Genomic DNA, 46,364 nt, shown 5'->3' with positions numbered 1-46,364 from the left:
GGGCACGCCCAACCCACAGGCCGGGCGGGCGGGGGGCGCGTTCTCGGGGTCCCGCGGGGGGGGGGGGGGGGGGGGGGCGCGGGGGGCCCCCCCCCCCCACCGCCCGTCGTCGTCGCCCGGCCGCTGTCGGGGGCGGCCGCTACGCTCGACCGCGTGGACGGGACCGACGGTGTGGACGGTGTGGACGGGATCGACCGGATCGACGGGGTGGAGGTCGTCGGCTTCGCGGACGCCCGTGCCTTCGAGGACTGGCTGGCCGACAACCACCCGCGCCACGAGGGCGTCTGGATCAGGATGGCCAAGCGGAACTCCGGCCTCGCGTCGGTCACCGACGACGAACTCGTCGACATCGGGCTCTGCTACGGCTGGATCTCCGGACAGCGCCGCTCCCTGGACGCGCGGTACTACCTGCAGAAGTACGTACCCCGTCGGCCCAGGAGCCTCTGGTCGCAGGTGAACGTCGACCGGGTGGCGGTGCTGACGGCCGAGGGCCGGATGCGCGAGCCCGGCCTCGCCGAGGTGCGTCGTGCCAGGGCGGACGGCCGGTGGGCGGCGGCGTACGCGTCGCAGCGGACGGCGACGGTCCCGCCCGAGTTCGCGGCGGCGCTCGACGCCGACCCGCGGGCGCGGCGGGCCTTCGAGGCACTCGACCGGACGGGGCGCTACCAGCTCCTGCTGCCGCTGCTCCAGGCGCTCACCCCGCAGACCCGGCGGGCCCGGCTCGACCGGGCCCTGCGGCGGTTGACGGGTGACGACCGCCCGGCGTGACCCGCCCGGCGTGACCCGCCCCACGGTGCGGCCCGAGCCGGTCGCGGCCGGTCAGCGGAGGTCGGCCACCACGCGGAAGCGCTCCAGGACGACCGGGGTGGTGTCGTCCACCGTGAATCCGGGATCGCCCAGGGCGGCCCGCATCTCCTCGCCGTGCCAGAAGCCCTCGTGGACGGAGCGCCACTCGGCCACCGTGGTGAAGCCCTCGCCCTCGCCCACGGCGTGCCGAAGGTCGACCTCCGCCAGCCGGACGACCCGGACCTCCGTCGTCTCGGTCACCGCCACCGGCCGGCCGGTCGAGTCGATCACCGCGGAGTGGACACCCACCCGGGGCAACGGCTCGTTCTCCTGCTCGTAGTCGGCGACCAGACCGGTGGTGCTGGTCTTGGCGCCGCTGAGGACGGCCGCGACCAGCTGGTCGCGGAGCGGTCCGGGGAAGGCGAACTCCGCCACCCGCAGTGCGGCGACCCGGGGGTCGTCGGGGCCGGTGTACGGCTGCTCGGTCACGGGAGGGCTCCTTGTCGCCGGGTGGGCGGGCCGTCGGGGCGGGCGGGCGGGACCGCTGGGCCGGGGCGGGCGGCGAGGGTCGCCCCGCGCCGGCCCCGGCCAGCGTAGCCGCGGACCGGGCGGGTGGCTCGCGGTTCTCCGCCTGCCCCCGGATGCTCCGCCGACGCCCGCCCGCGCCCGGTACCGACCCCGTCGGGGGCCGTCACGCCCAGGTCCGATTTCCGCCAGTCATGCCCCGCCGGGTGCCGCAGACTGGACAGCGTGATCGACGACGACATCCGGTACCGGGCCGTGGACAGCCGGGACGCCCGCTTCGACGGCGTCTTCTTCACGGCCGTCACCTCGACCGGCATCTACTGCCGACCGAGCTGCCCCGCCGTGACCCCCAAACGCGTCAACTGCACCTTCTACCCCAGCGCCGCCGCCGCGCAGGGCGCCGGCTTCCGGGCCTGCCGCCGCTGCCGCCCCGACGCGGTGCCCGGCTCACCCGAGTGGAACCACCGTGCCGACCTGGTCGGCCGGGCGATGCGGCTGATCGGCGACGGCATCGTGGACCGCGAGGGCGTCGCCGGCCTGGCCCAGCGCCTCGGCTACAGCTCCCGCCAGCTCCAGCGCCAGCTCACCGCCGAGCTCGGCGCCGGTCCGATCGCGCTGGCCCGCGCCCGCCGTGCCCAGACCGCCCGGCTGTTGTTGCAGACCACCGAGCTGCCGGTCACCGAGATCGCCTTCGCCGCCGGGTTCGCGTCCGTCCGCCAGTTCAACGACACCGTCCGCGAGGTCTACGACCGCACGCCCAGCGGGCTGCGCGCCGAGGTCACGGCGGGCCGGCGCACCGCGACCCCGGCCGGTGGGCTCACCCTGCGGCTGGCCCACCGGGGCGCGCTGGACAGCGACCACCTGATCGACTTCCTGGCCCTGCGCGCCGTCCCCGGCGTGGAGGAGGTCGTCCCCGGCCCGCGCCCCGGCGTCCGCACCTACCGCCGGACCCTCGCGCTCCCGTACGGCCACGGCATCGCCGAGGTGGACGGGCTCGCGCCCGAGGACCGGACCCGCGGCTGGCTGGACTGCCGGCTCTTCCTGGCCGACCTGCGGGACCTGCCGACCGCCGTCCAGCGGCTGCGGATCCTGTTCGACCTGGACGCCGACCCGGACGCGGTGGACGGCCGGCTCGGCGCCGATCCGCTGCTCGGCGCACTCGTCCGCGCCCGGCCCGGTCTGCGCTCGCCCGGCCACGTCGACCCGCACGAGCTGGCCGTCCGTGCCGTGCTCGGTCAGCAGGTCACCGTCGGCGCCGCCCGCACCCTTGCCGGCCGGCTCGCCGAGAAGTACGGCGCCGCGCTGCCGGAGCCGAGCGGCGGGCTGCGGCTGCTCTTCCCGACCGCCGGCGCGCTGGCGGTGGCCGACCCCGAGGACTTCGCGATGCCGGCCGCCCGCCGCCGGGCGCTCACCGGCCTGTGCGCCGCGCTGGCCGAGGGCGTGGTCCGGCTCGACGGCGGCGTCGACCGGGAGGAGGCCGCGGCGCGACTGCTCGCCCTCCCCGGTATAGGCCCCTGGACCGTGGGCTACCTGCGGATGCGGGCCCTCGCCGACCCGGACGTCTTCCTGCCGAGCGACGTCGGGGTCCGCCACGGCCTCACCCGGCTCGGCGCCCCCGGCGACCCGAAGTCCGCCGACCGCGCCGCCCAGGCCTGGGCCCCCTGGCGCTCCTACGCCGTGCACCGGCTCTGGGCCGGCGCCGCGCGTGACACCAGTACTGGAACGGAGAACACCCGAGCATGAGCACCACCGTCTTCACCTTCATGGCGAGCCCGTTCGGCCGGCTGCTGCTCAGCGGTGTGCTGCCGGCGGACGGCGGACCGGCCGCCCTGGCCACCGTCACCGCCCCGGGCCAGAAGTACGCCCTCGCCGAACCCGCCGACGACTGGGTCCACGACCCGGACGCGCTCGCGGAGCCGGTCGCCCAGCTCACGGCCTACTTCGCCGGCGAGCGCACCACCTTCGACCTTCCGCTGGCCCCGGTCGGCACCGAGTTCCGCCGGAGCGTCTGGGCCGCGCTGGACGCCATCCCCTACGGCGAGACGGTCACCTACGGCCGGCTCGCCGAGCTGGCCGGTGCCTCGCCGAAGGCCGTCCGGGCGGTGGGCGGCGCGGTGGGCGCCAACCCGCTGCTCATCGTCCGGCCCTGCCACCGCGTGCTCGGTGCCGGCGGCTCGCTGACCGGGTTCGCCGCCGGGTTGGACCGCAAGCGTCGGCTGCTGGAACTGGAGAGCGGCACGCTGTTCTGAGCCGCCCGCCGGGCCGCGGGCCCGTCGGGCCGCCCACCGGGACCCACCGGCGGGCGGCCCGTCACCGGGTCGGCCGTCCGGCGTCGGCGCGCAGGTCCAGCCGCCAGTCGTTGCTGCGCATGGGCCGGCCGGGCGGGAACTCGAAGTCGGTCTCGCCGAGGAGGGTGAATCCGGCCCCGCGGCAGACGGCGTTGGAGGCGGGATGGTCCACGTCCGGGAACGCGTGCAGGTACCGGTGGCGGGCCCGGACGCGCGCCTCGGCGACGGCGGCCCGGGCGGCGGCGACGGCGATGCCCCGGCCCTGGTGGGGCGGCAGGACGTTCCAGCCCATCTCGTGGACGGTCCGGCCCCGCCAGGTCCGGGTGCCGTAGCCGACGGTGCCGACCGGCTCGCCGCCGGGGAGCAGGACGACGCGGTACATGCGGCCGAGGCCCGAGGGGACGAAGTCGAGGTAGCGGTGGTGCCGGGCGAGGAGCTCCCGCTCGTCCTCCGGGCCGCCGACGTGCCTCTTCATCTCCGGGGTGTTGACCCGGCGCAGCAGCGCGAGATCGGCGTCCGTCCAGGGCTCGATCCGCAACCGGACGGCGTCCGCGGGTGAGGCTTCCATGCGGGGACGCTATCCGCTCCGGCCGCTGACGGCTCCCGGTTTTCCGACCGGCGTCACTCGGGCCGGTTCGGCTGCTCCGGCGAGGCCAGGGCGCGGGCGAGCCGGTCGAGGGCGGGGAGCGCCTGCATGACGGCCTCGCGGTCGGCGGCGGTGAGCGTGCCGAGGGCACTGGCGATCCGGCGCTCGTGGGCGTGCTGCCAGTCGTCCAGCTGGCGCAGACCGGCCGGGGTGAGCGCGATCCGGGCGGTCCGGCGGTCGCCGGGGTCGGCCTGGCGGTCGACGAAGCCGGCGTCCAGCAGTTTGCCGACCAGTCCGCTGACGGTGTTCGGGGCCAGCCGTTGGCGGGCGGCCAGTTCGCCGACCCGCAGCGGCGCGGCCGCGAGCGTCTGGAGGAGTTCGACCTGCGCCATCGGCAGGGACTCCCACGGGTAGTCGGTGCGGATGCTGCTGCGCAGGGCGCGCCGCAGCCGGGTCACCACGTCGGTCAGCCGTCGGGCCCGTTCGATCGCCGGGGTGGTGGGGGGCTCGACCGGAGCGGGTGACTCCGCCGGGGCGCCGGGGCCGGCCCCGGTCGCGGTGCCGGTCGGGGCTTCGGGGTCGGTCAGGGCTTCGGCCGGTGCGGCGGCGGGGTCGGGAACGGGGGGTGACGACGGCATGGCGGACAGCGTAGCGCCTGGTGGCGGCGGCTCCGCCGGGCCGATCGCCCACCGGGCACGCACCGGGCACGCACCGGTCGCGCACCGACCGTCGAGTCCGGGGCCGGTGCATGGGGGCCGGTGGATCGGCGTCGGTGGATCGGCGTCGGCGCCGGGCGAGGATCGCTCACCGATCAGCTCGTAGAGAGAACATATCTGCATCCGATATATTTCGCCGTATGAACGCCACCGTCCTCGCCACCAGGCTGCTCACCGAGCGGGCCCGGCCGCGCGGCATCGCCGGGTGGCGGCACGCCCACTGGCTGGCGGTCGGCACCGTCTGCCTCGGCGCCTTCCTCGGCCAGCTCACGGCGGGCATCACCGCCCTCGTCCTGCCGGCCCTCGGGCAGCACTTCCGCACCGACTACGCCGCCGTCGAATGGGTCGCGCTCGCCTACCTGCTGGTGCTGGTGGCCCTGCTCGCCCCGGTCGGCCGGCTCTCCGACCTGGTCGGCCGCAAGACCGTGTACCTCGGCGGTTTCGCCGTCTTCGCACTGGCCTCGCTCGGCGCCGGATGCGCCGGCGGCCTCGGGGTCCTGGTGGCCTGCCGGGCTGTCCAGGCGGTCGGGGGAGCGATGATGCAGGCCAACAGCGTCGCCCTGGTGGCGCGCGGAGTCCCCGGCCACGCGATGCGGCGGGCCCTGGGGATCCAGGCGGCCGCCCAGGGGCTCGGCCTGGCGCTCGGCCCGAGCCTCGGCGGGCTGCTGGTCGAACACGCCTCCTGGCGCTGGGTGTTCTGGATCAATGTGCCGATCGGTCTGTTCGGCATCCTGGCCGGCTGGTTCCTGCTGCCGCGCACCCGCGCCGAGCCGTGGGCCCCGCGCTCCGGTGGCGGCGACGGCCGGTTCGACCTGCCCGGGCTGCTGCTGCTCACCGGCGCGACCACCGCGCTGCTGCTAGCCCTCTCCACCGCCTCGGGCCTGCCGCTGCCCGGCTGGGCCGCGGCCGGCCTGCTGCTTCTCGCGGTGCTGCTGGCGCTGGGCCTGGTCCGCCAGGAGCGGCGGACCGCCCGGCCGATCCTGGCGCCCGGCCTGGTCAACACCCCGGGCGTGCGGCCCGGCCTGGCCGTCGCGCTGATCGGCTATCTGCTGCTGTTCTGCCCGTTGGTGCTCGGGCCGGTGCTGCTCACCGAGGCCGGTGTTCCGGTGCTCCGGGCCGGTCTGGTGATCACCCTGCTTCCGGCGGGCTTCGCGGTCGCCGCGACCGTCGGCGGCGCTCTGCTGCCCCGGGGCTGGTCGGACGTCACCCGGTGCCGGTTCGGCGCGGCCGTCGCGGGGGCCGGGCTGCTGCTCTTCGCGCTGCTACCGGTGGGTGTCGCGTGGGCGGCCGCCCCGCTGCTGGTCGCCGGGTACGGGCTGGGCCTGTTGCTGCCCGCCAACAACGCGCTGGTGATGCGGGCGATACCGGCGGAGTGCTCGGCGGTCGGCGGTGGCATGGTCAACATGGCCCGCAGTCTCGGTACGGCGCTCGGCACCGCCGTGCCCGTGCTGGGTGTCCACCTGGCGGGCGCGGCGTCCGGCGGCCGGACGGTACTGCTGGCGCTCGCCGCCGTCGCCGTCCTCGCGGTGGCCCTGGTCCGCCCGGCCGGGCGGGCCGGGCGACCGGGCCCGCCCGTCCTCTGACGCGCCCCGCCCGGCCGGGACCGGCCGGTGGGGACGGATCGGCCGGGTGCCGCGGGTCGGTCAGGAGGCGGGAACGCCAGGGGCGGCGCCGCGCTCGGCGAGCATGTCGGTGATCAGCTGGATCTCCGAGGTCTGCCCGACCACCATCGACTGCGCGAGCCGCTTCTCGCTCTCGTTCTTCGCCATGTCGACGTAGCCCTGGGCCATCTCCACCCCGCCCTTGTGGTGCTCCAGCATCAGCTGCAGGTAGTACACCTCGGCGTCGCGCCCGCTGAGCGAGCGCAGCTTGGCGAGCTGGGTGTTGGTGGCCATGCCCGGCATCAGGGAGCCGTCGTGCGCCTCGTAGACGTGGTTCATCCGCATCCACGTCATCGGCTTGGCCCCCGAGTGCTGCGGGAGCCCCCACTGGTCGAGCCAGCCCATCATCATCCCGCGCTGGTTGGCCTGGGTGTTGATGATGTCGAAGGCGAGGGTGCGGACCGCCGCGTCGTCCGTCCGGTCCCGGACGGTGAACGAGAGGTCGACGGCCTGCTGGTGGTGGGTCGCCATGTCACGGGCGAAGCCGGCCTCGGGGGAGTCGTCCGCCGGGGCCGTGAGCGAGGACGAGCCGGAGGCCGAGGTCCCGCTCGCCACGAGCGCGGGTACCCCGAGCGCGAGGGCGAGCGTGGCGGCCAGCGCCGCCGGCCACCAGAGCCGCCGTCGGCCGGGGGTGGGACCCGCGTCCCGGTTGTCGGCGGAGGCGTCGTCGTGGCCGTCGTCCCGGCCGTCGTCGTGCGCCCCCGGTGCCGCCGCGTCGGCGGTCACATCGCCCCCATGCTGCAGGACGCGCCGGGCTCCTGGGTCTGCTTGCCCTGCACGTACTTGGTGAAGAACTCGCCCACCCGGGGGTCGTTGGCGCTGTCCACGACCAGCTGGGTGCTCCAGGCGCTCAGGGTGATGGTGCCCTTCTCGTCCGGGTACGGGCTCATCAGCGAGTACGGGGTGGCCTTCACCTTGTCGGAGAGGGCCTTGACGTCGTCCGGCGTCGCCTTGCCGTTGTACGTCACCCAGACCGCGCCGTGCTCCAGCGAGTGGACGGCGCGCTCGTTCTCGACCGGCTGGTCGTAGACGTGGCCCATGCAGTCCAGCCAGACCGCGTTGTGGTCACCGCCGACCGGCGGGGTCTGCGGGTAGGTGACCTTCTCCTTGACGTGGTTGCGGCTCAGCTCACCGAAGGTCTGGACACCGTCGATCGGCGCGGCGGCGGCGGCCTCCTTGGCCTTCTTGTCCTGGTTGGCGTCGACCACGATCCAGGTGCCGGTGGCGATCGCGGCGATCACCAGGGTGCCGGCGACCACCGAGGCGATGATCTTGTTCCGGCGGTCGCGGCGCTGTTCGGCGGCGCGCAGCTCGGCTATCCGGGCGCGACGGTCGAGACCGGCCTGCTTGCCGCTCGGCTTGTTGGACTGCTTCGAGGCGGAACCCATGAGGTGTCCTTGTCCCCGCCGCGCGCTTGGGGCGCGGCGGTCTGATGAGAGGGCGGAGTGGCGGATCCGTCGGCCGCACCCCCCTTCGCCGTCCGTTCGGACGGGCGGCAGGGGAGGGCCGGCGGTGGGTTCCGCTCAGGACCGGTGAACTTGGAGCTCGTGCAGGTCGGGTGCCGGGTGCGGACCGTCCAGGAGCCCGCTGGGCACCACCCGGGGCTGGGCCTCGGGGAGTTCCGGGCGGGGCGCCAGGGCGGGCATCGGCTGCGGCGGCGGGTTGGGCAGCTGGGCGTCCTGGCCGCAGTACGGGTGGCCGGAGCAGCCGTTGTTGCGGTGCGGCGGCTCGCCGTCGGCGGTGCACCACGTCCAGTGCCGCCGCTCCTCGGCGTGCAGCCGGTCGGCGGGGGTCGCGGCCGGGCCGGTACGCGGGGCCCCGGGGTGCGGGGCCGCGTGCTCCGCTCCGGGCGCCCACCGTGCGCCGGTCGTCGGGGAGTCCGCGACGACCGGGCCGACGACGGTGCTCTCCGGAAGGACCGCGGCCTTGGTGGACCGCTCCGTCGAAACCGCCTGGGCCGAGCCCGCGCACGGGAGCGCCGTCAGCAGTCCGACCAGCAGGAGGAACCACAGGGCACCCACCGGGCGGCCTGCGACTGCGGCCCTCCCCGGTCGGGGCGATCTGGGGGCCGACGCGGTCATGCGCACATTTAATCAGCCGAACGAGTGAAGCGATGCCCCTCCTCGGCCCCCATTTTCGGCGCCCGAACGTACCGAACACCCCGGAAACGCCCTGCTCGGGGCAGTTCCGGCAAGCAGGGACGGAACGGAAACGAAACATGGGGCGAACCCGGTGACAGGGATCATCCGATCAGTGTGCGGTTGTCGCCGAAACCCGGACAGCGTCGTTGCACTCGGAGACAATGACGTCGAGTCCGGCCCCGCCGGGGGCGGCGCGACCACGCACCGACCAGGAGCCGCCAGATGAGCAAAGAGGGTGCACCCGCACAGCGGCACCGGCCGGACGACGGTTGGTGGGACACGGTCTACGAAGGGCCGGCGGGCACTCTCCCCGACACCCCGGGCGCGGTTCCGGGGGAGGGCAGCGTCGACGACTGGTTCGAGACGGCGGCGGGGCTGATCGGGCCGCAGCGCACGGGTGGGGCGGCGCCTGGACCTGCGTCCGAGCCGGAGCCGGAGCCGGAGCCCGGGCCGGCGGAGCGGGACAGTATCGACGACTGGTTCGACACCGCGGTCGGGGTGATCGGCCAGCAGCGCGGACCGGAGGAGACGCACAAGTTCCGGGCCCCGGCCTGGGCGGCCACCCCCGAGCCGGCGGCCGTCGCGGAGCCGGAGCCGGTGGCGGCCCCCGAGGCCGTCGCGGCCCCCGAGCCGGAGCCCGAGCCGGAGGCGGAGCCGGCGCCCGTCCTTCGGAAGAGCCCGGAGCCCGCTGCGGCGAGTGTCCCGGCGCCGCCGGCCGCTCCGGAGTCGGCCGCCGTACCGGAGGCGGTGGCGGAGCTGGAGCCGGAGCTGGAGCCGGAATACGACTCCGAGCCCGAGCCCGAGCCGGTGTTCGACCCCGAGCCTGCCGCGGCGGCTCCGGACCCCGTTCCCGCGCCGGACCCCGTTCCCGTTCCGGACCCCGCGCCGGTCGTGGCCCGGCCCGCCACCCGCCCGCTGCCGGCCGGCACCGGGCCCGCCGTCCCGCACGTCGGCGAGCGCCCGCCCACGTACGGGCCCGAGCCGACCGCCGTCCCGGAGGCGGATCCGGACGCGCTCGGCGCGGTCGTGCCGGACACCGCCCTGGAGGGGGCCCAGTACGCCGCCGCCACCCTGCGCGCGGTCTCGGTCCGGGGCGACTCCGCCCGCTACCGCGGCGAGCCCCGCCGGGACGCGCTGCTGGTCACCCGGTTCGGCGAGGGCGCGGAGGGTCTGCTGCTCGCCGTCCTCGGCGGCTTCGACCGCACCGGCGCGGGTGCCTCCGAAGGCTCGGACGGCGTCGACGTCGCCGCCGAGGCGGTCGCGACCGCCTCGGCCGAGGCCTGCCGCCAGCTCGCCACCGCGGTCGGCCGCAGCCGGGCCGGTCTCGCCGCCGACCTGCGCGACGGCGCCCGCGACCGGTTGCGCTACGGCCTCCAGCGGCTCGCCACGGCCGCCGCGGCGCCGCTGCGCGCCCTCACCCCTCGGGGCGTGGGCGACGACCCGGCCCCGAGGGCTTCACTGCACTGCCTGCTGCTCTCGCTCGACCCGGCGGCCTCCTACCGGGCGGCCTTCGGGGTCGGCCCGGGCGGGCTCTACCTGTTGCGCTCCGGCCACTGGATCGACGCCTACGCGGCCCGGCTGCTGCACCACCCGGACGGTCAGCCGCCGGTGCTGCCGGAGAGCCCGGCGCCGGATCCGCGACCGTTCCGGTTCCGGATGGTCCCGGCGACCCCGGGCGACATCCTGCTGCTCTGCACCCCGGGCCTGGCCCGGCCGATCTCCGACGAGCCGGCCGTCGCGCACTTCCTGGCGGCCCACTGGGCGCACCCCCACCCGCCGGGCACCGTCGACTTCCTGCGCCAGGTGCAGGTGCGCGCCAAGGGGTATGCCGACGACCGCACGGCGGCCGCGATCTGGACGGAGTGAGGGGGCCGGGCCCCCGCCGGTGTCAGGCGGCTGCCAGCAGGGTCCGGAAGGCCGACTCCGCCAGGTGCAGCGCCCGGGTGCGGCGCGCGCCGGGCAGGCCGAGCGCGAGCGGCACGGCGAGACCGTCCAGCAGGGCGCGGATCTGGGCGGCCCGCTCGGTGGCGGCGGACCCGTCCGCCCCGCCGACCCCGGCCGGTCCGGCGGTGAAGGAACCGCGGGCGGTCCCCTCGTCGAGCAGGGCGACCAGGTCGGCGTCCCAGGGGGCCTCGATCTCCAACTGCCCCCGGCGGAGTTCCTCGCTGGCGGGGGAGCGACCCCACACCTCGACCCAGAGGATCCAGCGCGGATCGCCGGGCCCCTCGGGCAGGTACAGCCGGGTGTACTCGCCCAGCCGCTCCCAGACGTCGCGTCCGCCGTCGGTCAGGGCGGTGCGGCGGCGGGCGCCGAGCTGCTCCTCGCTCCAGCGCAGCGTCTCCAGCAGCAGCTGGTCCTTGCTGCCGAAGTAGTAGAGCAGGTGTCCGGCGCTCATCTGGAGCTGTTTGCCGAGGCCGGCCATGGTGAGCTTGGCGAGTCCGTGCTCGGCGATGGCGGCCCGCGCGGTGGCGAAGACCTCCTCGCGGGGGCGCGCCGGCCGGCGCGGGCGGGCGTCCGCCATGTGCTGCTCTCCTCTGTGCCGACGCGGCCGCGCCGCGCCGGCCCCACGATACTGGCCGTGCCCGAAGGGCCACGGAGCGGGAGGCTGACCGGTTCGGCACCACGCTCCCGCGGGTACGTACCGACTACCGGGCGGTGCGCACCGCGACGGCGCGTCGCACGGGTACCGACGACCCCGAACCCGAGGGGGTGGCCCCATGGCCACGCTGATCGCCCTGTTCGCGGCCCTGGCCGTCTGTGTGGCCGGGCTGGCGGTCCATCTGCACCGCCGGCACAACGGCCCCACCGAGAACCTCGACGGTGTACTCGCCGAGCAGCGGCGGCTCGCCGAGTCGCGGGCCCTGCGTTCCTCCTGCAGCTCGATCGCCATGCACAGCACCCATGGCCTGACCACCGACGACCTCGGCCGTCATCACCGGTGACCCGGAAGGCCGTCCCGGGCGCGCGCCGTGCTCCGCGCGCCCGGGACGGGCGCTACCGGAAGGCCGGCAGGTTGCGCGCGACCCAGGCGTCGAAGGGTCGCGCGGGCCGGCGCAGGACGGTCGCCACATCGGGGCTGATCGCCTGCTCCGCCGGGACGGGGACGCCGAGGATGTCCAGGGTGCCGTCGATGACCTCCTCGGGCATGAACCGGGCCAGGTGGCCGTGGGCCCGCTCGCGGGAGAGTTCGACGAAGGTCACCGGCTCGCCCAGGGCCTCGGAGACGACCGCGGCCTGCCGGCGCGGGCTGACGGCCTCGGGGCCGGTCAGTTCGTAGGTGCGGCCCGCGTGGCCGTCCTCGCGCAGTGCGGCGGCGGCGACCTCGGCGATGTCCGCCGGGTCGACGACGGGCAGCGCCACGTCGCCGAACGGGGCGAAGACCGTGCGCTCGGTGCGGACCGACTCGGCCCAGGCGAAGGCGTTGGAGGCGAAGCCGCCCGGGCGCAGGACGGTGAAGGCCAGGCCGGACTCGCGCACGGCGGTCTCGAACTCCCTCAGGCGGGTGTGCGAAGGGGCCTGGGGGCGGGTGGCGTTGATCTGGGAGGAGACCAGCACGACCCGCTCGACCCCGGCGGCCCCGGCCGCGTCCAGCAGGGCCTTCGGGCTCTCGCCGCGGCCGTTGAGGTCGCCGCCCAGCAGCAGGAAGAGGGCGTCGGCGCCGTCGAGCACCGGCCGCATGCTCGCGGCGTCGCCGACATCGGCCCGGGCGTGCCGGACGCCCGCCGGCAGCGCGGCGGGCCGCGGCTGCCGCGAGACCGCCACGACCTCCTCGCCCGCCCCGGCCAGCAGCGGCACCAGTGTCCGCCCGATGTTCCCGGTCGCACCCGTCACGACGATCATCCGGTTCCCCCAAGTGAGTTAGTTGGCTGACTTGGTTGAACCCTAGCACGGCCGTCCCGGGCGCTGTCTATAGTTGGTCAGGTGACTGACTCAGTGAAGCCCCGGGGGCGGGCGGGCGACAAGCGCCGACGGCTCACGGCCGCGGCGGCCCAGGTCCTGCACCACCAGGGGGTCGAACGGACCACCCTCGCCGACATCGCGCGGGTGGCCGACGTGCCCGTCGGAAACGTCTACTACTACTTCAAGACCAAGGACGAACTGGTCCGCGCCGCACTGTCCGAGCACGGCGCGCACCTGGACGGACTCACCGGCGGGCTGGACGGCTTGTCCGACCCGCGGGACCGGCTCAAGGCCCTGGTCGAAGCCTGGGTGGACCAGCGCGACAGCGCCGCCCGCTACGGCTGCCCCACTGGCACCCTGGCCGTCGAGGTCGACAAGCGCGCGGACGGGGTCCTGGACGTGGAGGCCGGCGCGGTGATCCGGCGGCTGCTGGACTGGGCCGGACACCAGTTCCGCGCCCTCGGCCTGCCCGATCCGGACGGCCTCGCCGTCACCCTCGTCGCCGGCTACCAGGGCATGTCGCTGCTGGCCAACGCCCTGCGCGAGCCGGAGATCATGACCCGCGAGGGTGCCCGGCTGCTGCGGTGGCTCGACGCGCTGGAGGCACCCGGAGACGCCGAGGGGCCCGGCGAGTGACCACTCGCCGGGCCCCTCGGGCGCGTGCTCGCCCGGCCTGGAACTAGCCCACCTTGGGCTGCTGCTGGGTGATGCAGTGGATGCCGCCGCCGTTGGCGAAGATCTCGCGGGCGTCGACGAGTTCGACGGTCCGGCCCGGGTAGGCGCGGCCGAGGATCTCGGCGGCCTCCTGGTCGCGCGGGTCGTCGAAGGCGCAGAGCACCACGGCGCCGTTGGCCACGTAGTGGTTGATGTACGAGTAGTCGACCGGCTCGCCGTCCTCGTCCGTCAGCACGGTGGGCGCGGGCAGTTCGATGACCTCCAGGGCGCGGCCCCGGGCGTCGGTGGACGCCCGCAGGATCGCCACCAGCTCCTGGCACACCTCGTGGTCGGGGTGGGCCGGGTCCGGCTGGACGTGGGCGACCACGACGCCGGGGCGGACGAAGGAGGCGACGATGTCGATGTGGCCGCGGGTGCCGAACTCGTCGTAGTCGCGGGTGAGTCCGCGCGGCAGCCAGACCGCCTTGGTGGTGCCGAGGTGGGCGTGCAGCTCGGCCTCGACCTCCTCGCGGGTCCAGTCGGCGTTGCGCCCCTCGCCGAGCTGCACGGTGTCGGTGACGAGCACGGTGCCCTCGCCGTCGACGTGGATGCCGCCGCCCTCGTTGATCAGGCGGGAGGCGAAGCGCTGAACGCCCGTCAGTTCGCTGATGTGCTCGGCGATGTGCTGGTCCTTGTCCCAGCGGGCCCAGGACTGCGCGCCCCAGCCGTTGAAGATCCAGTCGGCGGCGGCCAGCGAGCCCTTGTCGTCGATCAGGAAGGACGGGCCGATGTCGCGCATCCAGGCGTCGTCCAGCGGGCGCTCGACGATCTCGACCTCGGGGGCGACGTACTTGCGCGCCTCCTCGGTCTCGCCGGTGTTGACCACCAGCGTCACCGGCTCGTACCGGACGACGGTGTTGGCCACCGCGGCCCAGGCCTCGCGCCCGGAGTGCAGGTTCTCCGGGGTGTCGAAGGTCGGGTTGGCGGTGGGGAAGGCCATCCAGGTACGGTCGTGCGGGTGCCACTCGGCGGGCATCCGGTAACCGAGCGAGGCGGGGGTGGGGGTCATCTTCGCGTCCTAGGAAAGAAAGTGATGGTGGGTCAGAGGAAGTAGAGGCGGCTGAGCGAGACGCTGTCGGCGGGCTCGGAGCGCAGTGGCGAGCCGTCCAGTGAGACCAGGCCGGTCTCGGTGACCCGGACGTCGCCGATCCGGGCGTTGCGGACCATGTCGCGCGGGCCGATGCCGCGGGTGTTCCGGACCCCGACCCGGCGGCGTCGGGTCGGCATGCCGTCGGCCGCCCGGTCCAGGTAGGCGCCGTCGGCCGCGGCCTGGGCGACGAAGGCGACCGAGAGGTCGGCGGCGGTGGCACCGTGGGCGCCGAACTGCGGTCCCAGTACGAGGGGTTCGCACCGGTCGGTGGAGGCGTTGGGGTCGCCGACGACGCCGTAGGCGGGGAACCCGGCCTTCAGGACCAGCTGGGGCTTGGCGCCGAAGTGGTCGGGGCGCCACAGGACGATGTCGGCGAGCTTGCCGATCTCGATCGAGCCGACCTCGTGGGCGAGGCCGTGGGCGATGGCCGGGTTGATGGTGAGCTTGGCGATGTAGCGCAGCACGCGCTCGTTGTCGTCGCCGCCCTCGGCGGTGCCGTAGGAGCCGGTGCCGTCGAGGGGGCCGAGCTCGGCCTTCATCTTGCCGGCCATGGCGAAGGTGCGGCGCACCGTCTCGCCGGCCCGGCCCATGCCCTGGGCGTCGGAGGAGGTGATGCCGATGACGCCGAGGTCGTGCAGGACGTCCTCGGCGCCCATGGTGCCGGCGCGGATCCGGTCGCGGGCCATCGCGGCGTCGCCGGGGAGGTCGACCTTGAGGTCGTGGGCGGAGACGATCATGCCGAAGTGCTCGCCGAGGGCGTCGCGGCCGAACGGCAGGGTGGGGTTGGTGGAGGAGCCGATGACGTTCTCGACGCCGGCCATCTTGAGCACGTTGGGGACGTGGCCGCCGCCGCAGCCCTCGATGTGGAAGGCGTGGATGGTGCGGCCGTCGAGCACCTTGAGGGTGTCCTCGACGGAGAGGCACTCGTTGAGGCCGTCGGTGTGCAGGGCGACCTGGACGTCGTACTCCTCGGCGACCCGCAGCGCGGTGTCCAGGGCGCGGGTGTGGGCGCCCATGTCCTCGTGGACCTTGAAGCCCGAGGCGCCGCCCTCGGCGAGGGCCTCGACCAGGGGGGCCGGGTCGGAGGAGGAGCCGCGCCCGAGGAAGCCGATGTTGACCGGCCAGGCGTCGAAGGCGTTGAAGGCGTGCCGCAGCGCCCAGGGGGAGTTCACGCCCACCCCCCAGACCGGGCCGAACTCCTGGCCGATGATCGTGGTGACGCCGGAGGCGAGCGAGGCCTCCATGATCCGCGGCGAGAGCAGGTGGACGTGGGTGTCGATGGCACCGGCGGTGGCGATCATGCCCTCGCCCGAGACGATGGTCGTCCCGGTGCCGACGACGACGTCCACCCCGTCCAGGGTGTCGGGGTTGCCGGCCCGACCGATGGAGGCGATCCGGCCGTCGATCAGGCCGATGGAGGTCTTCCGGACGCCCTGGACGGCGTCGATCACCAGGACGTTGCTGATCACGACGTCGCAGGTGTCGCGGACGGCGGCGGCCTTGAGGTGCAGGCCGTCGCGGGCCGTCTTGCCGAAGCCGGCCAGGAACTCCTCGCCGGGCCTCTGGGAGTCGGACTCGACCCGGACGATCAGACCGGAGTCGCCGAGGCGGATCCGGTCCCCGGCCCGCGGGCCGTGCACCGCGAGGTAGTCGTGCGGGGTGATGGCGCTCACGATTCCACCTCGGCGTCGTCGAAGTCGGTCAGGTAGCCGGTGGCGCGGGCCTTGACCAGGGCGGCCTCCTTGGCGCCGGGAGCGTCCAGCGGGCCGTCCACCAGCCCGGCGAAGCCGATCGCGACCCGCTCGCCGCCGATCGGCACCAGGCCGACCTCGACGGTGGCACCCGGGTCGAAGCGCACCGAGGAGCCGGCCGGCACCGCGAGGTGGGTGCCGTAGGCGGCGGCGCGGTCGAAGGCGAGCCGGGGGTTGGCCTCGAAGAAGTGGAAGTGCGAGGTGACCGAGATCGGCACCCCGGAGGTGTTGTGGACGGGCAGCACCACCGTCTCCTCGACGGGGTCGTAGCCCGCGCCCGTGCCGAGCAGCGCGCCGCCGGGGGCGTCGTCGCCGAGCGAGCCGGCGCCCTTGAACGGATCGTTCACCACGGCCAGCCGGGTGCCGTCGTCGAAGACCGCCTCGACCTGGACCACGGTCACCACGTCCGGGACGCCGGGGAGCACGTCGGCGGCGGTGAGCACGCTGCGTCCGGCCTCGATGGCCTCGGCGAGGCGACGGCCGTCGCGGGCGGCCTCGCAGACGGCGTCGGCGATCAGGGCGTGCGCCTCGGGAATGTTGAGGCGGACGCCCCGGGCGCGCCGGGCGCGGGCCAGCTCGGCTGCTGTGAAGATCAGCAGCCGGTCCCGCTCGGTGGGAGTCAGTCGCACGGTTCCTCGCTCGCGGTCGCCGGGGTGTGCCGGGTGTGCCGGGTGGTGCCCGGGATGAAGTTAGAACGGCGTTCAAACATCCCGGGCCATTGAACCCGGACCCGGCCGCTCTGTCCAGCCTTGCCCGAAAACGCCTCGTACGCATCGCAAACCTGTCCGGCCAGGGCAGTTGGATCACGAGGACCGCGCCGTGCCCCTTTCACCCCAGGTGATCGGACGCACACTGTTCCAAACGCCGAAAGCTGGGCATGAGGATGGTGGTCAGAACGAGGCGGCCACCCGACCGGCGGGGGATCCGGGAGCGGGTGCCCGGATTGAGGGCGGGGGCAAGTGGTGATGGACGGTCAGTCGCGATTCCCGCGGCAGCGGACGGGCTCGGGGGACGCCTTCCGATCCAGGTCCCAGGGTGGCGCACCGGGCGCGTCCGGGGTCACCGGTACGGCGGGCCAGGCGCTGCCGAGCACCCCGGCGCCGGGGTGTGCGCTGAACCGCCGGCTGCATCTGGCGGTCGAGGCGGCCGATCTGGTCGCGGTCGCCGCGGTCCGCCGGCGGCTGCGCTCCGCACTCGGCCACTGGGGGGTGCCCGAGCTGGCCGACACCGCCGAGCTGCTCTCCTCCGAGCTGGTCACCAACGCGCTGCTGCACACCGGCCAGGGCGCGGTCTTCGACGCGGTGCTCACCGCGGATCTCCGGCTGCGGATCGAGGTCCACGACGGCGTCACCCGGCTGCCCGGCCGCCGGCGCGATCCGGACGCCGAGTACGCCACCTCGGGGCGCGGGCTGATGCTGGTCGAGGCGCTGGCGGACTCCTGGGGAGTCCAGCTGCGCGGGGACGGCAAGGTCACCTGGTTCGAGCTGGTCACCGCCTGACCCTCGGGGCCGGCCCGTCCCCCGGCTCCGCCCTCGACCCCTGCCCGCCTCTTCTCCGCGCGCACCCCCCGACCCTCCCCTCGCGCCCCGCCCCTTCCGGTGCCGTCCCCGCCGTCGCCGGTGCCGCCCGACGGCCCCGGTCCACCCGTTCGGAGCAGTCTCCGCGCCCCGGCCGGGCCGGGCGCCGGAACGGGGAGAAGCAGGTCGTTCGCTGCCGAACGACACTCCCCGGCGAAGGCCGAGCCGAATATTCCCGGCCCGGTGCCATTGCCGCTCGGCCGAACATTGGCCAGGATGGTGGGAATGTGTGTCCACGTGCGGCAAACAGCGGGGAGACCTCACCTCGACTGGCCACCGCCCGGCGGCACGGTCCGATCGAGCACCACCCACTCACACCGCCATGAGGCCAGCCCGGACAGTCGGCGCGGTTCGTCACGGCGGCGGCAGGAGCAGCATGCCCACTGAGCCCGAGTCACCGGGGCCGGCGCTTCCTCCCGGTCAGTCCACGGCCGGGTCGGGGCGGGCGAGACCACCCGCCCAGGCGGTGCGCAGGCACGCGTTGCGAACCGCCCCGGGGCTGGCCGCGGGCCGGCTGGCACCGATGCTCTCGGGTGGCCTGCCCGTCGCCTCGGGGGACTCCACGCCGGACTGGCTGGAGCCCGCGATGGCCGCCAACGGCATCGGCTCCTTCGACTGGGACATCCGCCGCGACGTCCTGGAGGGTGACCAGCGGGCCTGCACGATCATGGGCCTGGACTCGGCCGCGCGGGACCGCTTCGACCGCACCTCCGCCTCCTTCCTCTCCCTGCTGCACCCCGAGGACGCGCCCGTGGTGCGCCGCCGGGTCGAGCGCGCGGTCGCCGAGCTCGGCCAGTGCGGCGCCTACTACCGCACCGTCGGGCCGAGCGGGTCGATGCGCGCCGTGCGGTTCCGCGGCCGGGTCCTCGCGGACGCCTTCGGCCGGGCCTCGCGGATGGTCGGCTTCATCTGGGACGCCACCGTCGAACTGCGCAAGCGTGACCGTGCCGACCGGATGGCCCTGCTGCGGGAGGAGCGCTCGCGGTTCATCAAGGAGGCCGCCCGCGCGCTCTCCGAGGCCGTCACCGTCCGTGACGTGGCCCGGGTCTTCACCGAGCTCCCGCTGCCCGGGCTGCCGCCGGACGGCCTGGTCCTGGCCTCCTTCGAGTCCGGCCGGGTACAGATCCTCGGCGCCTCCGGCTACCGGCCGGAGGAGCTGTCCTTCTGGGACCGCTCGGTGCTGCCGTCCGACCACCCGGCGGCCGAGGCGCTGCGCACCCGGGCGCCGGTCTTCATCGCCAGCCGGGAGGAGTTCCTGGAGCGCTACGCCAAGGTGTGGACGCCGACCAGCCGGACCGGCCGCAGTTCCTGGGCGTTCCTGCCGCTGGTCGCCAGCGGCCGGCCGATCGGGGTCTGCCTGGTCAGCTTCGACGACGACCGTCAGCTGGACGCGGACGAGCGCACCCTGCTCTCGACCCTCGGCGGCCTGGTCGCCCAGTCGCTGGCCCGGGCCCGGCTGCACGACGCCGAGCACGAGCTGGCAGCCGGCCTGCAGCGGGTGATGCTGCCGCGCACCGTGCCGTCGGTGCCCGGGGTGACCACCGCCGTCCGGTACCTGGCGGCCGGCTCCGGCCTGCAGATCGGCGGCGACTGGTACGACGTCGTCCCGCTGCCCGGCGGCCACGTCGGGCTGGTGATCGGCGACGTCCAGGGGCACGACGTGCACGCCGCCGGGATCATGGGCCAGCTGCGGATCGCGCTGCGCGCCTACGCGGCCGAGGGCCATCCGCCGGCCGCCGTGATGGCCCGGGCCTCCCGCTTCCTCGCCGACCTGGACACCGACCACTTCGCCACCTGCACCTACGCCGAGGTGAACGTCGACTACGGCGTGGTCTACGCCGTCCGGGCCGGTCACCTCGACCCGATGGTGCGCCGCGCCGACGGCACCGCCACCGTGGTCCAGGTCGCCGGCGGGCTGCCGCTGGGCATCGCGCCGGACGAGGAGTACCGGGTCACCCGGTTCAGCCTGGACCCGGGGGAGACGGTGCTGCTCTGCACCGACGGGCTGGTCGAGGCGCGCGGGACGGACCTCGACGACGGCATCGCCCGGCTGGCCGAGGTGCTCGCCGGTCCGCTCGCCCGCCGCGACGAGGGCCCGGTCGACCCGCTGGAGGAGCTGGCCGACCGGATCTCCTCCCAGGTCGCGGACTCCAGCGAGCGCGAGGACGACATAGCGCTCCTGCTGCTGCGCTGGGACGGTCCGGAGGGCGGCCTGGCCGCCCAGCAGCTGCGCCGCCGGATCGGGCAGGCCGACCTCGCCCGGATCTCCGAGGTGCGGGCCGAGCTGCGCGACGCGCTGCGCCGCTGGGGCGTGGCGGAGCTGGTGGACACCGCCGAGCTGCTCGCCTCCGAGCTGGTCACCAACGCGATCCGGCACACCGACCGGGACGCCATGTTCACCGCCCGGCTCTACCGCGAGTCGGCGGCGGACGGGGGCCGGGCCCGGCTGCGGGTCGAGGTGGAGGACGAGTCCGACCTCTGGCCGACCCGTCGGACGCCGGGGGAGCAGGCCTCCTCCGGGCGCGGGCTGATGCTGGTCGAGGCCCTGGCGGACGCCTGGGGCGTGGAGCCGCGCGGTTCGGGCAAGCGGATGTGGTTCGAGCTCACCGGCACGCCGGCGGCCTGACCGGGACGGCGGGGCCCCGGTGGGTCCGACCGGCTCCGGCCGGACCCACCGGGGCCCCGCCGTGCCGCTCGGGCGGGGTCCCGGGCCCGGTGCCTCAGCCGAACTGCTGCTCCAGGTCCTTCAGCTTGCGCTCCAGCGAATCCAGCCGGGGCAGTGCGACGGTGTCCTCCTCCAGGGTGAGGTCGATGGTGCGCCGTTCCGGACGGGCCGGCAGGCCGGCCTGTGCGACCGGTCCCTCGGCGGCCGACGCGGGCGGCTCGACGGCGGGCCGGTCCGCCGAGGGACCGCCGGCTATGGCGGACTCCTGGCCGGACTCCAGCTGCCGGGCCGTGCCACGGGTGCGCCAGGCACTGTGGGAGCGGTTGATGGCCCGGATCTCGGCCCGCTCGCGGCGCCCGGCCAGCCGGCGGCGTTCCTTCTCCACGACCTTCTCCCGCCTGTCCTCGCGGACCTCGTCCACCGCCTCGTCCAGGCTGCGGACGCCCTCCAGCAGCATCAGCGACCAGGCCGCGTAGGTCTCGCGCGGAGCGCGCATCCAGCGGACGATCCGGATCTGCGGCAGCGGGCGCGGGACGAGGCCCTGCTCGCGCAGCGCGGCCCGACGGGTCTGCTTGAGCGCCCGGTCGAACAGCACGGCGGCCGAGAGCGACATCCCCGCGAAGAACTGCGGGGCACCGGCGTGGCCGAAGCCGCGCGGGGCGTGCACCCAGTTGAACCAGGCGGACGCGCCGGCGAACAGCCAGACCAGCAGGCGCGAGCCGAGCGCGGCGTCACCGTGGCTGGCCTCGCGGACGGCGAGCACGGAGCAGAACATCGCCGCCCCGTCCAGGCCGAACGGCACGAGGTACTCCCAGCCGCCGGAGAGGTTGAGGTTCTGCACCCCGAAACCGACCAGGCCGTGGAAGGAGAGCGCGGCCGCGACGGCGGCGCAGCAGAACAGCAGCGTGTACGAGGCCCCGCCGTACAGGGATTCCTTGCGGCGGCGGCGCTCCTCGGAACGCTCCCAGGAATCCGAGCCGCCCGGTCCGGCGGCGGATCCCCGATTTCGGGCCAGGGCCACCAACAGGGCGGTGACCAGCAGCACCGCAACGCCGGTGACGGCCCAACCGAGCGGTATGTCGGACAATTTCATCGCCTGGACCAGCCTCGCTTTCCTGCGTCGTGATGGCGGGGACCATCATGGCGGATGCTCGGCCCGAGAATGGCTGATTCGCCGTCAATGCGCTGAGGAGAGGGATTTCTGACGTGGCAGAAGTCGCATTGTCGTATAAACAAAGGGGTGCTGTTTCCCGGAATTCCGGGCTTTCCCGGCGCGGTCCGGAGGTCGGCGCCGTCAACCCCGCGTGACGCGGGGGCAGCCGCCGCACATCTCCTCGGGTCGCACGGTGTAGACCAGGCAGCAACTGGCCCGGGCACGGTCGGTGCCCGAAGCACTCCCGGTCGCGAAGCCCGCGCCGGGCGTGAAGCACGGTGCGGACGCGCCGGGCGTGCACGCCGGTGGCGCCGGAGGTGCGGAGGGCTCCGGGGCCCCGGGCGCGGCCAGGGCGGCCGGTGTGGCCGGTGTGGCCGGTGCGGCCGGTGCGGCCGGTGCGGCCGGTGTGGCCGGTGCGAGCAGGTCGGAGAGCTCGGCCCGGGCCCGTTCCTCCTCGCCGAGCAGCCCGCCGACGTACCAGAGCCCCTCCACCACCGCGTCGGTCGCCATCGCCCAGAGCATCCGCGGGCTGCGGCGCACGGCCGGGCGGAAGGCGGTCAGCACCGGTGTCAGGAAGTCGGCCAGCGCCGCGCGCAGTTCGGCGGACAGGGCCGCCTCGTCGGCCACCGTGCGGGCGTCGGGCAACCCGGCGGCCGGGTCGTCGGTCAGGCAGACGAAAGCCCCCGTGCGGGCGGTGAGTTCGCCGGTGGCGCGGCGGATCGAGACGTCCGCGGGGGTGAGCAGGGGCACCCGGCGCTCCAGGAACCAGGGCAGGGTGAAGAGCAGCGCGGCCGACCAGGTGAAGCGGTGCAGGCCGAAGCCGGCCGCGACGTCGGGGCGCAGCGGCCGGCCGTACCGGGTCAGGCCCTGCCGGGCGTCGTGGGCGATCAGTTCGCCCAGTGCGTCGGGGCCGGCCAGGAGGTCGGCGCCGGAGATCCAGCCGTCGCCGGTGCGGGGTGCCGCGCTGCGCACCCGCAACGCGGGGAAGAGCAGGCCGAGTCTGCGGTAGCTGGCGGTGCAGGGTGCCGCCGGGGGTGTGGCCGGGGATGCGGCCGGCGAGGGGGCGACAGCGTGCGCGGGGGTGGTGCGGGGGGCGTGCGGCGCGGGGCCGGGCCGGGTGCTGCTCGCGGTCATGGGGCGGGCCCTATCGGGTCGACCGGAACCCGTGCCGGACCGTCCGGCCCGTGCCCGGCCGGTTCGACGGCGGCCGGACCCCGGCCGGCCGGGGCCTGGCGGAGCCCGGGAACGGCAAGGCGAACCTGGCCGGAGTACTGCTCACCCCGGCCAGGTTAGGCTCACCTTAGCTGATAGTTCCCCGAGGTTCGCGTTCGATGCGTCCGTCCGGGGGAGCGCCCGGCGTGCGCACCGCGCTCAGCTGGCGCGCGAGCCAGACCGGCACGCCCCCGAGCGCCTGGACCAGCCTGGTCGCCTCGGCCCTCAGCCGGACCGCCTCGTCCGGTCCGGAGACCTCGGCCAGCGCCGCCAGCGCCGGCGCCACCCCGACCGTGAAGCCGAGCTGCTCGCGCAGCCGCAGCGAGGCGTCGAAGCCCTCCCGCGCCCGGTCCTGGTCCCCGGCGGCCTGGGCCAGCGCGGCCAGGTGCCGCCAGGTGTAGGAGCGCAGCAGCTCGTCCCCGCGCTCACCGGCCCCCTCGTGCGCCCGGCGGTAGGCGATCCAGGCCGCCGTCCGGTCGCGCAGCAGGTTCTCGGCGACCAGCCCCCGGCGGAAGTCCAGCAGCGGCCGCCCGGGAGCGTCCGGTGGCAGCAGCGCGGAGGTGCGTCCGAGCGCCGCCTGTGCTTCGTCCAGCCGGTCGCGTGCGCCGAGCACGCTGGAGACGTACGCCAGGAACCCGCGGGCGCAGGAGGCGCCCGCGCGCTGTTCGGTGCTGGTCACCAAGGCCTCGGCGAGGCGCAGCGCCTGCTCCGCCTGGGTCCAGTTGGCGGCGGTGAACAGGCATTGCTCGATGAGGAGTTCGGCCCGCCCGAGCGCGGCCTCGGGATCACGCTCGGCGGCCGGGCGTAACAGCTCCGCGGCCTCCTGCCAGCAGGCCCGGGACCGCAGCCGCCATACGGTGTCCCCCGGCTCTCCGGGCGCCGCCCGCCCGTCCCGGCCACTCGGGCCCCATCCGTGCTCCGACAACGCCACCTCCTTGTGCGCGCCATCCAGCAGGACGCCGGCCTCTCCCCCCAAGGCCCGCGTTGTGGCGGCAATTCAACACGGGGGTGAGCTTGTGCACCAGATCACGAGCGCAGGTTGTTGCGCGCGGACCTGTCCCGTGTCGGTCGCTCCCGGGGCGGCGGGGACGGACGGGGCGGCGGGGACGGACGGGGCGGTGGGGGTGGCCGGGGTCGTCGGGGCGGGCCGGTGCCGGGCGGGCCGGCCGGGGTGGTGGGGCGGTCCGGCGTCGGGCGGCTCGGGGAAGTGGCGGGGGATCAGGGACAACGGGGGCCGGGCGGGATCGGGCGGGTCAGGACGTCCAGCCGGTTTCCATCAGGGCCTCGGCGGCGCCGTTCGCGGGCTGGGGCACTCCGGCCAGGTCCAGGCTGAACAGGGCGACCAGCAACTGCTCACCGCGCACGGTGGCCTGGTGCGAGTAGCCGGCCAGGGTGAACATCGCGGCGGCCATCTCCTCGGCGTGCAGGGTCTGCAGCCAGAGGCACTCCACCGACTTCACGTCGGCCGGCTCGGTCCAGGTGTCCACCTGGGCGACCATCCGGCTGCCCAACAGGGTGACCCCGTCCCGTTCCTGGGCCTCGGTCAGCTCCAGGTCGTCGAAGCCCAGCCATTCCAGGTAGCGGGCGGCGGTGAACACCGCGTCCTGCGAGGTGCGCACCGGGTGCGGGCGGAACGGCGCGCGCCGCCGCCAGGGAGTGGCCGAGGCGCCGGACCCGCCGGGCGGGGCGGGGACGGGCGTGTTCAACGGGTGGGCCGGGTGCGGGCGGGAGCTCGACGGACCGGCGGTGCCCAGCCGGCCGGTGGTCGCGCTGCCGCCGAGTCGGGTGGTGCGGTCCACCGGCAGGCGGACGGTGGCGCCGCAGTTGCAGGTGAACTCGGGCTGCGGCCACTGGTCGGAGCGGCCGCAGTGCGGGCAGCGCATGTTCAGCCAGGAGTCCTCCCAGGACCGGAACCGCACCTGTACCGGAACGCCGCCGCGCAGCAGCGGCACCTTGAGCGAGGCGCCGCACGGGCAGGGCAGCGACGGCGGCTCGTAGAGGTGCTCGCGCCGACATGCGGGGCAGCGGATCGCCCGGGCGCCACCGCCCGCCACCGGCCCGTGCTGCGCGGGGTCGCGTCCGGTGAAGTCGTCGGGCAGTCCGGACATCGCGGGCACCGTCCGTTCGAATCGAGGGGAAGGACGTGTCCCATGCTCCCCGAAACCCGGGGGCCGTGGCGCGGAATGGGGCAATCCTCAGGGACAGATCAGGGGTGTGCGGTCGATCCCTCGTCGGGGAGGAGGAGACCGCGCCACCCCGGAGGGGGACCGGGCATCCGTGCGGACCGGAGGGTGATCACCCGGCCGCCCATCGGGCGAGGTCGGCAGGGGTGTCCAGGTCGTCGGGGACGGCGATGTCGGCGCACTCGACCAGCGTGATCCCGTCGGCGTGCGCCGCCAAGAGGGCGCGTGCGCCGGAGTCTCCGGTCGCGCCCGCCGCCGCCTCGGCGAAGTGCCGGGCGCCGAACAGGACCGGATGCCCGCGCCGCCCCTCGTACGCCGCCGCCGCCAGTTCGGCACCGGCCCGGTGGGCGGCCAGCAGTCGGCCCACCGCCGCCGGGGTGACCCCGGGGGTGTCCACCAGCATCACCAGGACGGCAGAGGTCCCGGGCGCCAGCGCGTCCAGCCCGGCCCGCAGTGAGGAGCCCATCCCGCCGGCCCAGTCCGGATTGGCCACCAGCCGGCACCCCGGCAGGTGGGCGGTGGACCGCACCCGCTCGCCGGCCGCGCCCAGCACCACCGTCACCGACGCGCAGCCACCGGCCCGGACCACCGCCACCGCGTGCTCCACCAGCGGCCGCCCCCGGTACCGGACCAGCGCCTTCGGCCGGCCGCCGAGCCGCCGCCCGCCCCCGGCGGCCAGCACCAGGGCGGCGACCGGCCGTTCACCACCCGTCCGGCCACTGGTCCCCGTGCTGTCGCGCATGGGCCCAGCCTGCCCGTCCGGGGGCCCGGGCGCAGCCGTAGGAAGCCACAGTTGTACGAATGCACAAGGAGAACCCGCAGGTCGGGGCAGCTCCCCGGCGGTTCGGCCGCTGGTTTCTCGGCCCGGCTACCCCTGTACTGGGCCGATGAACACCGCACCGCGCCCGCTGCTGGACCGCTTCGGCAGGGTCCACACCGACCTGCGGGTCTCGCTCACCGACCGCTGCAACCTGCGCTGCACCTACTGCATGCCGGCCGAGGGCCTCGCCTGGCTCCCGAAGGCCGAGGTGCTGAGCGACGACGAGGTGGTCCGGCTGGCGCGGATCGCGGTCGGACGGCTGGGCATCGGCACGATCCGGCTCACCGGGGGCGAACCGCTGCTGCGCCGCGGTCTGCCGGAGCTGATCGGGCGGATCACCGCCCTCGGTCCCGAGGTCTCGCTGACCACCAACGGCATCGGCCTGGCCCGCACCGCGGGGGCGCTGCACGAGGCCGGGCTGCACCGGGTGAACGTCAGCCTGGACACCCTGCGCCCCGAGCGGTACGCCGCGATCACCCGCCGGGACCGGATCGCCGACGTCTTCGCCGGCCTGGCCGCCGCGCAGGCCGCCGGGCTCGCACCGGTGAAGGTCAACGCGGTGCCGGTGCGCGGTGTCAACGACGACGAGATCCTCGACCTGGTCGAGTTCGCCGCCGGGCACGGGTACCGGATGCGGTTCATCGAATCCATGCCGCTGGACGCGCAGGGCGCCTGGGACCGGGCGACGATGGTCACCGCCGACGAGATCCTGGCCGTCCTCGGTACCCGCTGGGACCTCGTCCCGGTCGGTCGGCACGGCAACGCGCCGGCCGAGGAGTGGCGGATCGCCGGCACCGACACCGTGGTCGGTGTGATCGCCTCCGTCACCCGCCCGTTCTGCGGCGGCTGCGACCGCGTCCGGCTCACCGCGGACGGCCAGTTGCGCAACTGCCTGTTCGCCACCGAGGAGTCCGACCTGCGCGCGCTGCTGCGCGGCGGCGCCGACGACGACCGGATCGAGGAGGCCTGGCGGGCCACCATCGCCCGCAAGGGCCCGGGCCACGCGATCAATTCGGCGGGCTTCGTCCAGCCGGACCGGCCGATGTCCGCGATCGGGGGGTGACCCCGGCGGGGCGACGGCTCCGGTCCCCGAGCACCGGCCGGACCGGACCCGTCGCCCGCTCCCGGCGGGGCGACGGACCGGCGGTGGGTGCGCGGGGTCGGGCCGGTCCGCCGGCGCGGGTGGCGGCGCGGCGGGTCGGCGGTGCCGAAGCCCGCTCCGGGCGGGCGAGGGGACGACGCGCGGACCGCGGGCGGCGACCGGCGGCGGGTGGGCGCCGGAGTGTGAGCTTCGACATGCTCGAACGCTCCGCGCTGCGCCGCCTTGACGGTGTGTGGGGTGGCTGGTCTGCTGGGTCGCCGTCAGCCACCCCCCAGCCCGGGAGTCTCCGTGCCCGCCCGCCGCACCGCCCTGTCCGCCGCCGTCGTCTTCCTGATATCCACCCTGGCGCTGGCCGGTTGCTCCGGGAGCGCCGGGAAGCCGGCCGCCGACGCGGCCGGGCCGGCCCGCGAGGGCACCAGTCCGCTGCAGAACCCCGACGGCACCAGGCCCGGTCTCGCGCCGCTGACCTCGCCCGAGGACCGGAAGGCCGGACGGGCCGTCGTCGCGAGGGTCGCCACCGCCGCGGCCGGCCCCAAGGACGGCTACGACCGCAACGAGTTCGGTCCGGCCTGGACGGACAACGTGGACGGCGTCCCGGGCGGCCACAACAACTGCGACACCCGCAACGACCTGTTGGCCCGGGACGGCCGCGCGGTGGAGCACAAGGACGGCTCGGCCTGCGTGGTCACCGCGATGACCATCGACGACCCGTACACCGGCAAGACCGTCCGGTGGAGCAAGCAGCAGGCCTCGAAGATCCAGATCGACCATGTGATGCCGCTCTCCTACGACTGGCAGATGGGCGCGTCGAAGTGGGACAAGGCCAAGCGCGTCCAGATCGCCAACGACCCGCTCAACCTCATCCCGGCGGACGGCTCGCAGAACGCCTCCAAGGGTGACTCCGGCCCGGCCGCCTGGCTCCCGGCCAACGCCGCGATCCGCTGTTCGTACGCGGTGCGCTTCGCCCAGGTCTCGCTGAAGTACCAACTGCCCGTGACCGAGGCCGACAAGAAGGCCATGCTTCAGCAGTGCGACGGCTGAGGAAACGTTTCGTCTTCCTTTGTCCCCATTCACCCTCGCTGCGGCGATAACGATGTGACCCGTGCCGGGACCGGGTGATATGCGTGTGTGGTGCACTCGATGATCACCCGGTTCTCACGGGGCGCCCTGCCGGTCGCCGTCACCGCCGCGCTCCTGGCCGGCTGCACCAGTTCGGCCGGATCCAGCGACGCGGCCTACGGCACGCTCCCCCGGGACGGGTCCCCGGCGCCGACCCGGCCCGTGACCCCGGCCTCCGCGTCCTCCGAGGGGCCGGCCCCGACCGCCGCGGTGGACCCGGCGCTCCGGCCGTTCTACGGTCAGCGGATCGACTGGGCCCCCTGCGCCGACGGCCCGAGGGTCGACGCGGCCGACGAGCCGGTGATCCAGTGCGGCACGTTCAAGGTCCCGCTGGACTACGCGAACCCGGCCGACGACACCCTGGACGTGGCCGTCGTCCGCTACCCCGCCGCCCAGCGGGACCGGCGGATCGGCTCCCTGCTGGTCAACCCCGGCGGGCCCGGCGGCTCCGGCGTCGACATGGTCAGGAACGACCCCGCGCAGTTCGACGGCCCGCTCCACGACCGCTTCGACACGATCGGCTTCGACCCGCGCGGCGTCGGCCTCACCACCGCGGTGAACTGTCTGGACGACAAGGACCGTGACGCGTGGGTCACCGCGGACGTGCCGGGAGCCGAACGGGGCAGGGTGCTCGCCGAGGCCTGCCAGGCCAAGTACGCCAAGGTGCTGCCCTTCATCGGCACCCGCAACACCGCCCGCGACATGGACGTCCTGCGGGCGGTCGTGGGCGACCAGAAGCTCAACTACCTCGGCCTGTCCTACGGCACCTACCTCGGCAGCCTGTACGCCCGGGAGTTCCCCGACCGGGTCGGCCGGCTGGTGCTGGACGGCGCGGTCGACCCGTCCGTGCCGCTCGTCCAGCAGAACATCGAGCAGTACGCCGGGTACGAGCGCGCGTTCCAGGACTTCGCCGCGTACTGCGCCGACCAGGACCAGTGTCCGCTCGGCCGGGACCGGGCCGAGGCCGCCGACAAGCTCGCCGACTTCCTCGACGGGCTCAAGCAGAAGCCGCTCACCACCGCGAGCGGGCGCGATCTCACCGCCAACGCGGGCTGGGCCGGCGTCATCGACAGCCTCTACGGCGACGAGAAGGCCCGGGACTCCCTGCGCGACGACCTCGGCCTGGCCATGGCCCGGGGCGAGGGCGACAACCTGCTCGCGCGCGCCGACGGGTACAACCACCGCGACAGCGAAGGCCACTACGACGTCTCGGCCGACGCCTACGCCGCCATCCACTGCGCCGACGGCGACGCCGGCGCGCCGACCGGCGAGGCACTCCGGGCCGCCTACGCCGAGATGGCGGCCGAGGCCCCGCTGATCAGCCGGCACGACCCGAGCCTGGCGCTGTTCGACCCCGACTGCCGGGCCTGGCCGTTCCGGTCCGCCGAACAGCCGGGCCCGATCACGACCACGAGCGGGGCCACCATCGTCGTGGTCGGCTCGACCGGTGACACGGTGACGCCCTACGCCTGGGCCGAGAACCTCACCGCCCAGCTCGGCAAGGCCGTCCTGCTCACCCGCGAGGGCGACGGCCACACCGCCTACAACCGAAGCGCGTGCATCCGCGCCAGGGTCGACACCTTCCTGACCGACGACACCCCGCCGGCCGCCGGGACGCGGTGCCGGACGGACTGACCCCCGCCGCACCGCACCGTACGTACGCACCGCACCGCACCGCACCGCACGAAGGGGACGCGCCGCAGGCTCGCGGCGCGTCCCCTTCGTGGTCCCCTTCGTGGTCCCTTTCGGGCGTCCCCTTCGTCTGTCCCGTCGGTTCAGGAGGAGGGCGTCTGCGTCAGGTCGTAGAGGGTCGAGCCGCCCACCGTCTTCGCGGTGAAGTGGCTCTCCACCCAGGCCGTGATCTCGGCGGTCTGCGACTCCTGCGCGCCGCCGTCGGCTCCGGCTCCGACGCCGCCGGCCGTGCCCGTCCCGGCGCCGACCGCCCGGCGCGAGCCGCCGCCGATGAACCAGTGCACCTTGCCCTCCTGGACGTACCGCTGGAAGGCGTCCAGGCTGAGCGACGGGTCGCTGCTGTTGAACCCGCCGAGGGCCATCACCGGTACGCCGGAAGCGAGTTGGTAACTGGCGGCGTTCTGCGAGCCGCTGGTCGCGGCGGCCCAGGTGTAACGGTCGGCGTCCTGCTTCAGCGCGGCGGAGGCCTCGTCGCTCACCGTGGCGCCGTTCAGCAGCCCGCCCATGCCGCCGGGGCCACCGCCGCCCGTCATACCGCCGAACCCACCGCGACCGCCGGTGCCGCCGGCGCCGTTCGATCCGGCACCGCCGCCCTGGGCGCCGCCGGGAACGCCACCGGGAAACTGGCCGGTGCCGCCCTGACCGGTGCCGCCGCCCTGGCCCGGGAAGACCTGCTGCCCGTTGCCGAACATCCGGCCGTCGGCGCCGGGCGGCATGCCCCGCATCCCGCCCGGGCCCATGCCCCGGCCGCCCGCGACCGCCGGACCGGCCGTCACGATCGAGCCGGTGTGCGCGGTGTTCACGGTGTCGACGGCGTAGGCCGCCGGACCGCCCAGCGCCGCGGCCAGGCCCACCAGCCCGACGGTGGTGGCGAGCCGGGCCGCCAGCCGCCCGGCCAGCAGCAGCGCCGCCCCGGCCGCGATCCCGCCGACCAGGACCGTCCAGCGCAGCCACGGCAGGAAGGTCGCGCTGCGGCCGAGAAGGACGTGGGCCCAGACCGCCGTCACCGCCAGGGTCGCGCCCAGCACCGCCGCGTACGGCAGCCGGTGCCGGACCCGCCAGAGCCCGTCGACGCCCATGCCGACCAGGGCCGCGACCGCCGGGGCCAGCGCCACCGTGTAGTACTGGTGGAAGATCCCGGACATGAAGCTGAAGGTCAGCGCGGTGCAGACGAGCCAGCCGCCCCAGACCAGGAAGGCCGCGCGGGCGGTGTCCGTCCGGGCGTAGCGGCGGGTGGCCCAGAGGCCGAGCACCAGCAGGATCAGGGCGGCCGGCATCAGCCAGGCGATCTGCCCGCCGATGTCGCCGTCGAAGAGCCGGGTGATGCCGGTCTCGCCCCAGCCGCCGCCGCCCATCGCGCGGCCGCCGCCGGGCGCGGCTTCCAGCCCGGCGGGGAGCCTGCCGCCGCCACCGACGCTGCCGGTCTCGTCGCCGTTCAGCCGGCCGAGGCCGTTGTAGCCGAAGGTGAGCGAGAGGAAGCTGTTGTCCTGCGAACCGCCGATGTAGGGCCGGGCCGAGGCCGGCACCAGCTCGACCACCGCCACCCACCAGCCGCCGGCGACCACCATGGTCAGCCCGGCGGCCAGCAGTTGCCGCACCCGCCGCCAGAGGCCGGTGGGCGCGACCACCAGGTAGATCAGGGCGAAGGCGGGCAGGACGAGGAAGGCCTGGAGCGTCTTGGTGAGGAAGGCCAGCCCGAACATCACCCCGGTGAACACCAGCCACCGGGTGCCCGCCGCCTCGACGGCCCGCAGCAGGCCGTACGCGGCCAGCGTGAGCAGCAGCACCAGCAGCGCGTCCGGGTTGTTGAAGCGGAACATCAGCGCCGCCACCGGGGTCAGCGCCAGCGCGCCGCCGGCCAGTAGGCCGCCGAGCGGCGAGAAGCGACGGCGCACCGTCGCGTACAGGGTCGCCACGGTGGCGACCGCCATCAGCGCCTGCGGGGCCAGCACCGACCAGGAGGAGAGGCCGAAGATCCGCGCCGAGAGCGCCATCGGCCAGAGCGCGAGCGGCGGCTTGTCGACGGTGATGAAGTTCCCGGCGTCCGAGGAGCCGTAGAAGAAGGCCTTCCAGCTCTGGCTGCCGGCCTGGACGGCCGCCGAGTAGAAGGAGTTGGCCCACCCGGAGGCGCTCAGGCCCCAGAGGTAGAGCACGGCGGTGGCGGCCAGCAGGGCCAGCAGCGCGGGCCGCGCCCAGCGCGGGTCGTCGGCGCGGCCGCGCCACGCGCGGGCCGGCAGGGTGCGCAGCCGACCGGCCCAGGACGACGGTCCCTCGGGGCCGGTGGCGGGCGGCGGGCACGCGGGGAAGAGCGCTTCGGCCGCCGCGGGGCCCGCCGCCGGTCCGGGGGCGTCGGGGGCCGGCTGCGGCGCCTCCGGCGGCGGGTGGTTCGCGGCCTCGGGCCACGGTTCACCGGCCGGAGGGGAGTAGCTGGTCGTGGTCATGGGCGCTACGCTCGGCCGCCCGGCTGAGAGGACCGTGAGACCGGGCTGTGAGCCGCCTCTAATCCTGCTGGAGACGGGTGGAATCACCCGGACGGCCCGTCCCCGGCCCGTCCCCGGCGCCTTCTGGGGGGTCGCGCCGGGTGCGGGTGCGGCGGGACGCTAGGCGGCCTGGGGCATCGTCAGATGCTTGCCCAGCCACTCCAGCGCCGGCGGGATCTCCCGCGTCCAGGTGTGGAAGTTGTGCCCGCCGGTGTCCAGGGTGATGGTGGAGAGCTTGGTCGGCGCCTTGAAGGCCTTCACCATGTCCTGGGTGGCGGCGTAGTTGTTCTCGTCGTGGGCGGTGGCCAGGAGCAGCGAGACGGGTGCGGCCGGCTGGTTCTGCAGCCGCCACAGCAGGTCGTTCTCCTGCTTCAACTGGCTGTTGCCGCCGAACAGGTCACCGGTGGTCTCGTCGATCGGCGCGGTGTAGTAGCCGGAGAGGGAGACGGCGGCCCGGTACGCGTCGGGCTTGCGCAGCGCGAACTTCAGCGCGCAGTAGCCGCCGGTGGAGTTGCCGATCACGGCCCGGTTGGTCGGGTCGGTGCCGATCCGGTAGGTGGTGCCGAGCGCCTTGGGCAGGTCGCTGGTGAAGAAGGTCTCGACCTGCGGGCCGTTCGGGACGTCCACGCACTCGGTGTCCCGGTTGTTGACCAGGGTCGGTCGCATCATCACCAGGATGGTCGGCGGGAGCTTCTTCTGGTCGATCGCCTCCAGGGCGGAGGCCGGGTACTGCATCAGCGAGATGAGCTTCTCCGGGGTGCCGGGGTAGCCGGCCAGCACCAGGGCCATCGGGAACTTCCGCTGCGCGAACTCCGGCTGGAAGTACTGCGGCGGCAGGTAGACGAACCCGTCGGTGCTCAGTCCGCTGCCGGCTCCTTTGACCGAGACGTCGTGGATCAGGCCGACCCGCTCGGGGTTGGAACCCTGCTGGGCGTAGAACTTCTGCTCGCCGGTGATGGCTACGGAGGCGTTCGGCTGGTGGTCGACCACCGTGCCCGGTCCGCCGTTGGTGCCCAGGAGGTCGGTCCAGGAGCTGTAGAAGCCGAAGTACCCGTTGGCGATCAGACCCATCGCGACCAGGACCGAGACCTGGGTGGCGAGGAAGGCGCCGACCCGGCCGAGCCAGGCCTTCCAGCTGCGCCCGCCGAATCTCGGCCAGAGCCACATCGTGGCGGCGAAGACGCCGATCGCGAGGACGGAGGCGATGATCTGGAGGGGGAGTCCCGTAAGCCTGAGCACGTGCCCGATCGTAGTTGACCGTACGGGGCGCCTCGTGCGCCCCCTTCCGCGCCCCTCCTGCGCCTCGATACGCCTCTTGTGCGCCCTGTTGACCGCGCTCGTCGGGCTCGGGATCATGTCCGCGGGGAGTGCACGGAGCGTGCACGGGAGATCACCGGGGGAGCGGCATGAAGTCCTTCGTCAAGGTCGGCCTGGCGGCCGGCGCGACGCTGCTGCTGGCGGCGTGCTCCAGTGGAGGAGCGGGCGGAGCGGACGCCTTCGGCCTGGGGCCGGGCACGAGTCCGCCGCCGTCCGCGAGCGCCAGCCCGAGCCCGACCCGCACACCGACCCGCACACCGACCCCCACGCCGACGCCGACCCCGACGCCCACCAAGCCGCCGTACGGCCCGGTCCTGGTGAGCTACGTCGACCCGGTCAACGCCGCGCTCGCCAAGCTCAACGCCTCCGCCAGCCTGGACGCCTTCGCCACCGTGCTCCAGGAGGCGGCCACCGCCGCGTCCTCGGCGGGCAGCGGTCTCGGCCTCGCCGGCGAGCCGGCCACCGTCACGACCGCGCGGCGCCAGCTGGTGACGGCCCTCGGCCAGCTCTCCACCGACCTGACCAAGATCCGCAGCGACATCCGGGCGAAGAACGTCTGCGCCACCACCTCGGCCCTCGCCGAGGTGGGCCTCTCCGAGGGCCTCAAGGCGATTCCCGCCGCCCTCGCCCAGATGACCGCCGCCGGCTACCCCACCACCTTCGCCGTCCCCCAGACTCCGCCGCTCCAGACCCGCACCCTGGACAGCGGCACCATGGTCCGCTCGGGCCGCCTCAAGGGCGAGGGCGTCCTGAACGTCGACAACGGCGGCAGCGCCGACGCGGTGGTCTCGCTCGCCCAGAACGGCAAGTCGATCCACTCGGTGTACGTCGGCAAGGGGAAGAAGGCGTCCATCGAGGGCGTCGAGGACGGCACCTACGACGTCTTCTTCTCGGGCGGCGTCGACTGGGACCCGACGCTGAAGGCGTTCACCCAGAGCTGCGACTTCAGCAAGTTCGACGACTCGATGGCCTTCGAGACCGGCCGCACCTACACCTCGTGGTCGATCACCCTCCAGCCGGCGGTCGGCGGCAACGCCAAGACCACGGACGTGGACGAAGAGGCCTTCCCGCAGCCGTAGCGGGGGTGGGTCCGAGACGGCGCCGCCGGTCGACGCGACCGGCGGCGCCGTGCCGTGCGGTCAGACCGTCGCGCCGCCGACGGCTCCGTGCGGCTCCGTCGACGCCGCCGGCTCCGGTGGTGCGGCCGCGTCCAGCCGCCGGACGAGCTCGCGCAGGGCCCGCAGTTCGCGGTCCAGCGCCTGGGCGCCCTGCGCCGTCAGGCTGATCCAGGTCCGCGGGCGGCGGCCCGCGTAGCCCTTGGCGACCGCGACCAGGCCGGACTCCTCCAGGACCTTCAGATGGCGGGACAGATTGCCGTCGGTGACCCCGAGCTGGCTCTTCAGGAAGCCGAACTCGACGCGGTCGGCCTCCCGGGCGACGGTCAGCACCCCGAGCCGCACCCGCTGGTGGACGGTGTCGTCCAGGTCCTGCGTGGGGTGCGGTCCGTCGCTCCCGTCCGCTGCGCCGCCGTCCGGTCCCTCGGGTGCCTCTGCCGTGCTCATCAGGCGACCGTACTGGACGCGGCCGGGCCCGCGGCGACCCGTCGGCGCTCGGTCGTCCACTGCGCCAGCCCGGCCCCCAGCAGGATCGCCGCGAGCAGGAACGCCTTCAGCTGCGGGCCGTCGGCCCAGCCGGCGCCGTCCGACTCCGCCCACGGGATCCAGCCGCTGCCCCAGGAAGCCCCGAGGTAGGCGGTGAGCAGCGCGATGTGGGAGAGCGCGGCGCCCACGACGGTCCAGCTGCGTTCGACCAGGCCGAGCACCAGCAGCCCGATGCCGACCACGTACCAGGGCGAGGCGTAGGCGTTCGCCAGGACGTCGAGCGCGACGGCGTGCCTCCGGGCGAGGAACAGGGCGAGCAGGACGGCGGTCACCAGGACGGCCGCGCCGAGGCCGGCGCCGAGCCAGGCGGCGCGGCGGGGCACGATCCCCCGCTCCTCGCCGCGCCGCCGGTACCAGGCGGCCAGGGCGAGCCAGGCCAGCGGGAGCAGCGCGAACCACACCCCCCAGGCCGTGAAGCGCAGGACGGACCCGTCGAACTCGCCCTCCAGGCACGGCGCGTCCGGTGCGTGGGTGACGCAGAGGCCGGTCAACTCGGCGTAGGCGAAGACCGGGTAGGAGGCGACGCTGCGTCCGTGGGCACCGAAGTTGAAGGCCTCCCGGGCGAACGGCACGGCGGCCAGCGCGAGCAGACCGAAGCTCAGCAGCGGTACCCCGGAGCCCCCCAGGCGGGTCCGGGTCCGGGTGCGCAGACCCTCGGTGGCGGCCAGCAGCCCGGCTGGGCCCGCCGGGCTCCCGGGTGCGGTGGTGTGCGTGGTGGACGTACCCATGGGCTTCCCCCTGCTTGTCGCGTCGGGTCCGTTCGGTGCGGACGCGGCGGGCGCCCCCGGCGCCGCATTCACTTTGCAGTGCAAAGTACATGGCAGTCAAGAGTTGCTGGCCTGACAAAGTGACGCACCGTCGGTCTGGCCCGGTGGAGCGTCAGATGCCGTGCTGCTCGGTGCTCGTCCCGTCGTGGCCGCCCGCACGGTCGGAGCGCGTGTGTGTGGCGCAGGTCTCCCGCCGGCCGCGGGGCGGGGTGCCGGGGGCCGGTGCACGGCCGCGACCTCGGGTGATGGGCCGAAGCCGGCGCGGCCGCGCCGAGGGGGCGGGGGAGCGGGCGCGGAATCGACGGCGCGAGTTCTGTCGGCATGGTTGACCTTGTTGAAGTGGTCATGGCACTTTCGTGCGGCGCGGGCGTCCGCGACCGGTCGTACGCCCCGCAATCCCCCACAAGGAGAAGCATGTTCAAGAGACTTGCCGCCGTCGTCGGCGCGAGCGCGTTCGTCGCGGGTGGGCTGACCCTCGCCGCCTCACCCGCCCAGGCGGTCCAGGCCGGCGACCTGACCTCCACCATCGCGCTGAGCAACTGCTCCGCCTCGCTGGTGCGTTACCCCACCTCGGTCGACAGCGACCGGGCCCTGATGCTCACCAACGGCCACTGCCTGCCGACCATGCCCTCGGCCGGGCAGGTCATCCAGAACCAGAGCGTCAGCCGCAGCGGCACCCTGCTCAACGCGTCCGGGAGCTCGCTCGGCACCGTCCAGGCGGACAAGGTCCTCTACGCGACCATGACCGGCACCGACGTCGCCCTGTACCAGCTGACCGACACCTTCGCGTCCATCACCTCGAAGTACAGCGCGACGGCGCTGACGATCAGTGACACGCACCCGGTCGACGGCTCGTCGATGTTCATACCCTCGTCGTACTGGAAGCAGGTGTGGAACTGCTCGATCAACGGGTTCGTCGACACCCTGCGCGAGGACGAGTGGACCTGGCACGACTCGCTGCGCTACAGCGCCGGCTGCAACACCACGCACGGCACCTCCGGTTCGCCGATCGTCGACGCCGCCTCGAAGAAGATCGTCGGCATCAACAACACCGGCAACGACGACGGCGCGATGTGCACCCTCAACAACCCGTGCGAGGTGGCGGCCGACGGCACCACCAAGGCCACCAAGGGCCAGAGCTACGGCGAGGAGACGTACTGGTTCACCACCTGCCTCGGCACCGGCCGGGCGATCGACCTCAACGTCAGCGGCTGCCTGCTCACCAAGCCGGCCGGCAGCAGCGTCTCGGTCACCAACCCGGGCAACCAGACCACCGCGCTGAACGGCTCGGTGAACCTGCAGATCTCCGCCTCCGGCGGCACCGCCCCGCTGACCTTCTCGGCCACCGGCCTGCCCACCGGGCTGTCCATCGGCTCCGGCGGCGCCGTCACCGGCACCGCGACCACCGCGGGCACCTACAACGTCACCGTGACGGCGAAGGACGCGGCCAACAGGACCGGCACCGCGAGCTTCACCTGGACGGTCACCGGCGGCGGTGGCGGCACCTGCGTCCCGGCGCAGCTGCTCGGCAACGCCGGCTTCGAGACCGGCACCGCCGCGCCGTGGACGTCGTCCAGCGGGGTCGTCGACAACAGCGCCTCGCAGGCCGCGCACGGCGGTTCGTGGAAGGCGTGGCTGAACGGCTACGGCTCCGCCCACTCGGACAACCTCGCGCAGACGGTCACCGTCCCGGCCGGCTGCAGGGCGACGCTGAGCTTCTACCTGCACGTGGACACGGCGGAGTCCGGCTCCACGGTGTACGACAAGCTGACCCTGACGGCCAACGGCACCACGCTGAAGACCTACTCCAACGTGGACGCGGCGGCCGGGTACCAGCTGCGGACCTTCGACCTGTCGTCCTACGCGGGCCAGTCGGTCACCCTGAAGTTCGCGGGCACCGAGGACGCCTCGCTGCAGACGAGCTTCGTGATCGACGACACGGCGGTGCAGACCAGCTGACGCGGTAACAGGAAGCCGCCGGCCGCCCGGAGACCCTCCGGGCGGCCGGACTGTTTCGGTCAGAGCAGGCCGAAGTCGAACTCACCGGCGGTGACGGCGGTGATGAAGGCCGCGTGGGCCGCCGTACTGAAGGCGATGGCCGGGCCGGAGGGGTTCTTGCTGTCACGTACCGCGACCTCGTGAGGAAGGGACAGGGCGAACTCGACACAGTTCTCGTTCCCGCCGCTGTGACTGGACTTCCGGAAGGCGAAACCGGTGTCGGAGGCATCGGGGTAGTGGCTCACGTGATCCGTTCTCTCTGTGCGGTGATGAAGCTGAGGGATGCGTCAACGGACAGGGCCTCGGCCGTGATCTCCTGGAACTTCGCCCGGTACAACTCCACGTCGGTCGGATCCTCGACCCAGAAGCCGTTCAGCAGGCCTTCGACGAACACCACATCCAGGTCTCTGCGCAGCGGAAAGCCCATGAGCGCGAACGCTCCGCTCATCCCGGGGTGGATGGCTGCCCCGGTCGGCATCACCTGGATGTTGACGTTCGCCAACCGGCTGAGTGTGAGCAGCTTGTCCAACTGCGGCCCCATGATGTCGGGCCGGTTCGCGTTGCTCTGGAGCGCCGCCTCGTGGATGACGGCCCACACCTCCACCGGGTTCGGCCGGGTGAGGATCGACTGGCGCGCCATACGAACCTGGACGAGGTCGTCGACCGTGCCGCCCGGGGCTGTTCGAAGCCGGTCGATGACTATCCGGGCGTACTCGGCGGTCTGGAACAGGCCGGGGACGAAAGCCGGTTCGTAGGTCTTGAACGTCGAAGCGTCTGTTTCGAGCACGATCAGATCGATCGACGACGCGTTGATCGCGTCGCGATAGCTGAGCCACCAGCCGCGCTTGCTGCCGTCCTTGGTGATGGCGATCAGACCCGCACGGAACTCGTCGTCGTCGCATCCGTAGAAGTCGAGGAGCTTGTGGACATCCTCGATCTTGGCTGCGGTTCGAGCGTTCTCGATCCTGTTGAGCTTGGGCTGGCTCATGCCCGTGGCGTCGGCAGCGGCTTCGGCAGTGATCTTCTTTTGCTCGCGTAGCTTCCGCAGCTCCTCGCCGAGCCGGCGGCGCCGAACCGTTGATACCGCCATGCAGTGTGCCCCTCCTACCTGTTGGTGGACCAGTCTGCCGGTGCTGGAGTCACGTGCGCTACCGATAAGTGGCCTCGACTGAAGCCGAATTCAGGTTCGATATGCAATTTTGCAGACTCGCGAGATCAGGTTGCAGATCGATGTCATCTGGCGTCATGCTGAGAGTGACGGCCCGAGAGCGCTGTGTGAACAGTGGTCTTTGTAGGCCTGTGCTTCTCTGTCATGTCATCGCTCAGCTTCCATGTCTGATTGAGCGATTGCGCCCGAGAGGCTCCCACATCACCCCCACGGAGGTCTCTTCGTGTTCCCCCTTGGACTCCCCCCTGACTGGTCGGCCGCGCGCGAGGAGTTGCGTTCGGCGATGACGCGCGCCGGGTGGCCGGGCGACATCATCGGCGATGCCGAACTCGCCCTCCACGAGCTGTACGTCAACGCCTGGAAGCACGCGGGCAGCCCGGCTCCCCTGGTCGTCGTCGTCCTGCTCGGCGGCATCCTCCGGGTCTCCGTCAGCGACGGCAGTCCGGACCTCCCCGAGCAGCGCGGTTCCGCCGGCCCCTACGAGCTGTCCGGTCGGGGGCTCCACCTCGTCCGCTCGCTGACCCATCGCTTCGGTACCGACCCCCGGAAGTCGGGCAAATCGGTCTGGTTCGAGCTGGACTCCGCCGCGTGAGCGGCCACCGCGAGCCCATCGCGCCGGACGACCCCCGGATGCGGACGTACACCGAGACCGATGTGATCGCTCTGCTCGCCGAACTCCACCGGCGTGGCCGTGAGTTCGGCATCGTCTGGCCCTCGGCCACCACCGACAGCGTCGTGGACGGCCGTGTCCTCGTCCGCTTCGGCAACGCCCCGCTCTCCACCGTCCTCAACCTGCTGAACCTTCTCCTCGACCACGAGCGGCCCGACGGACACGAGAAGGTGGCCCGGTCGTGGGACTCCTGAACCACCCCGGTGCCGCCCGTGCCCTGATCGGCCTCGCCCTGTTGCTCCTCGTGCTTCTCGCACTCGCCACCGTCGCGCTCGGAGCGATCGCCACCCTGCGGATGCCCCACTGCTCGGAGCGCCACGAGCCGCCCATCGGCCCGAACGCCGAACAGGAGTGCCGCCGGACCTGCGGCACTCCTGTCTGACCACACGGTCGGAGCCGCCCGGGCCTCAGCGCCGGGCGGCTCGTGCCCTCGATGCCGTCGGGCCGCCCGCGACGAAGCGGCGGCACTGGTGCACCCGGCGCTCTCCGCCCGGATTCGGGCACCCCTTCAGCTCCCCGGAACCGTTACCTATCGAGAGACACGACACGAAAGGACGGTCTGACATGACCGCCGACCACCCGGACTTCCCGAAGCGCCTTCTCCGGATCGGGACTCGCAGTTCCCCGCTCGCCCTCGCCCAGACCGAGATGGTGATCGCCGCTCTGCGGGAGCACGAGCCGGACCTTCGGACCGAGGTGCTGCCGGTCACCACCGAAGCGGACCTGTGGCAGGGCGACCTCGCCCAGCTCGGCGGCAAGGGGCTGTACACGCGGCAGATCGACACCATGCTCCAGCGCGGCGAAGTGGACATGGCGGTGCACTGCGTCAAGGACGTGCCGGGGGATGTACCGCTCCCGGCCGGGCTGGTCTTCGCGGCCTACATGGAGCGGCCGGACGTCCGGGACGTCCTGCTCTTCCCCGAGGGCTCCGAGCACACGTCGCTCGCCGACCTGCCGCCCGGCGCCGTCATCCTGTCGTCGGCGGTCCGTCGCAAGGCACAGATTCTCAGGGCCCGTCCCGACGTGAAGGTGGTGCGGGTGCGCGGCGCCGTCGGCAGCCGGCTGGAGAAGCTGGACGGGAGGAAGAAGATCGACGTACGGGCGGACGGCATGATCCTCGCGGTGGCCGGTCTCGCCCGCCTGGGGATCGAGCGGCCGGGATACGTTCTCGGCACGGACGAGATGCTTCCAGCGGTCGGGGCGGGGGTTCTCGGTCTGGAATGCCGCCAGGGCGACCACGCCGTCGGCGCCCTGTTGGAGAGGATCAACCACCCGCGGACGCAGCGGGAGGTGACGGCCGAGCGCGTCATGCTCCACGGACTCCGTGGCCACTGCAACTCGCCGATCGCCGGGTACTGCACCACGGAGGGGGACGGGCAGCTCAGCCTTCGCGGCATGGTTTTCGACCGTGAGGGGAGCAAGTTCGCCAACGTCATGGTCTGGGACGAGCACCAGGCAGACCCGGCCGTTCTGGGCGCCCGCGCGTGCGCCGAACTCCTCCGGCAGGATGCCCGAAGGATCATCGAAGGCATCCCGCACTGAGGACGGCGGTTACCGCCCCGCCCGGGTGCGCCCGGGCGGGGCACGCCGTGATCGTCGGACAATCCCCGACGTCCGCAATGACGTTCGTTCCCCGACGAAGACCTGTCCCGGCATCGCCCGTGCGCCTCTCAGAGTCCGTTCGGGTGCCGGGAGAGCCAGTCGGCGTGCCGGTCGCGGAGCCGGTCGCGTTCCTCGGGGCCGGTGAGCAGGACGTCGGCGCCGCCGTCGTAGGGGTGGTGGACGCGTTGCAACCGGGTGTCCGTGATCAGCACATCGGCCGCCGCGTCGTCCGCGACCGCGCGCAACAGCCGGTCCAGGCAGCCGCGTTGCCAGGTGCGTCGGGTGACGAAGAGGTGCTGGTGGGTGCGGAACCTCGGGTCGGGGTCGTCCGTCACCAGCAGCGTCTGCCAGTGGTCCGCGCGCGGTCGGCGCCGTGGCAGGTCCGCTCCGGTCGTCCAGGCGGACGTGACCAGGTGGATGTCCTGCCCCGTGAACAGCTCGTCCAGCACCGTGTTGTACCGGTCCAGGACGATGGCGTACTCGTCCTCGTCGTCGGGGTAGCGCTTCGACTCCGGGAGGCTGTGGAAGCGCACCCACACCTCCGAATACGGGTCGCTGACCTGGTGGCCGATCGGCGGGGCGGCGGGCCATCGGCTTCGCCACAGCGCGGTCAGGTCCGGCCGCGCGTCGTGGACCAGCGGCGGAAGCCTCACGCGGCCGCCTCCGGGTCGGCGGCGGTCAGGGAGTTGTCGCTCATCGGGGGAGTCTACGGCGGTGGGCCCGAGCCGGTCCGGACTCTGGTGCGGAGGGCCGCCCGGGCCCACACTGCGGGCATGCGGATGAGGCTCGTGGCCGGTCTGGTCGTGGTGGTGGCGGCGGTGTCGGGGTGCGGCGGAGCGGCCGGCGTCCGGACGCCGGCCGTCGTGACGGTGCCGTCCTCGGCCGACCCCGTGACGGACTGCGTCCTGAGCGTGCTGCCCTGGCTGCGGACCTACCTCGACGGCGGCACGGATCTCGGCGACTACCAGGAGATGGGTCTCTCCAGTGCCCAGGGCGGCGCGCTCCGCGAGCTCCAGCGCCAGGCCGCCGCGCTCAGGGCGCGTGGGCCGCTGCCGTCCGACTGGGCGGCGGCGGAGGTCCGGCGGGCCTGTGACGCGATCGTCGCGGCCAGGGCCGGCCAGACCGCCCGGCCGACGGGCTGGCCGTAGCCGGGGCCGCCCGGTCGGAACCGGGCGGCCCGTCGGTCGGGGGCGTCACCCGGCCCGGGGCGGCATCAGTAGGAGAAGGCCCACTGCTGGGTCGGGATGCCGTAGTACGTCCACTGCTGGGCCAGGGCGCCGTCCGTCTTCAGCGAGTTGTCGATCTCCAGCGCCTTGCCGCTGTTGCGGTTCTTCAGGGCGTAGCCGTTGGTGCCCTTGACCAGGTCCCACTTCTGGGTGGCGATGCCGGCGTAGCTCCACTGCTGGGCGGGGGCGCCGTCGGTCTTCAGCGAGTCCGCGATCTCCAGGGCCTTGCCGCTGTTGGAGTTGACGACCTCCCAGCCGTCGCCGGCCCAGTGGAAGATCCAGCGCGAGGTGGGCATGTCGTAGCAGGTCCACTGCTGGGCGCGGGCGCCGTTGACCAGCTGGGAGTTCTCGATCTCCAGGCACTTGCCGCTGTTGGTGTTGACCAGCGGGGTCTTCCAGTCGGTCGCGCGGACCTGTTGGATCCAGCCGCCGAGGTCGTCGACGCGGACGTCGACGGCGCCGCTGTGCGCGGTCTCGGCGCTGCCGAAGCAGCCGTTCTGCCAGGAGAGGCTGGTGACACCGGCCAGCTCCGCCTTGCCGTTGACCGTGCGGACCGCCGGGCTGCCGGTGTCGCCCTTGCAGAGGGCGGCCGGGGTGCCGGCCTTGGGGGTGAGGTCGAGGCCGGTCGGCGTGACGGCGCCGACGGTGAAGGCGGCGCTGTGCAGCTGGTCGGGCAGCCAGTCCGTGGCGGTGCGGCCGTAGCCGGGCACCTGGAGCTCCTCGCCGAGGGCGGGCGCGGTGGTGGAGACGGTCAGCGGGGCGATGTCGGTGACCGGGTTGACCAGACGGGCGAGGACGAGGTCGCGGTCGGGCCGGGGGACGAGCTCGACCACGTCGCGGACCTGGCCCGCGGTCGTGGTGAGGTCGGTGCGGCCGACGGTGACGGTGGTCGCCAGCGCCGGCCTGCCGGCGGGGACGGTGGACGGCTGGGCCGGGTCGGCGGCGAAACAACTGGCGGCGGTGAGCACCCAGAACCGGTCGACCAGCGCGCCGGTACAGGCGCGCTGGCCGTTGCCGATGTCGATCTTGGCGGTGAACGCGTAGGACCCGTTCGGCGCGGCGTCGCCGACGACGGCGCCGGCCTGGGTGGGCGCGGACAGCAGTCCGCCGGTGGCGGTGACGGTGAACAGCGCGGTCAGCCATGCGGCGCGCGGACGTGAAAGAGACATGATGGTGCCTGCCTTTGACGGTCGGGTAGCGGTTGACACGGCAGTGAGTCGGTTCCGCCGTGCGTTCGCCTCGAACGGCCCGGACCGTCTGTCGGCGCGGGCGGCCGGCGGACGCGGTGTCGGCAGCGGGACCGCCGACACGCCCGTTGGGCCCGATCCGGAGAATTCCCCCATGGTGATTCATCCCCCCGTTGGTGGTGCGACCGCGTGACGCGCGAAAGCGGGACAGGAACGTGCGGTACCGGCCCGGCCCCCCGGCGGTGGCGGTGAGGAGAGGACGGCCACCGGCCCCGATTCCCCGGGCCCGACGGCGGAGCGACCTCTGTGACGTGAACGTGTCGATCATTCGTACCACGGCCCGTCAGCGGCCGGAAAGGAAGAATTCCGGCCACCGTGGCCGAGTGGTACTACCTGCGCGATCGATCTGTTCCGGCCGGATTCCGGACGATTTCCCCCGGTCGTGCGGCGGGCTTTCCGACGGGTGGATTCCGTTGCTCCGTCGACGATCCAGCCGGTTCCGACCGCGCCGATCGTGTACGTGGCAACCGCGCCGCCCGGCGCCGTACATCCTCGCGCCGCGGCCGCCCGGTGGAGCGGCCGGCCCAGGCACGTACCGGGTGGCCCGCGAAGATCGTCGCCCGGCGGCTGCCACATGACGAGGGGTCGACGGCGTTAGAAGGGCATGGACCAAACACCGAGCGCGGACACCCCGGCCAAGGCGGCGCCACCCGAGTTCCCGGACTTCGTGGTGTCCCGGGGGCGGCACCTGCTGCGCACCGCCTTCCTGCTCACCGGCGGCGACGCGCACCTGGCGGAGGACCTCGTCCAGGAGGCGCTCGGCCGGATCTTCGTGAAGTGGCGCCGGATAGCCCGGCTGGACAATCCGAGCGGCTACGCCCAGACCGTGCTGGTCAACACCTTCCTCTCGCACCGGCGCCGGCGCAGCAGCTCCGAGCGGGTGGTGGACGCCGTCCCCGAGATCGCCGTCGACGACCCGGACCCGGCGCTGCGGCTGACGCTGCTGCGGGCGCTGGGGGAGCTGTCGGTCCAGGACCGGGCCGTGCTGGTGCTGAGGTTCTGGGAGGACCAGAGCGTCGAGGAGACGGCGGCCGCGCTGCGGCTGAGCGGTACGGCCGTGCGCTCCCGGAGCAGCCGGGCGCTGGCCAGGCTGCGCGACACACTCGGCGACGACTTCGTCGCCGTCCGGCCGGGGCCGGGCGCACCGGGCCCCACCACCACGAAGGCGGTTCTTCGCCATGCCAGTTGACGACGAGTTCGAGGGCGGCCGTACGGACGCGTTCGGGGACGACTTCGCCCGTGCCCTGCGCGGCGCGGCCGCCCTGGCGCCGGAGCCGGCGCTGTACGCCCTCGCCGCCGGAGCCGAGCGACGTGGGCGGCGCCGGCGCAACCGGCACCGGGCCGTGCCGGCCGGCGGGCTGGCGGTGCTGGTGCTGGCCACCGGGGGGTTCGTGCTGACCGACGGGCGGTCCGGTACGGCCGGGCCGGCGGCGCCCGCCGCGCACATGACCTCCGACGAGGTCACGCGGTTGGTGACCGGCCTGCTGCCGGCCGGCTCGGTCAAGGTGATGTACGCGGGAACGCCCGGCATTCCCGGCGGCAACGGCGACCGGTACCGCACCGACGGCACGCTCGCCTTCGACGACGGCCAGGGGGAGAGCTACATCTCCTACACCGTCGACCGCACCGAGCTGACGCCGGCCGCCGGTGCCGTCTGCATGGACCCGTTCAGCATGCCGCAGGACTCCTGCGAGCGCACCGAGGGTCCCGACGGGTCCGCGGTGGTGATCGACAAGCTCCGGGACCAGACCCGTGCGGGCCACCGGGAGTGGCGGGCCACCTGGGCGGCGGCGGACGGTCGCCGGGTGCAGATCATCGAGCACAACGGCCAGCCGTCCGCGTCCACCCGGGAGAACCCGCCGTTGGACGCCGAGCAGCTGCGCGCGCTGGTGACGGCGCCGGCCTGGGACCGGGTCCTGGACGCGCTGCCGGCGCGGGCCAACCCGCCCCGGCCGCCGAGCCCCGCCGCCTCGCCGACCGGCGAGCAGGGGCCGTCGGCGGCCGAGTTGACCGCCCGGGTGGCCCCGCTGCTCCCGCCCGGCGCCACGCACACCGTGGTGCCGGGCGGTCAGGGCGGCAACCTGCTGGTGACCTTCGAGGAGCGCACCAGCCTGCTGTCGGTGTTCGCGCAGCCGCCGAGCGCGCGCGGGCTGGAGGACCGGAAGTACGTGGAGGAGGGCGTCCCGACGCCGCTGGAGGTCCACGAGCTGCTGGCCGACGGGACGCTGGTGGTGGTCAACCGGTTCGGGAACGGCAAGACCGCCGTCGACCCGGTCCTGCACTGGGTGGCCGCGGCGTACTTCCCGGACGGCCGACAGGTGTCGATCTCCGAGCAGAACGGCGAGAACGGCTACACCGCCCGGCCCGGTACGCCCGCGCTGAGCCTCGACCAGCTCAAGGCGATCGTCACCGACCCGGTCTGGCGGTCCTGAGCCCCGGGCCCCGCGGCCCCCCGCCCGGGGCCGCGCCGCGCGGGCCGCCCCCGCCAAGCCCCCGCCGGCCCAGAATAATTGTTCAGTGTGGGAGGTACCCCCCCCACAACAACAC

Annotated in this window: 45 protein-coding genes; 21 read left to right on the top strand and 24 right to left on the bottom strand. The window is 74.1% G+C overall.

Going from position 1 to position 46,364, the window contains the following annotated elements; genetic code table 11:
* Window positions 1-153 precede the first annotated feature (153 nt).
* Window positions 154-768: a YdeI family protein gene (locus tag ACFXHB_RS30785; RefSeq protein ID WP_380577956.1), complete on the top strand. Its 615-nt coding sequence runs from the start codon at window positions 154-156 to the stop codon at window positions 766-768.
* Between the two features lie 51 nt (window positions 769-819).
* Here the strand turns inward: ACFXHB_RS30785 and ACFXHB_RS30780 are convergent, their stop codons facing one another.
* Window positions 820-1,275 carry an ASCH domain-containing protein gene (locus tag ACFXHB_RS30780; RefSeq protein WP_380577955.1) on the bottom strand — a complete coding sequence of 152 codons (456 nt, stop codon included), beginning with the start codon at window positions 1,273-1,275 and terminating at the stop codon, window positions 820-822.
* A 261-nt stretch (window positions 1,276-1,536) separates the two neighbouring features.
* On the opposite strand from ACFXHB_RS30780, the gene ACFXHB_RS30775 reads away from it, so the two are divergent.
* Complete coding sequence (locus tag ACFXHB_RS30775) at window positions 1,537-3,054, top strand: DNA-3-methyladenine glycosylase 2 family protein (protein ID WP_380577954.1); 1,518 nt, start codon at window positions 1,537-1,539, stop codon at window positions 3,052-3,054.
* A complete protein-coding gene (locus tag ACFXHB_RS30770; RefSeq protein WP_380577953.1) occupies window positions 3,051-3,560 on the top strand; it encodes a methylated-DNA--[protein]-cysteine S-methyltransferase in 510 nt (169 codons plus the stop codon). The genes ACFXHB_RS30775 and ACFXHB_RS30770 overlap by 4 nt, the downstream gene beginning before the upstream one ends.
* A gap of 61 nt (window positions 3,561-3,621) precedes the next feature.
* Here ACFXHB_RS30770 and ACFXHB_RS30765 read toward each other — a convergent pair whose 3' ends face one another.
* Both ACFXHB_RS30765 and ACFXHB_RS30760 read right to left on the bottom strand, forming a co-directional pair.
* Window positions 3,622-4,167: a GNAT family N-acetyltransferase gene (locus ACFXHB_RS30765; protein WP_380577952.1), complete on the bottom strand. Its 546-nt coding sequence runs from the start codon at window positions 4,165-4,167 to the stop codon at window positions 3,622-3,624.
* A gap of 53 nt (window positions 4,168-4,220) precedes the next feature.
* A complete protein-coding gene (locus ACFXHB_RS30760; protein ID WP_380577951.1) occupies window positions 4,221-4,823 on the bottom strand; it encodes a MarR family winged helix-turn-helix transcriptional regulator in 603 nt (200 codons plus the stop codon).
* Between the two features lie 218 nt (window positions 4,824-5,041).
* On the opposite strand from ACFXHB_RS30760, the gene ACFXHB_RS30755 reads away from it, so the two are divergent.
* Entirely contained in the window at window positions 5,042-6,484 is a 1,443-nt protein-coding gene (locus ACFXHB_RS30755) for an MFS transporter (protein WP_380577950.1), read from the top strand.
* Window positions 6,485-6,544: 60 nt separating this feature from the next.
* Here the strand turns inward: ACFXHB_RS30755 and ACFXHB_RS30750 are convergent, their stop codons facing one another.
* The 3 genes from ACFXHB_RS30750 to ACFXHB_RS30740 all read right to left on the bottom strand — a co-directional run bounded on the left by ACFXHB_RS30750 (window position 6,545) and on the right by ACFXHB_RS30740 (window position 8,583).
* Entirely contained in the window at window positions 6,545-7,288 is a 744-nt protein-coding gene (locus tag ACFXHB_RS30750) for a DUF305 domain-containing protein (protein WP_380577949.1), read from the bottom strand.
* A complete protein-coding gene (locus ACFXHB_RS30745; protein WP_380577948.1) occupies window positions 7,285-7,950 on the bottom strand; it encodes a DUF3105 domain-containing protein in 666 nt (221 codons plus the stop codon). The genes ACFXHB_RS30750 and ACFXHB_RS30745 overlap by 4 nt, the downstream gene beginning before the upstream one ends.
* Window positions 7,951-8,085: 135 nt before the next feature.
* The gene (locus ACFXHB_RS30740; RefSeq protein WP_380577947.1) at window positions 8,086-8,583 is read right to left on the bottom strand and encodes a hypothetical protein; all 498 of its coding nucleotides are present in this window, start codon (window positions 8,581-8,583) and stop codon (window positions 8,086-8,088) included.
* 342 nt (window positions 8,584-8,925) lie between these two features.
* Between ACFXHB_RS30740 and ACFXHB_RS30735 the strand changes: the two genes are divergently transcribed.
* Window positions 8,926-10,569 (top strand): protein phosphatase 2C domain-containing protein, encoded by a 1,644-nt coding sequence (locus ACFXHB_RS30735; RefSeq protein ID WP_380577946.1) that lies wholly within the window; start codon window positions 8,926-8,928, stop codon window positions 10,567-10,569.
* A gap of 22 nt (window positions 10,570-10,591) precedes the next feature.
* Here ACFXHB_RS30735 and ACFXHB_RS30730 read toward each other — a convergent pair whose 3' ends face one another.
* On the bottom strand, window positions 10,592-11,224 hold the full coding sequence (locus ACFXHB_RS30730; RefSeq protein ID WP_380577945.1) for a TetR/AcrR family transcriptional regulator: 633 nt from the start codon (window positions 11,222-11,224) through the stop codon (window positions 10,592-10,594).
* A gap of 196 nt (window positions 11,225-11,420) precedes the next feature.
* On the opposite strand from ACFXHB_RS30730, the gene ACFXHB_RS30725 reads away from it, so the two are divergent.
* Complete coding sequence (locus ACFXHB_RS30725) at window positions 11,421-11,645, top strand: hypothetical protein (RefSeq protein WP_380577944.1); 225 nt, start codon at window positions 11,421-11,423, stop codon at window positions 11,643-11,645.
* 52 nt (window positions 11,646-11,697) lie between these two features.
* Here ACFXHB_RS30725 and ACFXHB_RS30720 read toward each other — a convergent pair whose 3' ends face one another.
* Complete coding sequence (locus ACFXHB_RS30720; protein ID WP_380577943.1) at window positions 11,698-12,543, bottom strand: NAD(P)H-binding protein; 846 nt, start codon at window positions 12,541-12,543, stop codon at window positions 11,698-11,700.
* Window positions 12,544-12,624: 81 nt separating this feature from the next.
* Between ACFXHB_RS30720 and ACFXHB_RS30715 the strand changes: the two genes are divergently transcribed.
* Complete coding sequence (locus tag ACFXHB_RS30715; RefSeq protein ID WP_380577942.1) at window positions 12,625-13,239, top strand: TetR/AcrR family transcriptional regulator; 615 nt, start codon at window positions 12,625-12,627, stop codon at window positions 13,237-13,239.
* A 43-nt stretch (window positions 13,240-13,282) separates the two neighbouring features.
* On the opposite strand, the gene ACFXHB_RS30710 is transcribed toward ACFXHB_RS30715, so the two are convergent.
* Genes ACFXHB_RS30710 through ureA form a run of 3 tightly spaced genes read right to left on the bottom strand, consistent with a single transcriptional unit; the run spans window position 13,283 to window position 16,787 of the window.
* Window positions 13,283-14,326, bottom strand: a complete 1,044-nt coding sequence (locus ACFXHB_RS30710; protein ID WP_380577941.1) for an agmatine/peptidylarginine deiminase — start codon at window positions 14,324-14,326, stop codon at window positions 13,283-13,285.
* Window positions 14,327-14,358: 32 nt separating this feature from the next.
* A complete protein-coding gene (locus ACFXHB_RS30705) occupies window positions 14,359-16,080 on the bottom strand; it encodes an urease subunit alpha (RefSeq protein ID WP_380577940.1) in 1,722 nt (573 codons plus the stop codon).
* Window positions 16,077-16,787, bottom strand: coding sequence for an urease subunit gamma (gene ureA, locus ACFXHB_RS30700; RefSeq protein ID WP_380577939.1), 711 nt, complete (start codon window positions 16,785-16,787; stop codon window positions 16,077-16,079). The genes ACFXHB_RS30705 and ureA overlap by 4 nt, the downstream gene beginning before the upstream one ends.
* A gap of 336 nt (window positions 16,788-17,123) precedes the next feature.
* Between ureA and ACFXHB_RS30695 the strand changes: the two genes are divergently transcribed.
* Together ACFXHB_RS30695 and ACFXHB_RS30690 are read left to right on the top strand one after the other, a co-directional pair.
* Window positions 17,124-17,657, top strand: a complete 534-nt coding sequence (locus ACFXHB_RS30695; protein ID WP_380577938.1) for an ATP-binding protein — start codon at window positions 17,124-17,126, stop codon at window positions 17,655-17,657.
* Window positions 17,658-18,216: 559 nt separating this feature from the next.
* Window positions 18,217-20,361 (top strand): SpoIIE family protein phosphatase, encoded by a 2,145-nt coding sequence (locus tag ACFXHB_RS30690; RefSeq protein WP_380577937.1) that lies wholly within the window; start codon window positions 18,217-18,219, stop codon window positions 20,359-20,361.
* A gap of 94 nt (window positions 20,362-20,455) precedes the next feature.
* Here the strand turns inward: ACFXHB_RS30690 and ACFXHB_RS30685 are convergent, their stop codons facing one another.
* The 5 genes from ACFXHB_RS30685 to ACFXHB_RS30665 form a co-directional block, all read right to left on the bottom strand.
* On the bottom strand, window positions 20,456-21,493 hold the full coding sequence (locus tag ACFXHB_RS30685) for a DUF2637 domain-containing protein (RefSeq protein ID WP_380577936.1): 1,038 nt from the start codon (window positions 21,491-21,493) through the stop codon (window positions 20,456-20,458).
* A 201-nt stretch (window positions 21,494-21,694) separates the two neighbouring features.
* A complete protein-coding gene (locus tag ACFXHB_RS30680) occupies window positions 21,695-22,687 on the bottom strand; it encodes a (2Fe-2S)-binding protein (protein WP_380577935.1) in 993 nt (330 codons plus the stop codon).
* Between the two features lie 166 nt (window positions 22,688-22,853).
* Window positions 22,854-23,690 (bottom strand): hypothetical protein, encoded by an 837-nt coding sequence (locus ACFXHB_RS30675; RefSeq protein WP_380577934.1) that lies wholly within the window; start codon window positions 23,688-23,690, stop codon window positions 22,854-22,856.
* Window positions 23,691-24,018: 328 nt separating this feature from the next.
* A complete protein-coding gene (locus tag ACFXHB_RS30670; RefSeq protein ID WP_380577933.1) occupies window positions 24,019-24,873 on the bottom strand; it encodes a hypothetical protein in 855 nt (284 codons plus the stop codon).
* Window positions 24,874-25,060: 187 nt separating this feature from the next.
* Window positions 25,061-25,690: an NTP transferase domain-containing protein gene (locus ACFXHB_RS30665; protein ID WP_380577932.1), complete on the bottom strand. Its 630-nt coding sequence runs from the start codon at window positions 25,688-25,690 to the stop codon at window positions 25,061-25,063.
* 145 nt (window positions 25,691-25,835) lie between these two features.
* On the opposite strand from ACFXHB_RS30665, the gene moaA reads away from it, so the two are divergent.
* The 3 genes from moaA to ACFXHB_RS30650 all read left to right on the top strand — a co-directional run bounded on the left by moaA (window position 25,836) and on the right by ACFXHB_RS30650 (window position 29,624).
* On the top strand, window positions 25,836-26,831 hold the full coding sequence (moaA, locus tag ACFXHB_RS30660) for a GTP 3',8-cyclase MoaA (RefSeq protein ID WP_380577931.1): 996 nt from the start codon (window positions 25,836-25,838) through the stop codon (window positions 26,829-26,831).
* A 327-nt stretch (window positions 26,832-27,158) separates the two neighbouring features.
* Window positions 27,159-27,911, top strand: a complete 753-nt coding sequence (locus ACFXHB_RS30655; RefSeq protein ID WP_380577930.1) for an HNH endonuclease family protein — start codon at window positions 27,159-27,161, stop codon at window positions 27,909-27,911.
* A 99-nt stretch (window positions 27,912-28,010) separates the two neighbouring features.
* Window positions 28,011-29,624, top strand: coding sequence for an alpha/beta fold hydrolase (locus ACFXHB_RS30650; RefSeq protein WP_380577929.1), 1,614 nt, complete (start codon window positions 28,011-28,013; stop codon window positions 29,622-29,624).
* A 140-nt stretch (window positions 29,625-29,764) separates the two neighbouring features.
* Here ACFXHB_RS30650 and ACFXHB_RS30645 read toward each other — a convergent pair whose 3' ends face one another.
* Both ACFXHB_RS30645 and ACFXHB_RS30640 read right to left on the bottom strand, forming a co-directional pair.
* Entirely contained in the window at window positions 29,765-32,122 is a 2,358-nt protein-coding gene (locus ACFXHB_RS30645) for a glycosyltransferase family 39 protein (RefSeq protein ID WP_380577928.1), read from the bottom strand.
* A gap of 159 nt (window positions 32,123-32,281) precedes the next feature.
* Window positions 32,282-33,400 (bottom strand): alpha/beta hydrolase, encoded by a 1,119-nt coding sequence (locus ACFXHB_RS30640; RefSeq protein WP_380577927.1) that lies wholly within the window; start codon window positions 33,398-33,400, stop codon window positions 32,282-32,284.
* A gap of 167 nt (window positions 33,401-33,567) precedes the next feature.
* On the opposite strand from ACFXHB_RS30640, the gene ACFXHB_RS30635 reads away from it, so the two are divergent.
* Complete coding sequence (locus ACFXHB_RS30635) at window positions 33,568-34,557, top strand: hypothetical protein (protein WP_380577926.1); 990 nt, start codon at window positions 33,568-33,570, stop codon at window positions 34,555-34,557.
* Window positions 34,558-34,617: 60 nt separating this feature from the next.
* On the opposite strand, the gene ACFXHB_RS30630 is transcribed toward ACFXHB_RS30635, so the two are convergent.
* Together ACFXHB_RS30630 and ACFXHB_RS30625 are read right to left on the bottom strand one after the other, a co-directional pair.
* Window positions 34,618-35,040 (bottom strand): winged helix-turn-helix domain-containing protein, encoded by a 423-nt coding sequence (locus ACFXHB_RS30630; RefSeq protein ID WP_380577925.1) that lies wholly within the window; start codon window positions 35,038-35,040, stop codon window positions 34,618-34,620.
* Window positions 35,040-35,867 (bottom strand): hypothetical protein, encoded by an 828-nt coding sequence (locus ACFXHB_RS30625; protein WP_380577924.1) that lies wholly within the window; start codon window positions 35,865-35,867, stop codon window positions 35,040-35,042. Before ACFXHB_RS30625 ends, ACFXHB_RS30630 begins: the two co-directional genes overlap by 1 nt.
* 453 nt (window positions 35,868-36,320) lie before the next feature.
* Between ACFXHB_RS30625 and ACFXHB_RS30620 the strand changes: the two genes are divergently transcribed.
* Complete coding sequence (locus ACFXHB_RS30620) at window positions 36,321-37,865, top strand: putative Ig domain-containing protein (RefSeq protein WP_380577923.1); 1,545 nt, start codon at window positions 36,321-36,323, stop codon at window positions 37,863-37,865.
* 59 nt (window positions 37,866-37,924) lie between these two features.
* On the opposite strand, the gene ACFXHB_RS30615 is transcribed toward ACFXHB_RS30620, so the two are convergent.
* Both ACFXHB_RS30615 and ACFXHB_RS30610 read right to left on the bottom strand, forming a co-directional pair.
* Window positions 37,925-38,149, bottom strand: coding sequence for a DUF397 domain-containing protein (locus ACFXHB_RS30615; protein ID WP_380577922.1), 225 nt, complete (start codon window positions 38,147-38,149; stop codon window positions 37,925-37,927).
* Complete coding sequence (locus ACFXHB_RS30610; protein ID WP_380577921.1) at window positions 38,146-38,994, bottom strand: helix-turn-helix transcriptional regulator; 849 nt, start codon at window positions 38,992-38,994, stop codon at window positions 38,146-38,148. Before ACFXHB_RS30610 ends, ACFXHB_RS30615 begins: the two co-directional genes overlap by 4 nt.
* A gap of 301 nt (window positions 38,995-39,295) precedes the next feature.
* Here ACFXHB_RS30610 and ACFXHB_RS30605 point away from each other — a divergent pair, with 301 nt between their 5' ends.
* From ACFXHB_RS30605 to hemC, 4 genes are all read left to right on the top strand, one after another.
* Complete coding sequence (locus ACFXHB_RS30605; RefSeq protein WP_380577920.1) at window positions 39,296-39,664, top strand: ATP-binding protein; 369 nt, start codon at window positions 39,296-39,298, stop codon at window positions 39,662-39,664.
* Window positions 39,661-39,936 carry a hypothetical protein gene (locus ACFXHB_RS30600; protein ID WP_380577919.1) on the top strand — a complete coding sequence of 92 codons (276 nt, stop codon included), beginning with the start codon at window positions 39,661-39,663 and terminating at the stop codon, window positions 39,934-39,936. Before ACFXHB_RS30605 ends, ACFXHB_RS30600 begins: the two co-directional genes overlap by 4 nt.
* A complete protein-coding gene (locus ACFXHB_RS30595; protein WP_380577918.1) occupies window positions 39,924-40,124 on the top strand; it encodes a hypothetical protein in 201 nt (66 codons plus the stop codon). The genes ACFXHB_RS30600 and ACFXHB_RS30595 overlap by 13 nt, the downstream gene beginning before the upstream one ends.
* Window positions 40,125-40,306: 182 nt before the next feature.
* Window positions 40,307-41,284 carry a hydroxymethylbilane synthase gene (gene hemC, locus ACFXHB_RS30590; protein ID WP_380577916.1) on the top strand — a complete coding sequence of 326 codons (978 nt, stop codon included), beginning with the start codon at window positions 40,307-40,309 and terminating at the stop codon, window positions 41,282-41,284.
* Window positions 41,285-41,412: 128 nt separating this feature from the next.
* Here the strand turns inward: hemC and ACFXHB_RS30585 are convergent, their stop codons facing one another.
* Entirely contained in the window at window positions 41,413-41,997 is a 585-nt protein-coding gene (locus tag ACFXHB_RS30585) for a hypothetical protein (RefSeq protein ID WP_380577915.1), read from the bottom strand.
* Between the two features lie 120 nt (window positions 41,998-42,117).
* On the opposite strand from ACFXHB_RS30585, the gene ACFXHB_RS30580 reads away from it, so the two are divergent.
* Entirely contained in the window at window positions 42,118-42,492 is a 375-nt protein-coding gene (locus ACFXHB_RS30580) for a hypothetical protein (protein WP_380577914.1), read from the top strand.
* Window positions 42,493-42,557: 65 nt separating this feature from the next.
* Here the strand turns inward: ACFXHB_RS30580 and ACFXHB_RS30575 are convergent, their stop codons facing one another.
* Entirely contained in the window at window positions 42,558-43,739 is a 1,182-nt protein-coding gene (locus ACFXHB_RS30575) for an RICIN domain-containing protein (RefSeq protein WP_380577913.1), read from the bottom strand.
* Between the two features lie 682 nt (window positions 43,740-44,421).
* On the opposite strand from ACFXHB_RS30575, the gene ACFXHB_RS30570 reads away from it, so the two are divergent.
* On the top strand, window positions 44,422-45,006 hold the full coding sequence (locus tag ACFXHB_RS30570; protein WP_380577912.1) for a SigE family RNA polymerase sigma factor: 585 nt from the start codon (window positions 44,422-44,424) through the stop codon (window positions 45,004-45,006).
* Window positions 44,996-46,249 (top strand): hypothetical protein, encoded by a 1,254-nt coding sequence (locus ACFXHB_RS30565; protein WP_380577911.1) that lies wholly within the window; start codon window positions 44,996-44,998, stop codon window positions 46,247-46,249. The genes ACFXHB_RS30570 and ACFXHB_RS30565 overlap by 11 nt, the downstream gene beginning before the upstream one ends.
* Window positions 46,250-46,364 lie beyond the last annotated feature (115 nt).

Source organism: Kitasatospora sp. NPDC059327 (assembly GCF_042752535.1).
Lineage (GTDB): Bacteria > Actinomycetota > Actinomycetes > Streptomycetales > Streptomycetaceae > Kitasatospora.
Note: the sequence above shows the minus strand (reverse complement) of the source record. Positions and strands in the feature narration are given on the sequence as shown.

What these genes read in the sequence shown, in the direction of transcription:
- ACFXHB_RS30770 (WP_380577953.1), top strand. Translation starts at nt 3,051, where the DNA reads ATGAGCACCACCGTCTTCACCTTCATGGCGAGCCCGTTCGGCCGGCTG.
- ACFXHB_RS30765 (WP_380577952.1), bottom strand. Translation starts at nt 4,167, where the DNA reads ATGGAAGCCTCACCCGCGGACGCCGTCCGGTTGCGGATCGAGCCCTGG.
- ACFXHB_RS30760 (WP_380577951.1), bottom strand. Translation starts at nt 4,823, where the DNA reads ATGCCGTCGTCACCCCCCGTTCCCGACCCCGCCGCCGCACCGGCCGAA.
- ACFXHB_RS30755 (WP_380577950.1), top strand. Translation starts at nt 5,042, where the DNA reads ATGAACGCCACCGTCCTCGCCACCAGGCTGCTCACCGAGCGGGCCCGG.
- ACFXHB_RS30745 (WP_380577948.1), bottom strand. Translation starts at nt 7,950, where the DNA reads ATGGGTTCCGCCTCGAAGCAGTCCAACAAGCCGAGCGGCAAGCAGGCC.
- ACFXHB_RS30735 (WP_380577946.1), top strand. Translation starts at nt 8,926, where the DNA reads ATGAGCAAAGAGGGTGCACCCGCACAGCGGCACCGGCCGGACGACGGT.
- ACFXHB_RS30730 (WP_380577945.1), bottom strand. Translation starts at nt 11,224, where the DNA reads ATGGCGGACGCCCGCCCGCGCCGGCCGGCGCGCCCCCGCGAGGAGGTC.
- ACFXHB_RS30725 (WP_380577944.1), top strand. Translation starts at nt 11,421, where the DNA reads ATGGCCACGCTGATCGCCCTGTTCGCGGCCCTGGCCGTCTGTGTGGCC.
- ACFXHB_RS30720 (WP_380577943.1), bottom strand. Translation starts at nt 12,543, where the DNA reads ATGATCGTCGTGACGGGTGCGACCGGGAACATCGGGCGGACACTGGTG.
- ACFXHB_RS30710 (WP_380577941.1), bottom strand. Translation starts at nt 14,326, where the DNA reads ATGACCCCCACCCCCGCCTCGCTCGGTTACCGGATGCCCGCCGAGTGG.
- ACFXHB_RS30695 (WP_380577938.1), top strand. Translation starts at nt 17,124, where the DNA reads ATGGACGGTCAGTCGCGATTCCCGCGGCAGCGGACGGGCTCGGGGGAC.
- ACFXHB_RS30685 (WP_380577936.1), bottom strand. Translation starts at nt 21,493, where the DNA reads ATGAAATTGTCCGACATACCGCTCGGTTGGGCCGTCACCGGCGTTGCG.
- ACFXHB_RS30680 (WP_380577935.1), bottom strand. Translation starts at nt 22,687, where the DNA reads ATGACCGCGAGCAGCACCCGGCCCGGCCCCGCGCCGCACGCCCCCCGC.
- ACFXHB_RS30670 (WP_380577933.1), bottom strand. Translation starts at nt 24,873, where the DNA reads ATGTCCGGACTGCCCGACGACTTCACCGGACGCGACCCCGCGCAGCAC.
- ACFXHB_RS30665 (WP_380577932.1), bottom strand. Translation starts at nt 25,690, where the DNA reads ATGCGCGACAGCACGGGGACCAGTGGCCGGACGGGTGGTGAACGGCCG.
- moaA (WP_380577931.1), top strand. Translation starts at nt 25,836, where the DNA reads ATGAACACCGCACCGCGCCCGCTGCTGGACCGCTTCGGCAGGGTCCAC.
- ACFXHB_RS30650 (WP_380577929.1), top strand. Translation starts at nt 28,011, where the DNA reads ATGATCACCCGGTTCTCACGGGGCGCCCTGCCGGTCGCCGTCACCGCC.
- ACFXHB_RS30645 (WP_380577928.1), bottom strand. Translation starts at nt 32,122, where the DNA reads ATGACCACGACCAGCTACTCCCCTCCGGCCGGTGAACCGTGGCCCGAG.
- ACFXHB_RS30635 (WP_380577926.1), top strand. Translation starts at nt 33,568, where the DNA reads ATGAAGTCCTTCGTCAAGGTCGGCCTGGCGGCCGGCGCGACGCTGCTG.
- ACFXHB_RS30630 (WP_380577925.1), bottom strand. Translation starts at nt 35,040, where the DNA reads ATGAGCACGGCAGAGGCACCCGAGGGACCGGACGGCGGCGCAGCGGAC.
- ACFXHB_RS30625 (WP_380577924.1), bottom strand. Translation starts at nt 35,867, where the DNA reads ATGGGTACGTCCACCACGCACACCACCGCACCCGGGAGCCCGGCGGGC.
- ACFXHB_RS30620 (WP_380577923.1), top strand. Translation starts at nt 36,321, where the DNA reads ATGTTCAAGAGACTTGCCGCCGTCGTCGGCGCGAGCGCGTTCGTCGCG.
- ACFXHB_RS30610 (WP_380577921.1), bottom strand. Translation starts at nt 38,994, where the DNA reads ATGGCGGTATCAACGGTTCGGCGCCGCCGGCTCGGCGAGGAGCTGCGG.
- hemC (WP_380577916.1), top strand. Translation starts at nt 40,307, where the DNA reads ATGACCGCCGACCACCCGGACTTCCCGAAGCGCCTTCTCCGGATCGGG.
- ACFXHB_RS30580 (WP_380577914.1), top strand. Translation starts at nt 42,118, where the DNA reads ATGCGGATGAGGCTCGTGGCCGGTCTGGTCGTGGTGGTGGCGGCGGTG.
- ACFXHB_RS30575 (WP_380577913.1), bottom strand. Translation starts at nt 43,739, where the DNA reads ATGTCTCTTTCACGTCCGCGCGCCGCATGGCTGACCGCGCTGTTCACC.
- ACFXHB_RS30570 (WP_380577912.1), top strand. Translation starts at nt 44,422, where the DNA reads ATGGACCAAACACCGAGCGCGGACACCCCGGCCAAGGCGGCGCCACCC.
- ACFXHB_RS30565 (WP_380577911.1), top strand. Translation starts at nt 44,996, where the DNA reads ATGCCAGTTGACGACGAGTTCGAGGGCGGCCGTACGGACGCGTTCGGG.